Below are 51,393 nucleotides of genomic sequence, written 5' to 3'. Positions count from 1 at the left end.
TATCCGACAGAACGGCAGCTAATATATAGTGCCTAATACTGATCTAGGGAGGGGGTCAGCTTGCTCTAGCGTATCCATACTTGCCAAGGCTGGCTTACTTGATCATAGTGTATCTACTACTTTTCCTGGTGATATCGATACAATGCGTGCCATGTTTCCTGAACTCGATATCAGACATGATCTCTTATTTGTGCATGATAAAAAATATATTACCTCTGCTGGAGGTGCAAAGAGTTTTGAAGCTGCATTGTATTTATGTGAGTACCTATATGGCTCTGAGATCACAAAATCACTTGCCAAAGGATTGGTTATTGATTGGGAGTTAAAAAATATTCCTTATCTAGTTATCAAATAAATTAGTATATAACAAAAGCGCTCCTTATTGGAACGCTTTCTTATATATAGGGTTAAATTACGTACTCTCTTTAGCTCAAGATCTGGGGTCTTTAAGACTAATGTCCTCACACCTAATTCGACCCTGATGTATTCCAAACTAATATTTTAATCCGTATCGTCATACAATCTAAAATGTTAGCTTTGAGACATACACCAAAGTATTATTTCTTATTGTAAATATACTGCAAAAAAACAGTATCAGCAAAAAAAATAACGATAAAAAACATAAATATTCGACGAAATACACAAAATTTTAAGATTTCAATTTAATTTGAAAAGAAATACTTTGATTTACCAAGGTATTTTTTGATCATTCTATTATATTCTTCAGACATTCTTATAGATAAGGTTCCTTCTATGGTATATAATGTATTAAAATCACTGTATCCATTTTCTAATAATTGCTCTAAGTAAAAAAGAACCGTTTCCTTATCTTGATCCGCAGCACTCAATGAGATGACTTCTAGATAGGACGTAAAATCTTTTTTATCAATTATAGTACTTAAAATATTTAGAAGCAATCGTTCTTCTAAACTATTATTAGTAGTAGCTATTACTTTTTTATAGGTATCAACAAGATACTTCATATAGCCTTTGGTTCTATACGCCATATTATAAGCATATTTTTCTTTTTTCTGTTGCAGAGAGTCTAATTCTAAAATTTGATATTTCCACCAACCCAAATTTTCAAACTTTTTTTCTTTTACATCAATATCTAAAGAATATGCATATAGTTCTTTGAGAAAACGTTCTTTCTTAAAATACTTAGTTTGCAACCGTTTCTGACGTTTGTATTCTTTTTCTTTTTTTATTTCTTTTTGTTTTTCTTTGAGATGAGTCGTTTCCATAAACATCCCGTATTTACTACGAATGCGTTCTATTTCATTATAAGCTTCTAAAAACAACCCTGTATCTATATATGATATCACTTGTATCATATCTTTTTGAAAGAGCCCCTTGACCCAAAGTGTGTCTTTTGGCACCCTACCTTTTGCCATTGCCTGAAGAGTAAATGTAGAAAGTGATTTACCTATCAATTTTGAGCGCTGATCTGCTACCGTTTTTTGATATACAAAGACATCTGCGGGTATTGCCTTGTTTTTTAGATATTTTTTATTATTTAAAAAGCTGGAATACCTATAATTATCGGCACTTATAATACCTAGATAAGAAAAGTTCTTTTTAATTTTTATTTCGGGAGTATAGTAATAACTATCATTTATTGCAATTACCCCAAAAACCTCATCAGTATATATTAGAGGAATAAGACTTGCTAGTCTGGCGTCACTCTCCTGCCCTATTAGATATACCCTTCTATCTTGAATAGGAAAAAGAGAAAAAACATGATTCATAAAATCTGAGACATACTTTATCTTTTTTCCTTCTTTTTGATCTTCTAGAAAATTACTTATAGCAACTATATACCCGTGCTCCTCAGCTACTTTTTTATATAACGTCGCAGTTTTACCAGTTTCCCCTGTAGTATCAAACCCTAGAAGTATTGGCCATTTTTTATTCAAATCAAACGATTTAGGTAAATAAATACTAAAACGATTTCCTGTTGAAGGAATAACCAAAGAATCTTTTACAATACCTTTCTTGAGGGTGAGTGTATTTTGACCAGAACTCACTATTGTAAAAAATAGTATGCTAAAAAAAAGGTACTTTTTGAGAGTAAGCACTTGCACAATTCTACAGTTTTATAATTAAGTAGTATAAAAATAACACCACTTGCTATACTTATGCAGTATTTTAATGCTTTTTTTTATTACAGATTTTGCAGTTTTCTTTGCTTTTGGTTTCGCCCACTAATTTCCCTTTGTTATTCATAGTGTAATTACAGCACTCCATATATCCTTTTACGATTAGTTTTCTAGCACGTTGTATCTGAGATTTTACTGTGGATATTGGTAATTGTAGTTGTTCTGCTATTTGTTCCTGCTTATACCCTTTTATATCTGATAAAAATAATGGAACTCTATATTTCTGAGGGAGTGCATTAATTAACCCTGGTAAACAATCTTTCTCAGAGTGCTCAGGCTCTGTATTTATTTCTTCATATGTAGATTCTTCTACAATTTCGATTGCCTGTTGTTTACTTTCTTTAAAAAAATCATAAACCGTATTCCTAGCAATAGTAAACAACCAAGGTTTAATTTTTGATTCGTCTTTTAATGTATCTTTCTTATTGTGGACTTTTATAAAAGTTTCTTGTACCAAATCATCTGTAATATGATCATTCTTGACTTTACTTTTTATAAAAAGCCTAATATCGTCATGATATGTTTCCCAGAAATGTATTGTTTCCATAAAGAAAAAACAAAGAGATTATATCGGTTCGGTGATAGTATGAGATATCATTTTGAATTACTTTGATATCACCGAACCGATACTATAAATTAACAATTAGTACATTCTGTGTTTAAACAATTACCACATTGTCCTTCTGCACAACTTGAACACGTGCAGGTGCATTCTTTATTTTTCATAGTTTTATAAATTTATATATTATATCTATAAGACTGAAAAAGGTATAAAAAGATGCATTTCCTACTTTATAAAAATAAAAAAAGATTCTTTAAATAACGAAAAAAACGCCTGAATTACTCCAGACGTTTTTTATCTTTCCCTCGTACTCTCTTTAGTTTCCCTAACTAATGTCCTCACACAAGATTAAGATGTTTTATACTACAAATATATCAATTCTTATGCCAAAAATTAAATTTCTGCCCCATTCAATTCTTTATTTTTTGTAATTGGATTGTTCTCTATAAGATTAGATAATATAATATGAGTTTTAACCTCACCATATGTTATCAAACGATCTATGAATTCTTGTAGATGTATCTGATCTCTTAATATAACCTCCATAATTATATTTTCGTTTCCTGTAATTCTATAACAATTCATGACCTCTTTAAAATCAGCAACTTTTATTAGAAACGGTTTTAATCTTCCCATAAACGCTCGTAATGTAATCATTGCTTTTAGCTGATACCCTGTTTTTGTATAAGAAACATCTGCCTGATATCCTTTTAAGATACCATAATCTTCCATTTTTTTTATTCTTTCTGCCACAGCAGGAGAACTTAACCCTACTTTTCTACCTATTTCTGCATTAGATAACCGTGCATTTTGTTGTAGGCATTCCAAAATTTCCCAATTGGTCGTATCGATTTTCATGTATTGATTTTTATTGCCTATTTATATTATTTTGAATATCTGTATTTACCATTAATTCATGATTTCATACCATCTACATCTAGGCATTTTATAAGCTAACCACAACACCTTTATTATTAATCAAAAAACAACAATATTAATCAATAATTAAAGCAAATTAGCCATTTAACCTTAAATACTAAAGTACTAATAACAAAAATAGCATTATTTTTGAATTAACAAACCACTATGAGATCAAAGCCTAGAAATAAAAGATTATATAAAAAGGCACTAGAGATATTTACACTTTCTAGAAGCATTTCTAATTATCTTGTTCATGACTTATCCACATTACAACATAATGGTAATGAAAATCCTCATATTTATTTTACTGGTGATATTATAAGGCAATCTGATGCATTGGCTCCTAAAATAATCAAAGCAGAGAATCAAGCATATCAAGATGAGCGTATAAAACAAGCAACCTCTCTTATACATATTACTAATAGGCTATATAAAAATTGTGAGCGCCTAGAACAATCTGAGAGTAACGGAAAGGAGTTTTTAATCTTATTACGCAGAGAGCTTCGTAAATTTAGACGCTTACAGCGTTTATGGATGATGAGTTTATAGATTCTTTACAACAAATAGTCTATAATCTCTTTTATATTGTTTTCTAATTATTCTTTTCAAAAATTACTTTCTTTATTCGAAGTATTTTTTCTTCTAATTTTTTATCAGAAACACCTGCTTCTATTGCCCAGCTATAAAATTCTAATGCTTTTTCTGGCATACTCTTCATCATACACAAATCTCCATAGGTTACAATTCGTGTAGGTGATGGTTGTAGTTGTACAGCTATCTTTGATGATTTTTTATTAAATTCTCCTTTTACATACCCTTTGGTCATTCTACTATCTAAATGCCTAAAACTAGTATCATTTAGTAGCAGTGTCAATCCATCTTGAATTGCAGGAATCAAAACCGTGTAATGATTTTTGTCTTTATAAAAAATAGATTCAAAATCTGACATTTCCTTTTTGTGAGATTCTATAAGGTTTCTAAATTTCTCTATACTTATAGAATGTAAATTATCTTCTTTTGGTCCAGCTTCTGCAAGAAATAACATAGAATTATGTTTCTTATTCTTTTTAAAAAATAAGTTATACTCCTTTACCAAATCACCATTATTCCACCATAAACTAGGGTCTATTGCAATAACACCTTTAAAAAAGGCATCTTCCTGCATAGCATGCAGTGCAAAAAGCCCTCCAAATGAATGTCCAACAAGGTTTACAAAATCATTGGTTCTATATTTTTTTTGTATTTCAGGATGTAGTTCATTTTTTATAAATTTATAAAAAGAATCTGCCCCTCCCATATTCATAGTTTCAGGAATCTTTATTCCATTAAAAAAATGAGTTCCTTTACTTGGCGTTAACTCATACGATCTATCAACTTGATTAATAGCAACAATGATAGATTCTAAAATCATCGGTCTCTTATTATCTGCCAAAAATTGATAGATGGTATGTACCAGATCTTTTCTTTTATTACCATCCAACACATAAATAATTGGGTATTCATAGTTTTTATTCTCTTGAGAATAATATGTTTTTGGCAGATATACTGTATACTCCCGATACTGTTTTAGTTCTTTAGAATATACGCTATCTGCCAACGTCTTTTTACCCCCTTCTTGTCCATACATAGAAAGATTGGTTATTGTCAACAAAAAAATGGAATAGAAAAACATATGTTTTAGAGCTCTCATAAGAGTAATTTTTATATTTAGATTCACTTTATGCATTAGAAAAATCTATTACATTTTGCAAGTTCTACAAAAACGGGCGTGACATTACATTTTTTAATTTAATCGTGGTGATGCTACGCTAAAATTAAGAAAGCATCTCTTTGTTATTGTACTATCAAGCTTTATAACGAAGTTCTAATGTATAAATCGGGTTAGAAAGTAATATTAATCGTACAAATATATTCTTATCTAAGAATATATTTGCAACGTAAAGAGCAGGAATAAAGCCGCAAAAAGTCTCTGTAATACTCTTTAATTTTAAATAGAGTGCGAGTAGAGTTTTTCATTACAAAAAAAGGAATGACAAAAATAACTGATCATTACTTTTGTCATTCCTTGATAAAAAATATAAGGCTTTTCAACCTATAAGTATATTTTACTAGATTATATAGTCTAATTTTTAGATTTTAAATCTTTACATATTTCTACGATACTGCCCCCCTACCTCAAATAAAGCTGCCGTAATCTGACCCAGTGAGCATTTTTTACAAACCTCCATCAGAGCCTCAAAAATATTTTCATTATTGACTGCTCTTTGTTGTAGGTCTTTTAATAAGTCAGTTGTAGTATCAATATTTCCGTTATGCAACTCTTTTAGCATTGTAATCTGATATTGTTTCTCCTCTTCTGTAGCACGAATAACTTCTCCTGGTGTTACTGTAGGAGATCCTTTTGAGCTTAAGAAAGTATTTACTCCTATGATTGGGAACTCTCCTGTATGTTTAAGAGTTTCATAATACAAGCTCTCTTCTTGTATTTTACTACGTTGATACATCGTCTCCATAGCTCCTAGTACTCCACCTCTTTCAGTAATTCTATCAAATTCTGTCAATACAGCTTCTTCTACCAAATCTGTTAACTCTTCTATAATAAAAGATCCTTGAATTGGATTTTCATTTTTTGCCAATCCTAATTCTTTATTAATAATCAGTTGTATTGCCATTGCCCGTCTTACAGACTCTTCTGTTGGCGTAGTAATCGCCTCGTCATACGCATTGGTGTGCAATGAATTACAATTATCATAGATTGCATACAGAGCTTGTAATGTTGTACGAATATCATTAAAATCAATTTCCTGAGCATGTAGTGATCTTCCTGATGTTTGAATATGATATTTCAACATCTGAGCTCTGGAGTTTGCTCCATACTTATTTTTCAAAGCTTTTGCCCATATTTTTCTAGCTACACGTCCTATTACTGCATATTCTGGATCAATTCCGTTAGAAAAGAAAAAGGATAGATTAGGTCCAAATTTATTAATATCCATACCACGACTCAGGTAATACTCTACATAGGTAAAACCATTTGCTAATGTTAATGCCAGTTGTGTAATTGGGTTTGCTCCTGCTTCTGCAATATGGTATCCTGAAATCGATACTGAATAAAAATTACGTACTTGTCTATCGATAAAATATTCTTGTACATCCCCCATTAATCTCAACGCGAATTCTGTAGAGAAAATACAGGTATTTTGTGCCTGATCTTCTTTGAGAATATCTGCTTGTACAGTTCCACGAACTGTATTTAGAGTTTGAGCTTTTATTTGAGTATATACATCTGTTGGCAATACCTGATCCCCAGTAATACCAAGCAGCATCAATCCTAACCCATCATTACCCTCTGGGAGTTCACCTTGATATTCTGGATGCTCTGTTCCTTTATCTTTGTATATTTCTTTAATTTTTGCCTTTACTTCGGCCTCCAAGTCATTTTCTTTTATATACTTCTCACAATTCTGATCAATTGCTGCATTCATAAAGAACCCTAATAACATAGGTGCAGGACCATTGATGGTCATACTTACAGAGGTCATTGCATGCGTAAGATCGAATCCTGAGTATAATTTTTTGGCATCATCTAGGCAACAGATAGATACTCCTGCATTACCTATTTTACCATAAATATCAGGTCTGACATCAGGATCATTACCATATAAAGTTACCGAATCAAAAGCTGTAGATAGCCTTTTTGCAGGCATTCCTAAACTTACATAATGAAAACGGCGATTGGTACGCTCTGGCCCTCCTTCTCCTGCAAACATACGTGTAGGATCTTCCCCTGTACGCTTAAAAGGATATAATCCTGATGCATACGGAAATTCTCCTGGTACGTTTTCTTGTAAACACCATTTGAGGATATCTCCCCAAGCCTGATACTTGGGTAACGCTACTTTTGGAATTTGACTGTGAGACAGGGACTCTGTATGTGTTTCTATTTTTATCTCTTTATCTCTTACCTTAAAAGAATAAATAGGGTCTTTATATTTTTTAACTTTGACAGCCCATCCTGTAATAATTTCCCAATTATAAGGATCAAGATTAAGCTTTACTCTATCAAATTCTGCAAAGAGTAGTTTTAAAAAGTCTGCATTCTCATCATTTTGTTGATGACGGAGTCCTTCTTCATCAATACCATTCTTTGACAGTCCAAGAAAATGCACATTGGCAACACTGCATATAGTTTTATAAATTCCATATAATTTTTGAGCTACCTCTACTTGAGTTTCTGCTGTTTTATCATATGCTCTATTATTTTCTGCAATTTCTGATAGATATCGTGTTCTACTTGGTGGAATCACGAATATCTTTTCAGACATTTCTTTAGAAATATGAAAGTCTGATTCGAGTGCAGCTCCTGTCTTCTCTACAACCTTATCCATGATCGCTTTATATAGCGTATTCATTCCTGGGTCATTAAACTGAGAAGCTATCGTTCCATACACTGGTAATTGGTCTTGTGGAATATCCCATAATTGATGATTACGCATGTATTGTTTTTTTACATCCCGCAATGCATCTAGAGAACCTCGTTTATCAAATTTATTGATCGCTACCAGATCTGCAAAATCCAGCATGTCTATTTTTTCTAATTGTGTTGCTGCTCCAAACTCAGGAGTCATTACATACAATGAGGTATCACTATGCTCAAGAATCTCAGTATCAGACTGCCCTATTCCAGAAGTTTCAAGGATAATCAGATCAAATTCTGCGGCTTTGAGAACTTCTATTGCCTCTGCAACATATTTTGATAGTGCCAAATTAGATTGTCTGGTTGCAAGAGATCGCATATATACTCTAGGAGAATTAATGGCATTCATCCTAATTCTATCTCCTAATAATGCTCCTCCTGTTTTTCGTTTTGATGGATCTACAGAGATCAATCCGATTGTTTTTTCAGGGAAGTCTATCAAAAACCTACGAACTAATTCATCTACCAAAGAAGATTTACCTGCTCCTCCAGTACCCGTAATTCCTAATACTGGTGTTTTTGAAGTTTTATTTTTTTCATGAATTTGATCTAGTGTAGCTTTGGCTATTTCAGGAAAATTCTCTGCGGCAGAAATAACACGTGCAATCGCTCCTATTTCTTTTTCTGCTAAATGATTAACCTCTCCATTAAGTTGGTCACCGATAGGAAAATCTGATCTTTTTACCAAATCATTAATCATTCCTTGTAGTCCTAACTCTCTTCCATCATCAGGAGAATAGATACGTGTAATCCCATACTCCATCAAATCTTTGATTTCTTCTGGTAGGATTACTCCTCCTCCTCCTCCAAATATTTTAATATGAGTTGCTCCTTTTTCTTTTAGCAAATCATACATATATTTAAAATACTCATTGTGTCCTCCTTGATATGATGTCATTGCAATAGCATTAGCATCTTCTTGTATAGCACAGTTTACAACTTCTTCAACACTGCGATCATGTCCTAAATGAATGACTTCGACTCCTGTTGATTGAATAATACGACGCATAATATTGATGGCTGCATCATGCCCATCAAATAATGAAGCTGCAGTAACAATTCTAACTTTATTCTGAGGTATGTAAGGTGCTATTTGTTCCATTGACAATAATAAGTAGTTTTAATGTTGCAAATTTACGAAATATGCATCAAAATGACTATTTTTTTTAGAATTATCTAATCAACAGTGCTTCTTTGATGCTTTCTTTATTTTTCATTCAAATTTAGCACTTATTATCCTTGGTTTTTTAAAAATTACACATCGATTACAGCAATCTATCTCGAATCAATTAAAAAATAGGAATATTTACCTAAAACACTGGAGTTTTAATTCTTCAAATAGTAAGTTTATATTCTAAAACATAGGCTATAATGAAAAAAACAACCTTATTAATTAATTGCCCCGACAAAAAAGGAATCATTGCAACTGTTACCAATTTTATAGTAGCTAAAAAAGGTAATACTATATATATAGAACAACACGTAGATCATGAATTAAAGGAATTCTTTATGCGTCTTGAATGTGAGTTTGATCAAGATGAAGAAAAACTTACTTTATTCAAAGATTCTTTCAACAAACATGTAGCCAAAGATTATCATATGCATTGGGAAATGTACAATACCGAAAAAAAGCCTAAAATGGCTCTTTTTGTGTCTAAATATGATCATTGTCTTTATGATATTTTAGGAAGGCATGCTTCTGGTGAATTAAAAGTAAAAATCCCAATCATCATAAGTAATCACGAAGATTTGAAACCTATTGCTGATGCTTTTAAAATTCCTTTTAAACACATCCCTGTTACAAAAGCAACAAAAGTTGAAGCAGAGACACAGCAATTGAATTTACTAAAAGAATATAAGATTGATTTTATTATTCTGGCTAGATACATGCAAATTCTCTCTTCGAATTTTGTAGATCAGTTTCCTCATAAAATCATAAATATACATCACTCTTTTTTACCAGCATTTCCTGGAGCAAAACCCTATCACTCTGCTTATCAAAGAGGAGTAAAAATCATAGGTGCTACCAGTCATTATGTAACTTCTGATCTAGATGAAGGGCCTATCATCGAACAAGAGGTTGTACGTGTTTCTCATGTACATAATGTACATGACTTTATCTTAAAAGGACGTGACCTAGAAAAAATTGTATTATCACGTGCTATCAAACACCATATAGAGAGAAAGGTACTGGTTTATAATAATAAAACTGTTATTTTTTCATAAAGGAAATATATCTCCTGTATTTGCAAAACGATATCCTTCCTTTTCTAGAGATTGCCTTTCTTGCCCTCCCTTTTTTATTGCTGGGTTTGAATGATTAAAATGAATGAATATTATTTTGTTTTTTATTTCTCTTGGTTCATTTTTGAATAAGGTGATGGTTTCTTCTATAAAGGGATGTGGTACTTCTGCCATTGGTCTAGGGATTTCTCCGTTTTTAAAAAATGTAGCATCAATAAAAGCATAATCTACTTGCTTTACTTCTGCTACAATATTTTTTTTCCAAAGCGACCATTTATTAATATCTGGAATAAATAATGCTTTTTTATGATCACCAATAACTTTATACCCTACTGTTTCTGAAAACTCATCTCTATGAGGTACTAAAAAAGGAGCTACTTGTATTGAGTTGGTCAATCTTATTGCGCTATCTGCCTGTATAGGATTGATCTGTATATTATTTAATGACACTAATTGCGACCAAGGTCCATTATTCTCTAAAAAAGATTGCATTCTAGGCATGGCATAAACAGGAATTCTCTTTGCCCCCATAGCTTCTCTTCCTAGATACATCAACCCTGTATAATGTCCTATATGCGCATGTGTTAAAAAAATCCCATCCACAATCCTATTATTGTGCAAATGATTTTCATCCAAAATTGCTAATTGTTGGGGCATATCTGGTGTTGCTTCAAATATAAATTTTTTATCATTTGTTATATCAATCACCCCCAATGAAGTTACTAACTCTTTATCGCTCTTACCTTCTTTAGTTTCTATAAATTCATCTGTGTTATTTATATGAGGGAACCCTCCGTCTTGCGCAATTCCTAATACCGTTATATATTGATTGGTTTTATTTGATAGAGCGGATTGGTTTTTTATCGATACTTTCTCATTTTTACATGAAATAATTAGAATAGATACTATTAAAAAAATTAAATTTGATTTCATATGTTATTGGTATTAATTTCTAATAACGATTTAAGGGTGCTTATCTCTATTTTGACTAAAATCATCTTAAATTTGTAGCACATTTAATTACAATCTCAAATCTAACAAGAAATCATGAAAAAAATTTTTATTGTACTTACTGCTTTTTTATTATTTAGCTGTGCAGAACTTCAACAGGTAGTCAATAGTCTTCCGCAAACAACAACAGGTGGTGGTTTTGGAATAAGTAATATTGATATCGCTAACGGACTGAGACAAGCACTAGACAAAGGTATTGATAAACAGGTAGCAAAACTTACTTTGAAAGATGGTTTTTATAGAAATCAACTAGTAAAAATATTACTCCCTCAAGAATTACAAAAAGTAGATAAAACTTTACGAGACATTGGACTAGGTAGCCTTGCAGATGAGGGATTAAAGGCTATTAACCGTGCCGCAGAAGATGCAGTAAAAGAAGCTACTCCTATTTTTGTAAATGCAGTAAAACAAATCACTTTTGCTGATGCTAAACAAATTCTTTTGGGTAAAGATGATTCTGCTACGAGATACCTTACTGGTAAGACTCAAAGTCAACTTTATCAAAAATTTAACCCAGTTATAAATAAATCTTTTTCTAAAGTAGGTGCAGATAAAATCTGGTCAAATATTATCACAAAATACAACACCATACCTTTTACAAAAAAAATTAACCCTGATCTAACTGATTATGTAACTCAACAAGCCCTAAAAGGAGTATATACTATGATTGCTGTAGAGGAAAAAGATATCAGAACAAAGTTTAGCTCTAGAACAACAGATTTATTGAGAAAAGTATTTGCATTACAAGACTAATATCAAAGTATCATCTATCAAAGTATCATCTATCAAATACCATATGTCATTCAATAATTGAATCGATACAATATAATCTCATAAAAAACACGATAAGCACCTAAAAACTAATCTATAAGTTATATTTATCACAATTTTAAATTATGTTAACTAGCCATTAAGATACTCTCTTTCTATTATCCTGTACCTTTGTATTATAAATGATAAGAGATAAAAAATGTTAGCTTGGTTAAAACATAAAACTGAATTGGAAAAGTTACAGCATACCTACTGTAAATTAATGAAGAGTTCGTATAAACTGGCACTTACCGATAAGGATAAAAGTGATTTACTACATCAAGAGGCTGACAAGATTTTGATTCAAATAAAAAAAATTGAAGGGCAGTCAGCCTAAACAAAATTGTAAATCAAATTTGCTTAATAAATGCAATTGACTCTTTATTGAATATTTCTGGTTGTTCTACATTTACAACATGTCCTGAATCTTCAACAATAAACAATTCTGATAATTCGTGATCTGCCACTACCTTTTGTACCGAAGGTAGAAAAAGATAATCCTCTTTTCCCATCATATACAAAGTAGGGATACAAATATCCTTTGCTCTAAAAAAACGTAATAATGGATTAATTTCTGAAGTTAATTTAAACCACCTTACAAATTCTTTTTGATATAGTTTTCTTGCTTCATTTGCAAAAAGAAGCCTAGACTCTTTATGATTTTTTCTAGGCATAATAATAAAAGCAAAGAATTTATACAAAATCATATAAGGAATCACAGATTTGAACACTGTACCTAATCGCATCAAAATTTGTGATCTCAAGTTCAATTTCATAATTGCTCCTCCCATAATCATACTACACACTCGATCAGGATGTCTTTCTGCCAAATTTCTTATCAGTATGGTTCCCAAAGAAATTCCTATAAAATGAGATTTTTGTATTCCTTCTTTATCAATAACTTCTAAAATGTCATCTGTTATTGTATCAAAAGTATACTTAGGATTAAATGCTTCTTTAAGAACAGGTTTTGAATTACCATGCCCTCTGAGGTCTAATAAAAGTACATTAAAATGCTTTCTAAATTCTCTAACTTGTCTATACCAGATAGAAGAACTACCTCCTGCTCCATGAACAAAAGTTACCCATGATGTACTTTCTGGGTGGTTATATACTGTATAATTAAGCAATAGTTTGTAGTTTATGAATTTACATCAAAAATATACAGTTATTTTTATATCAAACCTATTTATAGAAATATTTATACAAAAATTACTAAATACCTAGAAGTTAATGAAGCGTTTTAAAATAAGAAAAAGCATTTACCAAACGTGATCCGTACCAAGAAAAATACTCTCCATCTACCAAAATGACTTCTGCATTAGTCATATTTCTCAACTCTTTCAAGTGTTTTTCAGAAAAAGGATATGGTTCTGATGATAACAGTATTAAATCTACATTTTTGATTAGTATAAGTTCTTTTTCTGTAATTTCAGGATACCTACTTTTATTCCCAAAAACATTAACAAACCCATTCATTTTGAGTATATAGTCTACAAAAGTATCTTTACCAGCCACCATCCAAGGTTTTTTCCAGATAAAGTATGCGACTCTTTTTTGAGGCTTGTTATCAATAAACGTGTCAAAAGATACTTTTTCTGATTTGATCCTAGTTATCAATACTGTCGCTTCTGTTTGCTTATCAAAAATCTCCCCGTATTGTTTGATCATATCTAAAGCTTCGGGTAGAGAAAAAATATCTGAAACATGTACTGGATATTCTTTTTGTAGGCAAGCTACAATTTCTTTAGTGTTTTCTTCTTTATTGCAAAGTATGATATCAGGGTTTAATTTTTTGATCGTATCATAATTGATATTTTTGGTCCCTCCAACTATAACTTTTTCGTTTCTTATTGTAGCTGGATGCACACAAAACTTAGTGACACCAACAATACAATCAGACAATCCCAAATCTACTAATAATTCAGTCTGCGAAGGAACTAATGAAACAATCCTGGTTGGAATTCTAGAAAGAACAACTTCTCTATTTAATTGATCTTTATATATCATGAAACAAAACTATTATTATCTTCTTAACAAGAAAAACAAACAACATACTAAAAATTAGCAAGTTACCCTAGGTTTTTCTTCAAAAAATTCTTATATTACATATAGTTACTTACTAATTTAAAACATGGGGCTATGAATTCAGTATTACTAAATGTTGCCATTTATGGAATAATGGCATTTTTCGTTATTTTCATCGCATATGGTCTTTATGGATATGCAAGACAAGTATTTAACGCTAATAGACGTTAATTTACATTCTTTTGAAAATAAAAAAAGGAACAAGAATTATAAAACTTGTTCCTTTTTTTTATTTTCTTTCTTCCAGAATCTCTTTCATTTGTTTTTGCAACTCTAATGCTTTATCTGCAGCAGCCTTTGCATACTCTTTATCATTTGAAGCATATATAATACCTCTAGATGAATTAATAAGCAACCCTACCTGATCATTTAATCCATATTTACACACATCTTGTAAATTTCCTCCTTGTGCTCCTACTCCTGGAACCAATAAAAAACTATCTGGTACAATTTTTCTTATTTCAGAAAAATATTCGGTCTTAGTAGCACCAACTACATACATCAGGTTTTTAGAATTCTTATATGATTTTGATATTTCTAATACCTGCTTATACAACTCTTTTCCTTCTGTCTCTTTTGTCTGAAAATCGAAAGCTCCTTGATTAGAAGTCAATGCAAGAAGTATTGTATGTTTATCATCAAAAGCCAAAAATGGTTCTACAGAATCTTTTCCCATATATGGTGCAATAGTAACAGAATCAAACGCTAAATCTTCAAAAAAAGCTTTAGCATACATTGTACTTGTATTACCTATATCTCCTCGCTTGGCATCTGCAATGGTAAATACCTCTGGATAATTTGTATTCAAATACTTAATTGTTTTTTCTAGAGATTTCCACCCTTTGATTCCATATGCTTCATAAAAAGCTGTATTGGGTTTATATGCTACTGCCAGATGATGTGTACTATCTATAATAGCTTTATTAAACTCAAAAATCGGATCTTCTTCTTCTAATAGGTGTTTTGGGATTTTAGCTAAATCTACATCCAAACCAATACATAAAAACGATTGTTTTTTATGTATTTGTGCTACTAGTTCTTGAGTCGTCATAATTTATTAGTCAATTTTTTATTAAAATTATTCTTTACCATCTACATAGTCTTGTAAATAGCTATATCTCTCTGTTAGTTTTCCTGCTTGAGTCATTCTTGCTCTTTCAAGAATCCCATCTTTGTCATTATTAAAAAAGGCAGGAATTACATATTCTAAAAACATTTCTCCAAACCCTTCACTTGCATCTTTTGGCAATTCACATGGCAAATTGTCAACCGCCATCACCACAATAGCATTTGATTTTTTGAAATCAATCTCTGTTTCTGTATTTGGATCATACCCATAAATTGGGTTGGTAATTGTAGAGGAACGAATTGTGCTTGCAACTGGCCCATCAACATCACAAGATATATCTGCAACCAACTTGATTTTAAAATCTTTATGTCTGGCATCTCCTCTTGTAAAGAGATAAGGCGCTCCATCTCCAAAAAAGTGTCCCGCAATATACATATCACTCACTTTTGCAAATTTCATAAAATCTCCTACATACTCCTTTGCATTGGTATAAAAATCTGCATTATCAATAACACGTCCATCTTTACGTTTATTATAATCCAAAACATCTAATTGCACATAAACAGGCTCATCAAAAGTAGTATTCAAATATTCAGACACAGATACCTCTTTGATTTGCATAGTATCTAATATTTCTTTAGCTCCGCTTCCTACTTTACCATTGCCAGTAAGTACTATCTTTATATTGGGTAATTTGATTTTTGATAATGTTACTTCCAAAGCTTCTTGGTTATTCAACGTTTCTGCTTTTGGCAATACAAAAGTATCATGCTTTAGTCCCAATGCTCTAAAACCATTATAAGTACCGACAATCCCAGCGTATCGCCCAAAACCAATTAATCTAAACCCCTCCTTATTAATAATCACTTCATGATCATACAATTCTATATTCTTATCAAGAATTGCACTAAGTAAATCTCTATTATAAGTTTGTTTTTTAATGGTATGCGAAAAGAAAAAGTATTTTTTATTAGGTATCAATGTATCAATAGGCACTTCTTTTACTCCAAGTAATACATCACAACTTGATAAATCATCAGAAATTTTGAACCCTGCATTATGATATTCATTGTCATCAAAAACTCTAACATCAGAAGGTTCTATTACAAAAGAAGCCTTAGAAAAATTATTAATCACTGATTTTAAACCTTCTGGCGAAAACACTACCCGACGATCTGGCGGGTTTTTTCGCTCTTTGATAACACCGAATTTGGTCATATGAATTGGTATAAATTTTGTATTAAAAAACGGGAGTAAAGATATGATAATTATGATTATATTTGTTGCCCGAGAGTTTTTTTGGTCAAATTGGAAATAGTTTTTCTATTCATCAAATAAGAATAATCAAATTTCGGAAAAACACTACTGGGGTCGACTGGTTTTGACAGCGAGATTAATGTGGTGGTAAGCACGCCGAGCTATGAAATTAATGCTCGTTAATATCTATTTTACCTTTTTAAACGGCGAGAATAACTACGCCCTAGCTGCATAATCTGAATTTTAGTAGGATAATGCCTCGGTTCACAAGGTGAACAAGCAGGATACTCTTCAAAAGCCTTGGTTTATGGCGTTTGGTTTTGAGTATCGTAAAAGTAAACCTAGAGATTATAGTGTCTTGATATAATTTCGAATTTAATTGAGAATAAGCTGTGCGTTGGTAGTTTTTGACCGGCAATCAGACGAAAATATAAACAAAAACTAAGCGCGTAGAAAGCTATTGTATTACTTGTTTGGACGAGGGTTCGAATCCCTCCGACTCCACTAGGAATTAACCAAATTCCTTCAAAAGCCTATAAACATTATGTTTATGGGCTTTTTACATTTTATTTACTATCAGATAAAATCATATAATATCAAATAAAAAGTGCGGTATTCGGTGCGTATTTTTGAAAGATAATTTACGCACCGAATTCTATTTTAGATACTGTTAATTAACACTTTACAGATAAATCATATTTTTATTTTTTATACCTTTAAAAGGAATAAAAACCACGCACCGATGCAAAATTCATTCTCTGTCCTTTTTTACCCAAGAGGAAATGATGTAGATAAAGATGGGAAGACCTCTATTTATCTAAGAATAACCGTAAATGGTAAAAGAAGCGAAGTAAGCATTAAACGTAAAGTACTGCTCAGAAAATGGAACTCTGATGCAGGTAAAATGAGAGGTACAACATCTGATATACGTGAGTTGAATAGATATATGGATCACATTCGACATAAGATTCATCAGATTTATGAAAGGCTCTCTAAAGAAGAAGCTCTGATTACAGCAGAAATTATTAAAAACATATATCTAGGAAGAAGTGCTAAACGTAGAATGCTTCTGAAAATTTTCAGCGAACACAATCACAAAGTTGATAGACTGATAGGAAAAGATTTTGCATCCGGAACTGCTACACGTTATAAAACTGCCAGAAAGCATATTGAAAATTACTTGAAATCTCAGTATAACTTGGAAGACATTCCGGTAAAAGAAGTCGATTTCAAATTTATCAAAGGATTCGAATATTATCTAAAGACCGAGAGAAATTGTAGCCATAATACGGCAATGAAGTACATCACTAACTTCAAAAAGATAATTCGCATTGCTCACGCCAACGATTGGATTGAGAAAGATCCTTTTCTTCATTGGAAAGCAAAACTAAAGATCGTGGAGCGTGAATTCCTAACGAAGGAAGAAATTCAGACAATGACCGAGAAAGCTTTACACACTAAAAGATTAGATCAAGTCAAAGATATTTTTCTTTTTTGCTGCTTTACGGGACTTGCCTATGCTGATGTAAAAAAGCTTTCCAGTAGTGATTTGGTTTTAGGAATTGATGGTGAAACTTGGATCAAAATCAATCGTACCAAAACAAATACTCGTAGCAGTATACCCATCCTTCCCACTGCTAAAATGATTATAGATAAATATAAAAACCATTCTGATATAAATGATACCGAAAAATTACTACCGGTTCTTAGCAATCAGAAAATGAATGCCTACCTTAAAGAAATTGCTGATCTCTGCAGTATTCAAAAAAACCTAACGTTCCATTTAGCTAGACATACCTTTGCTACTACTGTTACACTCTCTAACGGAGTTCCTATTGAGTCTGTAAGTAAGATGCTTGGTCATAACTCCTTAAGAACGACACAGCACTATGCTAAAATTCTGGATCAAAAAATAAGTGAGGATATGCAAGCTTTAAAGGCTAAAATGAATATTTTTTCAAAAAAGAAAGATGAAAAGGCATCTTAATATAACTACCTTTTTTATTCTCCTCTTATTTTTTTCAAATAGTCAGAAAATTTAATCTTTTCTTTTTTATAAAATGCCTGAGATAAAGCTTCGGTTGTATTAAAACCAACTTCTTTAGCAATAGCTCTCTGTGTATAATTTAGAAATTTTTTATCCCTATTTAATCTTTCTATGATGTAGTTGATTTTTAATTCATTTATATATTCCGTAAAGGTTTTTTCTTTGTAAAGATTAACCACATTAGAAAGATATTTTGAGTTCGTATTGAATTTTTTGGCTAAACTGATAGTTGTAGTTTTCACCTTTAAATACCCTTCTTTATCTTCAAATTGTTTGAGGTTATTAAGAATTCCAGCTACTATATCCTGTGGTATTTCAAATTTATTATTATTTGAGGTTGTGCTTTTCTTTTCTCTGATTTCCGCAAGGATACTTGCTTCTTGTTTAGCCTGATATACAAAGTCAAAAATATAAACAGTCATCATAATGATAAATCCAAAATTAACTACCGGTTGCTCGATACTCTGATAATCCCCAAAAGCTACAATGACAGGCATAAGAGATAAAGTAAACAATCCTAGATACCCTGAAACTACTCTGTACTTATAATATTTAGATTTTGAAGCGCTTGGATTTTTATAAATCCTTATCAACTCATTGCCTATTTGATACACAAAGACGAAAGAAATCATCAATGGGATTGAAATAAAAATCTTTCTGGAAAGCGATAAATTACCCGAAATATAATACGGTACAATGAATAGTAATACAAACGCTGTGATCAAAACAAAAAATAGTGTTCTAACATCGAAATATTTAAAAGGATAAATATCAAACTCTTTGTATATATAATATATGAAATAGACAACTACTATGATTCCAACCAAATAGGCAATAATATTCTGTAAAAACACATTTAACGTAAATTGTTCATCCGGATAAATGCCAGAAAAAAAGTTGTAAAAGATATACGTAATAATGAGAATTAAAAATCGTAATCGGGAGCTATCTTTAGGTCTTGATAAATAAAATAATAATTGCGCAAATAAGACTAAGGTTTGGAATACCAGAATCACAAAAGTCGATAAGTGCATTTCGGTAGCGAACATTCAATTACTCTTTTTAAGTACGTATAAATTGTAGCCAAGATCAATGGTTTCAATAATTTCAAAACCAAACCTTTGATACCATCTTAAATTAGAAACCACCGAAGTTTCTAAATAAACAGGCTTATCATTATAGGATTCTAACACTTTATCTAATAACTCACTTCCTGTACCCTTATTTTGATACTCCGGATCCACCCCGATATACCATAAATGATAAAATGATTCTTTCGGATGATTCTTTTTTAAAAGTTTCTCCCTTTTCATAACAGCATTCACCCTTTGTATTCCAATAACCATAAGCACAAGTTTGGCATCCCAAATCGCGGATGACCATGTTGTTTTTTTCTTAAATGGAAAAAGAAGTATACAAGCTGCATTTTGATCTTTAGAAATAAAAACTTTTCCAAACTCCATCCCTTGATAAATAGAATATTCAATCAATAGTCTTAGTCGCTTCTTTCTTTTCTTATCTTGCTTGACAACATAGTTTACAGAGTTATTTTGATCAAAGGATTTTGATATAATATCCACTATTCTTTGTTTGTCCATAATAGTAGCCAATCTCATTACTAAAATGAATTAAAAGTTAAAACCAAATATTGTAGGGGTAAGTAATAAAAACGTGTGTTAGGAATTAGCACGTTGTGAAATCTAAGAACGTAAGTTTTTTTGATCAATGCAAATTTTATGACCATTTTCCAGAAAACAGGTTACTATTTTCGCGAAAATCGATATAAAACTCTTGCATTTCTATTTATAATTTATTTCTTTTAGCTACCTGTCTATACCTGTCTATACCTGTCTATACCTGTCTATGTATTAATTCAAAACAGATTTCCTATAATTCTGTACTAATCGACCAACATATTCTAGACGTCAATTTAATTCGTAAGATTATGTTCTATGAAAACATACTAAGTTCATTCCAAGAAAAATTAAATGAAATATTGAGTGTTCAGGACCGAAATTTTGTTGTCCAGGCAGATTTGGGAATACGGCATTGTCAAAAAACACTGTATGCACTTAAGAAAAAGTTAGGGAATATCAATTTTCAAGATTCAGCAGAGGAAATCCACTTTTTCAAGAACATCAAGGTAGAACCTATGCGGTATCTCATATATTTCCTAGAGATTCGTTTGTGTGAAGTAAAAGTCCCTGTAGTCCAAGAAAGGTATCAATTAAAATCCCTTAAAAAAGAAACACAGCGAATTAATGAATTCTTTGCGAAACATCAGGAATTAGTTTTATATATGAATTTAAGGTATGATCACTACGATCTCCAATATTTTACAAGAGCATATCAACATACATTTTGCCTTACTAATTCGTACTCTTACTTAACAGATCAAATATTCAATACTTCTCACGATGTGTTATGGGCAAAGATCAAAGGGTATATATTATACGCAAAATATCTAAACCAAAAAATAGCTGCGCTAAAACTTGATCATCATAATTTATGTTCAGAGCCTTCGACAAACTATGTTCTGGAATGGACTTCTAGTAAAGCTGCAGCTGTGGAACTAATATATGCTATTTACAGTAGCCATATTATTCATCAGAAATATGGAATCAAGGATATCGCAGAAGTATTTGAACATATCTTTAATATAGATCTTGGAGACTATTATCATATCTATTCTGAGATTCGTTCCAGAAAAGTTAATCGTACTAAACTCATAGATTCACTAAAAGAGAGCCTAGTTAAAAAGATGGACGAAAGTGATGAGTAAAACCCACCTTGGGTTCATCAGGTGATTTGGTTTTTTATATTGATCAAAACATCATTCCCAATATATTCTAGTTCTTTTTGATAGATTTCTTATATACGCTACACGTTTATTTCATAAAAATAAATTTTTCCCAACTTGGGACTACCTTGTGAATAAATCCTATCAAATCAATTCAAATTTGTAAAACGAAAATCAAATCCTGATAGGAGCTATCAATTTAGTTGACAGCAAGTTGCTAGCTCCTATCTTTTAAATCGTTTTACTATGCCGACAAGTATTATAACTACAGACGATCTTCGGGAGTTCAAATTGGAACTACTTGATGACATCAAAGAACTATTGACCCACCTAACCAATAGTAATCTAAAGAAATACCTCAAATCATCAGAGGTAATGGATTTACTCCAAGTTAGTCCCGGAACATTACAGAACCTTAGAATTAACGGGACATTACCGTATACTAAAGTAGGTGGCATTATTTACTATGCTGCTGATGAAATACAAAAGGTAATGTCAGAAAATCGCATTCATAACAAATTTGATTAAAGATGTATGAACTACATAAAACATCTCAACGGCGTATTCCAACAGTTTGCTAAAGATTCTCGATTAAATCCTACGCATATCAGCCTGTATATGGCTTTGTTTCAGTATTGGAACATCAATCGATTTCCAAAAGTATTCTTTATTAATCGAGAAGAAGTTATGAAGATGTCCAAGATCGGTTCTAAAGCTACCTATCACCGATGTCTAAAAGATTTAAGCAACTGGAAATACATCCATTATATGCCATCTCATAACCCCTATAAAGGAAGCAAGATCAAGATGCTCATATTTGATACTACTGCTGATCAAGTCCTAAACAAGATTGAAACAATCGCAGAACATGTAGTAGTACCTAATACAAACACTAACAAACCTATATCAAACAATAATAAAACTAAGCTACCAAAAAATGAAATTGAAGTCATTAAATTTTTCAAAACCAAGGAATGGCCAGCTGTAGAAGGATTGAAATTTTTCAATCACTATCAAGCTATAGGCTGGAAATTAGGTGGCAAAGCAAAAATCGTGGATTGGCAAGCTAGTGCTAGCAACTGGATGCTGAAAGCAAAAGAACTCGAAACGGTAAAACAACCGTCTCAAATCAAGGATAACTTGCGAACTACTAAAAATAAAGATTATGGTCAACCCCTCTAAAATAACCGAAGGTGGTGTGGAATATTCACTAGGAAAGTTTGATGGAAAAAGCGTGATATATGATTTTCCAAAGATTATTACATACCTCAATGCGAAAGGGAAATTGCTTTTTGGAGATACTTTTAAAATCTATGATGATGACCATAGCACTGTCCTGAGACTCTGTAATTATTTTATAAAAGATAAAACCAATTGCGCGGCGCAAGGCATTGACCCAAACAAAGGTATTCTACTCTCAGGACCCGTAGGCTGTGGTAAAACAAGTTTAATGCGCTTGCTTCAACATCTTGTGCCACATCATAGAGCATACTCAATGATTCCATCCCGGAATATTGTTTTTGGTTTTAACCACATAGGCTATAAAATCATTGAAGATTATGGAAATGGTCAATTTTTCTGCTTTGATGATTTGGGTATAGAACCCATAGGTAGGCACTACGGAAAAGATTGCAATGTTATGGGAGAAATATTGCTTTCTCGCCACGAGCTTTTCTTAAAAAATAAAATTAAAACCCACGCCACAACCAACTTAAATGCTGAAGAATTAGAAGACCTCTACGGCAACCGAGTTCGTAGTCGCATGCGTGAATTGTTCAACCTCATTGCATTTCCTAAAAATGCCAGTGATAAACGTAAATAATTATGAAAATAGCAACTTATAATATTCAGAATTTATTTCATAGAGATAAAAGCTTGATTGAAAAATCAATTGGAAAATGTATGACTGATTGGATCAAGGAATTAGATACCTTGATGAGAAAATCTTCTAGCTCTAGTAAGGAACAAGATCGTATCCGGGAACTATCATTCCTAATAGGTTTTGAAAAAACAAGCCCCAGACCTTATGCGGTACTTAGGCGCAAAGCAGGATTTCTGTATATGAAAGGTGTGCATCACTCTACTGAAACCAAAGCTAGCCATCTAACAGATTGGAACGGTTGGATAGAATTACAAACGCTACCTGTAAGACCAACCGCTACTGATAATAAAGCACAAGTAATCGCCGACGTAAATGCGGATATTCTACTCTTACACGAAGTGGAAGACAGAGCTTCACTAGAAGAGTTTAATCAAGACGTTTTACCTAAGTTTGATTGTGAACCCTATGCGCAAAGCTTCGTAATCCAGAGTAATGATATGAGGGGATTAGAAACCGCTATTCTACTTCGTGAAGGTTATGTGCTTAAAACTATCAAAACACATCTTATTGGTGGTTATAGCGACGACTTTCAGCATCTTATTGAATATGAAATTATCACACCAACTTCGGAAAAATTATGGGTACTAGGCATTTATTTGGCAATACAAGATGCAGATGAAAAAACCAACGATGTGATACGAAAGAGCCAAATGATTAACATTGCCAAAATATACGAATCACTCATTGCTGAAGGTAAAACCAATATCATTATTACCGGAACATTTAATGCGCCTTCTTATTGTAATTCGTTATCGCCATTACTTCAAGAAACCAATACCAAAGACATTACAAAACATCTCTCGTTTGAGGTAGATTGTGATGAAGGTGATGATGCAAGTTACTTCCGATTAGGCGCGTACAGATTGGGAGTAAATATTAAGCAGAAAGATTATATGTTATTATCTCCAGATTTGTTTAAACGTATGATCGATAGTGGGCTTAACCGCAAAGCGGTCTATCCCAACAAACGACCACAATGGGCAGTTTATAAATCTGTAGTAAATAAGAATGTTGCTGCTAGTGAGCATCCTTTGGTTTGGGGGAAGATTGAGGTTTAATAAACCATCTGTTTAATCTTTTTTCAATCCTATAATTGGAAGATCTAATCAAAATACGGAAATCCATAAAAATTAATATCATTAATTGATTACATTTAGGGAAATTTACTTTTAGAGAGCTAATGAGTATTCATTGGCTTTTTTATTGGTAAGCACTAAGAAAATAAAAAATGCATATTAGTTTATTGTCTATAAGGAATTTCAGAAATTTTAATTCTTTAAAATTCATTTCTAAAATGGGTGTAAACACAATTTTAGGAGAAAATAGATCTGGAAAAACTAACCTATTTCTGGCGATACATCTGTTATTTGATGGTCATTTTCTACGTCTTTCTTATAAGTTAAATGAAGATGACTTCACTACATCTCTATGAATTTCAACTCTCATTCAGTAATCAAGAATAAAAATAAAGGAGCGCAATTACAAATATTCTATTTGGGTTTCGATTTTGGAAGGTATCAAAATGATGAATTTACCGAAATACTTATGGATGTCATCGTTGATTTTGCATTTGGCTACCACACGGGTATTTTAAAAAATTATAATCGACGGATTCTCAAAGAAGCTGCGAAATCTATATATCGATTGGATGTATTTAGTCAAGTAAAATGGGTTTATGTTGATGATAATTCTGAGCTGTCAGATTGCGAATTAAAAGCTGAAAATAAATACCTGAAAAAAGGAGAGTTTGGTGAAATGATTTTGCATTTATTATTGAGAGATTTCTTTAATACAGAACCGCTTCTTTCTAAAATTCATTTTAAGGATACCGATAATGCCGTGGTGCATGGGTTTGATATTGTACATATTGGCAAGGATTTAACAGATAATAATCAGAATTCAATTTATTTAGGTGAGTCTAAACTATACTCCAGAAGAACAAATGACGCCGGTATGAGAGGTGTTGAAGATTTAGTGAAGGATATTGTGGATCATTTTAAAACTGATTTTCTTTATCGAGAGATTGCTCTTATCAACAAAAAAAGAGATGCCTTCAAACCAATAGATGAGTATAATGACAAGAACACAATAGATGAGTACACGCAATTTTTAGAAAGAAAAAAGGCTTGGTTTGATATATTAAAGAAAGTAGAAAGCAAGTCGGAAAAATTACAGGACTTCTTCAAATCGGTTACAATTCCTTTAGTCTGTACATATCAATCTAAAATATTTGATGGGGTTACTGATGAGGGCACTCCTGAATTCCAACTCAAATTGGACGCGGAAGTAGCTAGTCTAAAAGCTCATTTTGACAAAAAAATTAATGAAATAGTTGACGAGATTGGCGAGCCAGTTAAAACAGAATTGAATGTAGTTTTAATATTATTTCCAGTACCTAGTAAAAAGGAACTTGTAAAAGTTCTGCATCAAAAACTGTATAAAGCGCAAGGATAGAATTATGGATGAAATAATAGCTAATATAGAAGAAATCGAAGCGCTAAATTTTGAAAAGAGTTTTGAATATGCGCAGTTGTGTTCATCATTATTGAATTCGAATGAAGAAGAAGGAAGAAAGTTAATTATAAACATATTAAATCAATGGGATAAGATTCATCCCTCAACTCATGAGATTTGGACTGATTTAGTTGAGGCGGCTGGATTTTATCCATATTTGGAAAAAAGTAAAGATCAATTTTCATTATTTAATATCAGTGGAGCATTGAGAAAGGAACTGCAACTTTCGTCAAACCTTTCAAATAAGTATTTTCATGATGATCAATTCAAGCTTTTAGGCTTCTTGCATAGCGACAAAAATGTGGTTGTTAGTGCACCTACAAGTTTTGGAAAAAGTCTATTAATTGAAGAGATTGTAGCTTCAAAGAAACACACCAATATAGTAATTATTCAGCCAACGTTAGCCTTGTTGGACGAAACTCGAAGAAAACTTCTAAATTATAAAGACGACTATAAATTAATTATCCGAACATCCCAGGAGTCTGTAACGGATAGGGGGAATATTTTCCTGTTTACTGCAGAAAGAGTAAATGAATATCAAAATTTTCCAAAAGTTGATTTTTTAGTAATTGATGAGTTTTACAAATTAAGTGGTGTAAGGGATGATGAAAGGTCTTCATCATTGAATAACGCTTTTCACTTTCTTCTCAAATCATTCAATCCAAAATTTTATTTGTTAGGCCCAAATATAGATGGAATTAGTCCAGGGTTTATTAAAAAATACAACGCCGTGTTTTTTAAAAGTGATTATAGCCTAGTTGATTCAAGAAGTGTAGATATTTATTCTGATCATGATGGTGAATTTGGCTCGAGAGGAAAGAAGGCGATAAATAAAGAAAGAGTGTTATTTGATTTATTACGCAGTCAGCAGCTTTCAAATGAACAGACAATCATCTACTGCTCTTCTCCTGGCAGGGTTAGGAAAATGTCTAAAAAATTTACTGAATACCTTATAGAGAAGAGCAAACCAGTGTCCATTGAAAAATATCCATTGACTGAATGGGTACAAAAAAATGTTTCTGAGGATTGGAGCTTGCTTAAAAATTTAAACTATAATATTGGAATACATGACGGAGCACTTCAAAAGCATATTACCTCATCAATTATTGATTACTTTAATAATGGGCAACTCAAGTATTTGTTCTGTACATCGACAATCATTGAAGGGGTAAATACAAGTGCCAAGAACATAATATACTATGATGAACATAAAGGGTTAAAACCTAATGGCGGGCCCAAGAAAGTTGACTTTTTTGATTATTCGAATATTAAGGGACGAGCAGGGAGAATGATGGAACATTATGTAGGTAAGATCTATAACTTTAACCCTCCTCCTCCAAACGAAAAAATTATTGTTGATATTCCTTTTTTTCAACAAAACCCAATTAAGGATGAGGTTCTCATTCAACTTGATAAAGATGAATTATTAGAGCCGAATTCTCCTCAAAATATTGCTATAGGTAAAATTCCAGAGATTGAGCGGGCGATAATTAAGAAGAATGGTGTGAAAGTTCATGGACAAAAGACAATATTTGACATTCTTAGAACCGATATAGGGACTAATTACGAATTAATAAGTTGGACAGGGAAACCAAAATACAAGCAACTATCTTACGTGCTCAAACTAGCGTGGGACAATTTATTGGTGGAAGGTGAAACAGTTCGGCCGATGACTTTATCCAAACTAGTTAAAATGACTTTTGATTATGGAATAGAGCAGAAGATTAGTGTATTGATAGCGAATGACTACACCTATAAAAGAGGGCTTGATAATTTAAAAAAATTATCTGATTCGGATGTTAGAGATTTGGCAATTCAAGAAACTTTTCAAATTATCAAGCACTGGTTTCAATATAAGATACCGAAGTGGTTATCAGTAATAAACGAGATTCAACGATTTATTTGTGGAGAGTTTGGGTTTAGACCCGGGAATTACACTTATTATTCTAATTTAATTGAAAATGATTTTTTAAGGGAAAACCTGACAATTCTAGCCGAATATGGAATACCAAGTAGTGCGATTAAAAAGATTCAAGATAGAATTCCCGAGTCTATTAATCAAGACGATGTTTTAAAGTATATAGATGATAACGAATTGTATCAGACTCGATCCTTATTGGATTATGAAAAGCAAAAAATTAAAGAAAATCTTTAGATAGTTCTAGGGCTTTCCTTTTTTAAACAATATGATCTCCTTAAGAAAAGTCATAACTACATCTCTCAAACTCTTAACAATCTCCAAAAACAACTCCTTCATAACCTTAAAAATTCAAAAACCGATTGCAGTATCACAATCGCAATAGCACATTGCGATTTCTCTTCAGATAAATATATACCTTCATCCCAATTAGACAAAAACCCCAACTCCACCAAAACAGCTGGACATGTACTAGCAGTCTCCCGCAGTACCAGAAAATTACCAAACTTCACTCCCCTGCTCCTAAAACCAAGATTATTATGCATTGCTTCAGCAATTTGATAGGCTAGTATAATCGATTGCTGTAAATACGTTCCATTAGTACTGGATACAAAAACTTCAGTTCCTCTAGCGTTAGGATTTTTGGATTGATTACAGTGCAGCGAGATAAACAAATCAGCTTGTAGCTTCCTGGTTAGCCTGCTGCGATCTCTTAAGGATATCAGTGTATCGGTATATCGCGTTAGGTAGATTTTGTTTTTGTTAGCAAACAAGACCTTATTCCAATGAATCATTTCTTTTGCAATCTGTAAGACCACATCTTTCTCTTTTATTCCATTTATTCCGATGGCACCTGTATCCGACCCTCCGTGTCCGGGATCTATAACTATCGTCATTGATTGTTCCAAGCTGGTTTGGCTGCATACTGGCATTACAGCCAAATAAATGGTCACTTTTAAAAAGAGTTTCAGGATGTACATTGATGTAATCACATTTTGATTGTTGATTACACAAAATGCAACGAACAGAATAAATCCATAAGAATCTTCCAAAATTTAACAGCCCAGCGCGTTAAATTTTAGAGTATTTCACTCATAATGAGCTTCTCACAATAGATTTCGTAAAGTTTTAAAAATAACCGCCTTACAAGGCTAAATCGAAATCATTATGAAAAAATCAATTCTTATGCTACTGGCATTGCTCTTTGTAACTGCTCCTAGCGTTGCACAAATTGGCGGTATTGAAGATTCTGTAGATGATGTTTCTGATACCATTAGAACCATCTTCCCAATTATCTTAGGTGTAATCTTCTTAATCGGTTTTCTGTTTAATGCAGGACATTTCTTTGGAGAAAATGCCGACCTCAAAAAAGGTATTACCCGTGTTCTAGTCTTCGTACTTATCGCGGGAGCTGTAGTGGGCATCTTCACGTATCTAATCTCAATCGTAGTCTAATGAATCCTCACAGAAAGTCTTAGTAAATGGATATTATGAAAAAGTTTGAGATCTATAAAAACATACGAAAACGGGCAATGATTTTTGGATTGCCCGTATCGTTATTTGCCCTAATGATGATTGCAATTATAGCATCACTGCTAGTCATTATTTTCTCATTTGGCTTCGGGATTATTATTGGTGTATTTGCCTTTAATACTATTCTATATGCAGGCTTATCGAAGTTTGCTCATAATCCACAGCTCCTTCAGTTATCTAAAGTATTCCCAAAAATTATTAGCAACAAAAAAACATCTACACTTCATTATGAATAAGATTAATCTAACATCATATCACCCCATAGTGGATATTCAAGACAATGTTGTTTTTGCTAACAATGGTAATATCGTTGTATGCTTCAAAGGTGTGCTTCCTGAAATCTATTCACTTTCTGAAAAGGATTTTGAAGATATGCACGGTGCGTGGTTTCAGGCTGTAAAATCCTTGCCTACAGGTTGCATGGTTCATAAACAAGATGTCTATTTAAAACAAAAATATACGTCAAGTCAACTACCTAATACCACATTTCTAGAAAAGGCAACTCACGAGCATTTTAAAGGGCGCGAGTTTATGGAGCATCGTAGTTATTTGTTTTTCATTTTAACAAAGAACAACGCTCTAAACAACAGCAAATTTGTTAACCCATTTCGCAGTGTATCAAAGAGTATTCTTAGAGAAATGGACGAGACTGCAAACAGCTTCATAGGTTCGGTTAGCGATTCTGTTTCCTTTATCAATAACAGTCGTAAAATAGAATTTATTCCGCTTGAAGCGAAAGAAATTCATAACCTAACTAACAACTATTTCAATGGTTTCAATGAGGGCTTTGATACTGATATTCTTTTAGATAAATCAAACGCAAATATCGGTGAGCACTATTTTGATGCGTTAGCAGTAAATAGTGAATTGTGTTTTGGTGAAAGCGTACAAACCAGTAAAACCAATGAACGATTTACTTCTGATGATTTTGTATTCCATCAGGGTTTCATTGATGGCATTGGATTAACACTTAATGAAAATCATATCGTCAACCAAATCATCTATCTCGATGACAAACAAAAATGGCGTAAACAACTGGATAAAAAAGTAGAAGAACTCAACAAGAGTTCAAATTTTGGTTCTCAAAACAAGGTCGTCTTACAAAAGATTCAACACATTCTAGACCAAATAAATGCAGATGACCACGCTCGTGTAATCAGAGGACATTTAAACATTATCTATTGGTCTCGGGAAGCCCGAGAGCTAGACAGAATAGCTTCACGAATTAAGACAGAATTTAAAGAAATCGATATCACCCCCTACTACCCAAGAGGCGAAGAACGCAAAAACTATATCTTAAATAGTTATTGCTGTTTTGCATCTAATTTCTCTAATGAAGATTTGTATGTAACAGATTTAAAGCACGCATTATGCTTGCTTATAAATAATAGTAATTACAAATCGGATTCCACTGGAATTATTTTTAATGATCGCGAACATAACATTCCTGTTTTAAAAGATGTGTGGGATGAAAAAAAGAAGCGTATTAAGGCACGAAACTTTGCCATTTTCGCACCTACTGGAGAAGGTAAATCCTTTTTGGCTAATAACATTTTACGCCAGTATTTCGAAAGTGGTGTTCGTTTAGTCATCATCGATTTAGGAGGTTCGTACACCAAGTTTGCTAAACTTTATCCAGAACAATACACAGTACTCAGATATGAAAGCGGAAAGAACTTAGGTATCAACCCATTTTATATAAGCGATGTAAATGACCTAAATCCTGAACGGTTAGAAGATTTATCTGTCTTTTTGTTTGAACTCTTCGCTTCCGATTTAAAGGTAACAAAAGCACAAGCTGTTTCAGTAAAAAAGATACTGCGTTACTACTATAAAGAAGTAGGGATTCAGCACTCGCTCAATAGCTTTTATGAGTTTATAGAGACGAACCAAAGCGACTTGCTTGAGCGTCTAAAAATCCATCCCGACTACTTCAATATTACCAACTTTTTACACATAATGTCGGAGTACGTTGGTGATGGTCTATATAGCTTCCTCTTTGAAGTAAGCGAAGACCAGACTTATAAAATTGAAGATAAAAGATTGATTGTTTTTGAGCTAGATGAAGTTAAAGATAATAAGGAAATTTTGTCCGTAATGCTCAAACTCATCAAGTCTGCTATCCAAAGAACGATTTGGAAAAACAGAGCCGAAAAAGGCATCATTCTATTTGATGAGTTCGCCAAACAATTGAAGTTTGACAACGTACTAGAAAGCGTAGAATTCTACTACCAAGCCATTAGAAAACAGAATGGCGCTATCGGTATCATTTTACAGTCTATTAATCAACTGCCTAACAATTCTACTTCAGCAAGTATTCTGGAAAACACCCAAGTGATCTACAGTCTCAACAATGAAAAAGGATATGACGAGCTGCAGAAACGATTAAACCTGTCTAGCCATGATTTAAACCAATTAAAATCTATCAAAAACAATCTCACAGGACCACGCAAGTACACCGAGATGTTCATCAAGATTGGTAAAGAGAGTAATATTTTTCGTCTTGAAGTTCCTAAAAAAGTATTCGCCGCTTACCTCACCGACGGCTCTGAAAACGACGCCATAATGGCGATTTATAAAAAACATAACTGTATGAAAAAGGCAATTAATGAATACATAAAAACTGAATATTCATCATAAAACAAAACACTATGAAAAATCTACTGAAAACGCTAATACTCTCATTAACCTTGACTTTTTTATCGCCTGGCAGTGCTACTGCCCAAGGAATGCCCACCTATGACAATACCAATTTTATCAGCTTGGTAAAACAACTCTTAGAATCTGGGAAGCAAACTGCTCAACTTATTAAGTCTGTGAAATTCTTAAAAGATGCAAAGGAAAGCATCGAAAAAGTATCTAATGTAGTTAGACAACTTAAAGCTGTCCAAGAAATCGGAAATAATAATCAACGCCTTATCAACGTAATACAAAACGATTTACGGGATATTTTGGACTCGCCTTACATCAAACCAGAAGAAGTTAGCAGAGTTGTGGAATCATTCGATGCCATAGTCCAAAACTCATTGGATACGGTTGACTTTATTGACGAAATCCTATCAAGCGATTACTTAAAAATGAGCGATGCCGAACGTGCCGAAATTTTGAAACAAAAAGAATTGGAATCAAGGGAAATGGTTTCAAACATAACCGCGAAGACAAAACGCTATAAGGGCATTATCTCTTTCAGAAAAATGCAGGATAAAATCAATAATCGCGAAACATACTACTAAAAATGACCGCAACCATCCTTTTAGGTTTTGGACTAGAATACATCGATGCTGTTTTTCAGACGATACAAGCTAGTGACTTCTCGCAATATACTATTGCAGGGATGAAAACGCTTGCGGTATTGTTTTTTCTAATCAATATTCTAAAAAAATATAATGAAGGCATTGCAAACAAGGATGGTTATACTTGGGGGTTGAGTCCGGGAGAACTGGCAAAGAATTTTGCCATCGTTCTCCTGGTCATCTTCTCAACTCAAATACTTGGTTTTTTTGATGGTATTCTTGTTGCTATTGAAGGTCAATATAGAACTACTGCTCCTGCATTATTACCACTACAAATGCAAGACGTACCAATTGAGGAAGACATTAGTTTATGGGATGCTGCACAAGCTGCTATGTCATTACTGTATGAAGCATTAGTAACGCCTTTGTTTGGGTGGAATATTCTTGCTTTTATAGTGAGCTTATTTCTATGGATTTTAGACCTGTTTATTTATCCTTTATTTCTTGCAGAACGCTATTTCTTATTGGGAATTATGCAAGCTTTTTTTCCTTTAGTATTGAGCCTTGCTGTGTTTGAAAAATTTAGGTCTATGGCGTACAATTTTTTCAAATTATATGCAGCGGTTTATATGCTTGTGCCTGCATTCTTTATGGTCAATGTATTCGTCAATGCCATTTATACAGAGATAAATACCAACTTTTGGGTAGATCTTTTTGGTACAGATGTAGGCAGTGAATTTTTTGCACCTGTGGTGCAATTAGGCTCAGTCATATTCATCGTATTTCTAAAATTCAAACTCTATAAACGTGCTACCACTTTTACTTTCAAATTATTTACTGGTTAAGCCAAATTTTATATTATGAAAACATCTTACAAAAATATCTACGCTGTTTTAAAAATCAATCGATTCATTGTGCTCACAGTAGTCATTTGCGCGTTAGGTTCTTCTGCCTTTTGTGGATGGGTGGTTTATGACGTACATAAAAAAGCCCTGAATAGTTCTTTTGCAATCAATACAGATGGTACCGTCATTCCGCTAAAATGGGTGGCTCAAAAAGAGAATTTCCAAGTAGAAGCTTTAGCGCATTTAGAGCTATTTCATAGTTATTTCTATGACATAGATGCCAGCAATTATGAAAAGAACTTAGAGAAAGCGTTATGGCTTGGTAACAGCTCTGTAGATAACCTTTATCGCCAGAAAAAGGCAGATGGCGTATATAACAGATTGCTTCAATATTCACTCGTTCAAAAAGTACTCAGTATAGAATCACTGTTAGATATCCAAGGCGAAAACTATGCCTTTAAAACAACGACTGTTTTTGAAATTAATCGAGGTACTGTAGTAGATACCTATGAGCTTGTTTCTTCAGGAAACTTAATTGTGGTAGACCGCAACTATCCTAGAAATACACACGGACTTTTAATCACAAACTATTTTGAAAACACCTTAAAGAAAATCAATTATGAAAATTAAAGCCCATAACCTGCCCGAAAGTTCAGGCGGGTGGGCACTTAAAAACGCACTCTTATGAAAATTAAAAAAAACAAACTCGTCTTTGGTGCTGTACTCGGCGTGGTGGTCATTTTTATTATCTCCTATAGCTTTTTAATGTTAAGCGATGATGATACCGAAACGGACAATCTGAAACAGACATTAGTACCAGAACTACAGCAAGAACAAGAGGATTACACCTCAAAACTCGATGCTATTAATGATTTAAAAGAAGTACGCGAAACCAATGCGCCCAGCATCTATGATGAAAGACTTTTAGATTCTCTAGGATTCTATGACTCAGATAATCTTACGAAAGAGAAAAAACGCATTGTAGATAGCATCTACAACTCTGGTAAGATTGATTATACACAGAACACATATCGCAGTAGAAAACAGGATGTGAAAAAGGAAGATTTAAAGCCTAAGATTGACACAGTAATACCAGTACAGAATGTTGAAATTATTACAAAAGAAATGGGTTTAGAACATCAATTATTCTTTGCTTCAAATCCTAAAATCAATCCTAATAATACAACCTTAAAAACAGATGCAATGATTCAAGTAGCTGTAGATGGAAACCAAACGGTCAAAGTAGATTATCGCTTACGGATGCGGTTGACAAAAGATGCACTTATCAATAATCAATTGATACCTAAAAACACACCCATCTTTGGTTTTATAAGCTTTCAAGCCAATAGAGCTACTATTGAAATTGAAAACATTATGCACCAAGCTGTAAGCCTCAAAGCTTACGATTTACAAGACGGCAGCGAAGGTATTTATATTGAAAATAGCTTTAGAGCAGAAGCCAAACGTGAGGTCGTTGAAGACCTTGTAGATGATATCAATATCACAGGAGTTCCGCAAGTAAGTGGTATTCAAAAAATCTTTCAGCGCAGTAACCGTAACGTAAAAGTGGCGGTAGTAAACAACTACAGATTAATTCTAAAACCAGAACTATGAGAACTTATATTTTAATCGCAATAATATTGTGTATTTCCGCTTTCGCACCTCAGCTTTGCTCGGCACAGACTCCAGCGCAAAATGTGGAAGTATTAGATACAATCTATGCCAATGACCAAAAGAATGTCGCCTTATTTTTTCCGAATCCAATTCGTCAAGGAATTACAGGTTCTGAAAATTTTATTTTCACCTACAATCGTGAAAAAGAGCAATACTTTGGACTACTGCAAGCACAGCCTGGGAAAGAAAGCAATTTACTAATAATCAACAATAATGGTTCTGTTTTTTCGTATATTGTAAGCTATAAGAAAGTGCTCTCTAGGCTCAATTATTTTATTCCTTTGACGAACGCTATTGGCAATGAAAAGCCAATTGAAGACCAACTAACTACAACCAAAAAAGAAGAACCTCGCTTTGATTGGTCTCAATACTATGAGCGCTTCTGTTCATACCTCATTAAGAGAAAACAGCGCATTGGTAGACTTAAAAAGCGTAACGATGGCATTGTGCTAAGCGTAGAGAATATCGTTTTTGACAAAGAGGAATTGTACTTCGTAATTCAGATTGAAAATAGGTCGTCATTAGACTATGATGTAAACTTTTTGAATCTGTCTATCAACACTCGTAAAAAGGGAAAAAAGAAGTCATTACAAAGCTTATATCAAGAGCCTCATTTTAAGTATAAGCTGCCTACAAAAATTGCAGAAAACAAAACGGTACGCTTGGTTTATGTAATACCCAAGTTTTCTATAAGTAATGAGCGGTCTGTGATACTAGAGCTAAACGAGAATAATGGCGAACGAAACGTGAGATTAAAAATCTCAAACAAATACATCAATAATCCTAATTAGTAATACGATGAAAAATGCAACCTTAATTTTAATGCTGCTGGTCTTAGTGGCCTGCAGCCAGACCCAATTATCTCATACTGATGCTGCCAAAGTTGTAGTCGAGAGTTTTCACAATAAAGATAACACGAAACTAAAGGCGCATACTACAGCAGATAATTATGCTTCTTTACTATCAATTCAAAATACACTAGTTAAAGGCGACCCAAAAAAGAAAGCTTCAAACTTCAAGCTTTTAAATGAAACTGTTGAAGGCGATATTGCCTGGGTGCAATTCACAACTTCGTATGAAGAAAAGCCACAAAGTTTTAAACTGACAAAGGCAGATGGACAATGGAGAGTAATGCAGAAAGGTGTTAGGGAGAAAGGGCCTTTTTGAATTAATGACGTTCAATCTTTGACAACAAGACCAAAATCTAAGAGAATTTCAGATTTTACTTCTTGTAATTCAACCTCGTCAATTTTGTAATATTCAGAAGGATTTTTTACAGCGGTACTCAAACTCATATTTATAATTTCATTCTCTGAATAAATAAATTGCGGAGATTTAGGAATACAACGCCTTAAAGCCATAATTTCTGCCAAAGCATATAAGTGTGTAGGGAATTTGTTGTTTTTAGTTTCTTCTTTTATTAATGTATCTCTAAAATCCGCAAGAATTTCACCATTTAAATAGTTCCTAATTAGATAGCCATCTCCTATATTCAAAATTAAAATTATAGAATTTATTTTTATCACAATTCCTTGAGGAAAAACAAACGTACGAAGATCAAAATCTTTATTAATCGCCTTGAAAACATATAGACTTGATGGCAAACAAAAACCATTACCTTCTTTATAAGATCTCTGTATCATTCTGAAGTTATCACAATCGATTATATCCTTACAAATTAATTTCCAATCGGAATTCTTTGTTTTTAAAAAGTCGTTATAAAATAATCCATAATATACTTTAGACATCCAAGTTGAAACTAACATTGATATAGAATCTTCAGGACTATATTTCAATGGAATCCCATAATCATCTTTAATTAATTTATCATATAATCCGTCAGTATCCTCCAGTAAATTAATTATCTTGTTTTCATAGACACTTCCAAATTCATTATTACAAGTATCATGAGCGGGAACTTTGATTTTACTGTACTGAAACTTTCCAACACCAGTGAGAGTTTCTTCTTTTATTCCTAATTTGCCCAATAAGCTATTTGGTATGATATGCTCCTGGGTTTTCTTGTTAACTATTGGCTTCGAGCAGAAAAAGCAAATATTCATCATATTCTTGACTATGGTATTTTTCATTTCTTCCTTGAATATTTATCCATATCAACACTACCCATTTCTAAAGTTCCGTTTTTCATTAACGTATTAAATTCCTCTAATGCCTCATTATATTTATCTTCAAATATTGAGCTTAAGTATGCTCCTTGTTTTATCCCATTAGGTCCAGTCCATCCATATTTAATTAAATTATAAAGTTCGCTACCTATTTTGTTCCAAAGGTTTTTTAGGGATTCATTTACTTTGTCACTTAATAAAAATATTGGAGTAACCTTCGTGAATTTTTTAGGTATAGGATATCTACCCCAATATGGAATTGCTTCTGATAGAGTTTTAAGAAGCTCTATTTCCTTTTCATTAAAATCTATACTTTCTACTTTCTCAGAAAGTTGAACTAAATCGTGTTTTGTACTAATTTCAGGTGATATTTTACCATTTGATATCAATTCATAATTTTCAGCGATCAATAATCCTTTTAACAAATTTTCAATAGAGAAACCATAATTTAAGAAATATGCTCTTTCTAATCGTATTGTTTTATCAGTTGATGGAAATCTATTAATTTCCCATCCAGCATCTGAGAATATTAATTCCGCAGTTTCTTTCAATTCTTCAGAATAATCAAGCCAATTGATAGGTAACGAATCTACGGCAAAGGTGTACTCTTTGTTTCTTTCAAAATTTCCCATATATAATTTAGAATTACATTAATTTTAGAAGCAATAAATTCAATTAAAATTTCCATTTAACGGTTTTTAACCTTACCCTGATCCTCAATAAAGATTTCAGCACTTCCATTTCATTCGGTAATTTACCAGTAACCAAATCCTTAAAGGAAGTGGTATAAGTTTTACTTAACGTTTTCCAAACCATTTCTGTGTTATTGAAAAACAAAGATTCTAACGGGTGTTTTGATAGCCACTCTTTATCATTAGGTATCGCCTTATTATCATCTTCTCCTACTTGTAAAAGCATTGTATGAAAATCATTGGATTCTAAAAAAGTAATAATTCTTTGTTCCTGTAACAGTTGATGTAAATCATAGGTATGACGCACTTTATTTGCCAAATCCTCCAGGGGATTCTCTGTATATGAAAATCGAACCAGACTAATAACCTTTTCACAAAAAGTTCGCTCAATACTAAGTGTGATAACTTCAAAAGGATCGAGTTCGTAGGTTTGAATAAGATCCACATTATTTGTTGTCGCAATGAATTCTGTAATCATGGAGTGAATACTAATTTTTTCTGAAGGATAAGAATTACCTAAGCTAGAAACCTCTAAAACAATTTGATCACGCACCTGACCATACGCTCCCCTAACTCCTACTTTATCATAACCATATACTATTTTCCTGATTTTCCCACGTTTGTTTTCTAAAGGATGATCCGGTAAAATACTCATTACATCCTCTAAAGCGTTGGTAACTTTTTTTAGTTTTCGCTTTAAAGAATTATCGGTTTCTCCTTCTTTCTTGATGACCACAATATCAATATCTTCTGAAAACCGTTCTATTATATCAAAGCATTTGGAGAGCGAAGTTCCACCTTTAAAAACAGCAATATCCTTTGAATTAGGATCGGTAAAAATTTGCTTAAGAGCAAAGGTCACCCAATAATCTTTTTCGATGTAGATTTCGGAAATACCGAAATGTTCCGCAGAAGCGATAATAGCGGACTCAAAAGCATCTTTATATTGATGTAATTTCATTAGGTAACGTTCCAATTTTCTATTGATGGTAATATTTTTTGAGATAAACCAAACTCATAACTGCTCAAATAATTAATTGTTTCCTTTAGCTGTTTGCTCAATTCATTAAGGGAAAGTGATTGCAGTATAGCCCCCAGCAAAGCTCTTACTTTTGGCGGATACACTTTAGCAAAATCGACTAACTTATTTTTATCCGTATCAGAAAGATTTTTGATGCTGCTTTTTAAAAAAGCAATACCTTGTTTTTTGTCCAAATCCGGAATACTTTTAAAATCTTTTATCACATCTAATAGCTGTAACAAAGGAATATTTTTTTTGGTCACAGTAACATAGCTTTTAGCAGGCTTAATGACCAAATTACCTATGGTAGTTTTTATCTGCTTGTCTTTACTTGCCAAGCGAACCACATTAGGAATTTGAGTAGTTAGTCCTAATTGATTATATAAACGAACACCAGTTACATAAGCAATTTGTTTATTGTTCTCAAAAAGATAGTTTTTTAGCAATACATCTTCTCTTGGCTTTAGTTCTCCAAAAACAGTTTGTTTAGGCTTATAATATATCCCATTTTTATATCTTTTGATTATTCCATTAGCAACTAATCTACTTAGAGCTTTTGCAGCAGCAGAAAATTCACCTTGAGGAATAGCTAAAGTATCGTATGTAAAGACTTCTCCAGTATCTATACGAGCAATTTTAGTTTTTATATCTGCGGTTATATTCATAGCTTTAATAACACAAAGATACTTATTTTAAACTATATTTGTCAAGTTTTTTCCATTATTTACTTGACTTTTAAAAGCTATTGCTATTCCAATAGAAGTTCTAGCATCTTAATTATTAGTTTATTTAACTTCTGATTTGCTACATCTTTCATTAGTTACTCCTCAAAAATCGATTTTGCTTCCTCACCATTTACAAAAGTGATAAATTCAACCTGTTTAAAACGAAAAAAAGTATAAGCTATGATTTTTGAAATCTCACATTCTCCCTTAGTAATTCAGGTATCAAAATTTAGGTTATGAATTCTGTTCACAATAGTTTAGCAATATTTAACAGGAATTGATAAGGCACAATCTACTAAAATCATTTTACGTATTGATTTTTCAAATATATCTCTATGAATGATTCATTCCCTATATTGTAATTTCAAATTCTAAAAAATAAATGCACAAATATTGGCTCAATTACTGGAAAAACAGTCTTACCGATTCACAACGTCTCCAAGTAGATTTTGAAAGAGAAAAGCATTTTGTTTTAAAGGAATTTGATATAAATAATGGACTCGTTCCTATTGGTAAAACTGAGTTGTTATTTTTAGATCAAGAGCAAAAACTCAATAAGAAAAAGAACATAACTGATATTAATGGTGAAAAATGGATCAAACTCAAAACTGTAGATGTCATATTCAGTTTATTTTCAGCTATACCTAAAGTAGAACATCTTACTACTGCAAAAAATAACAAACCTGCATATCCCTTTTGGATTAATGCTCAGTTAAATCGTCAGGGTATGCTATCGATTCCAGAAGAGCTATTTCCGTTAGTCCCTAGGGAGCATCTTTTTCCTTCTGCAGGAAAGGAAGCAGATTTCATTTTAGGAGATGTAGACAATGTAGATAGGGCAGCTGCAATAAGTCAGATAGGAATAAAGAATTGGTCACAATATGTAAACTATCTCAATGATGTTTTTAAAGAAATCACGTCTCAAAATATACAAAATTATATAGAAGTAGATTTTGCAATTGTAAAAGAGAATATTTTCTTTTGTCCAGAGGAAGAACAAGGCGCAGCTTCAGGAATCATAAACCTCTATCATCACTTATTAAAGAAAAATAAACTCCCTAAGCTTTTAGAAGGTTTGATATCTGGCTTCTCCCAAAGTGCAAAGAAGCCCATTGAAGTTTCTAGCTATATGGACGAATTAGACAAACATTTAGGGCAAATGGGGGATAGCTTTCCTTTGTCAATTACTCAAAGAAAAACATTACACACTTTTATCAATGACGACGCTAATTCTGTCTTTGCAGTTAACGGTCCTCCAGGGACTGGCAAAACAACGTTGCTACAAAGCGTGGTTGCAAACGAGATTGTAAAATCAGCAATTAACGGAAAAGGTGCTCCTATTATACTCGCTTGCTCTACAAATAATCAAGCAGTAACAAATATCAACGAGAGTTTTTCTAACAGCCAGAGTACACTAGAATCAATAGATGGCAGATGGCTTCCAGACTTTCGGGGATATGCTTCGTACCTGCCATCTACTAAAAAGACAAGTTTTGAACTCCAAAATATCAATTATATCAAATTGGATGGCTCAGGCACTTTTCAAAGACTTGAAAGTTTTGATTACTTGAAAAAAGCAAAAACCTATTTTCTCAGTAAAATGAATTTTTACAAAGAAAATAAGTTTTCTGATACTAAGCAATGTGCTAAGATTCTACGTGATGAAATTCTCGAAACCCAAAGTAGTCTGAAATTATTGTCCAAAGTCTGGAAGGAATATCAAGGTTCTTGGATTCGATTTTCTAAGAATTACAAATCCACTAATCCCATATCCGCATACTTGGAAAATGGATTGGTAAATAGAAGCTTGCTTCAACGAGATATTGAATGGTTTAAAAATGCTAATCTACAAATTGAAGATTATTTCAGTAATGAATCCATTTGGCGGAAGTTGGGTTGTTTCTTTAATATTAAGACTAGTTTAGGATTGAGGGCTTTGTATATTGAAGAAATAATAGAATCTTCTCCAGTCACGCTTTCGAGAGAGGGTGAATATAATAAGCTTTCATTATTATACGAATTTAAAAAAAGCATATCTGCTGCTAACCATATTATACAGAGTATAGACACTTGGCTAAACTTGTGCCTGGAATATAATATCAAAGGAACTCCTCCAATCAAAGAAGAAGAGATATGGGCTTTAGAATGGCAAAAAATCAATAGCGAAAATCTTGCACCTTGTTACCTCTATGACGAAATCGATGTTACTCTCAGGCACAAATCATTTCATCTTGCTATACATTACTGGGAGGCTCGATGGCTTTCTGAAGTATCAGGTTTTATAATGGACAGTAAAAAAGACAGCAAAGGTTATTTCCCAACAATTAATCGCTGGAAAATACATTCTATGCTTACACCCTGTTTTGTGAGTACATTTTATATGGCTTCTAAATTTTTCTCTTATTGGGAAAGAGATGATGAGAACCAAGGCTGGGCAAATCCCCCTTTATTGGAAATGATAGACATGCTTATGGTGGACGAAGCTGGGCAAACCACTCCAGAAGTAGGTGTTGCAATATTTGGCCTTGCCAAAAGAGCTATTGTAGTAGGAGATATTAAACAGATTGAACCTATATGGAATATCCCTTCTAAAATTGATGAAGGCAACTTATCGAAAAATAAACTCCTCGATTCTTCCAAAAAGCAAATAACATTAGACAACTACAAAACGCAAGGTGTGTTAGCTTCTAATGGAAGTTTAATGAAAATGGCACAGCGCTCCTGCCGATATAAAGAAGATGACGTATTAGAAAAAGGGTTGCTATTGAGAGAACATCGCAGATGCTATGATGAGATCATTGGTTACTGCAATATTCTTGCCTATGATGGTCAACTTATCCCGATGAAAGGAACAAAAAATGCCAACGCACTTTTTCCAGCGATACAACTAATCAATGTACTAGGAAACTCGACAGTAAGAAATAAAGACAGATACAACCAAAATGAAGTAGAAGCAATAGCTCAATTCTTATCAGAAAACAGAATAGCAATTGAACAAGAGACACAATCTAGTATCGAGAGTGAAGTAGGCATAATAACTCCTTTTGTTGGACAAAAACGACTTTTAAAACGTTTGCTCAAGAAAAAAGGAATTGACACCAATAAAATGAAAATAGGCACTGTACACGCACTACAAGGAGCGGAACGTTCAATTATTATTTTTTCATCTGTCTACGGTGAAGGTGATGTGGGAACGATGTTCTTTGACCGTGATAACAAACCTAATATGCTCAATGTGGCAGTATCAAGAGCCAAAGATAGCTTCCTAATATTCGGGAATGAGAAGATTTTTGATGTATCTCAAAATACTCCATCGGGTAAGTTAGCGAGATATTTGAGATCTTAGAAAATGAAAAGTTATCCAAACATAGCTCTAACCTCTCGATAAATCCTTTCAAAATTCTCTTCCAAATCAGCCTCAGTAAACGACTGTTTTTTAACAGGCAATCGTTTTTCAATATTGGACAGTGCGAACTGTACTTTTCGATCCCTGCCATCTGCAAAAGCTACAAACTCTCCCTGTTTCAAACGAAAAAACATATCAGCTCTCCGTTTGGCTACTTCCTTCTCCCCTTTGGTCACTCTTGTATCAGAACGAAAAGGATCTTGCCCTTTGCTTATACTCCGGGTAGGTTGTTTTACAATTTCAAAAAAGCGTTCGTAATATTTAGCCGTATCGGGATCGTTTACTTTTCCGAAGAACTGATATGAGAGGTTGCTTAAAATCGCTTTGCTCGCTTTATCACCATACACCATATCATTCTGGATTTTATCCTGCATCACATAAATAGTAGCGATATCATAGCTTCGTAAGGTTGCAGGAATACGGTGCATATTGAGCAATCGTATAGTAGGTGCTTCCTCCATCATCAAAAAAGATGAATTAGCCGTTCTCACGCTCATTTGCTTAGTAATCGTATGAATAATGGTGGCGATAATTGGCGAATATGCTGTTTCATATTTTGGATTATTTACTACAGAAATTACAGAAGGTTCCTCCTGACTATTCACATTCAAGGGAACTTCATCTGCAGAAAGCACCATAAAAATACGCTGCGTACTTATCTTTTTAAGCGCATTAGCAAGGGTGCTTTTTACTCCTGCAGTTTGACGGTCAGAATCCTTACCGCTAATAAATGCATCAGCCATCGCCCTGGACGTAGTATTTGTGCTCAAAAAAGCAATAAGGCTATTGGTGTCTAATAATTGATAAATAGCTATGAGATGGGGTAATGTACAGTATTTAGGATAGGATGTTTTCAACTTCCAGATAAGTCCACCAATCAAACCTTCAGCAGCATCTGTAAAGAATTTGGTAGTTCCAACATTTCCCGATTCTTTCTGTTCCAATAAATTTTCTATAAGTACCCTGGACACTTCATTTACATTTTCTTCATTCTGCATATATCTTGGTGCAATTGGATTCACCCGGTCGTATATATTGTCAAAGGAAATTACCCAAAAATCAACACCACTCTTTTCAAACAATGGATATGCCATTTCAGTGATCTCAAAATTCTTATAATCGTGAATAATCCCACAAAAAGAGTATTGACTAAAATGTACCAAGAAATTATAAACCACGCTTTCTGTTTTCCCACTCCCTGCAGCTCCTATAATTGATGCTCCTCTTTTGATGTTTTGAATTTTGAGCTTTCCATACTTCAACATGAATTGAACACTATATTTTTCATCCAATTTGGTAGTTCCTGATTCTTTATCAAGATATACGTAAAGCACAATATTAATTAGGAGCAATGAACAGCCAAGAATTAATATCAGATCAAAATGTGCATTTATACCTTTGATCTTGAAGTATAAAAAGATAAAGCCTAATGCGATAATAATCATATTAAAAATAAAACCATATCGAGACAACTTGTATACGCCAAAAAAAATAATGGCTAATCCTAAAAACATAGAAACAGCGAATGTGACATTTAGATTTTCCATATTATCAAATTCCTATAGAGCTTGATTTAATAGCTACATCAACTCCCTTGCGTAACTTATTAAACACTTTTAAAGCTAGTTGCGCTTTGCTGACAGGTATACTGGGTATCATTGGCATTCCTGATTCCCTAATGATCCTGAATGCTACTGCTTTTTCATTGGTAGGCAATCTTGAAATCATTGAAAAATACAGCTTTGGATTTTTGATAAATGCTTTTCTTGCCGTGTAGGTTTCTGCAAAGTTTCTGGTATGACCAAACGTTTTATCAAAAGTCTTTTCAGCATTTTCGAAAAATGTATCCCTATCAAAACCACGTTTTACTTTTTTACCATTCATTTCGACTTCTGATGCTTTGTATTTGCTTCCTGGAGAAAGACTGTATGAATTAGATACATCCTTTCTGCTTACGATAATATGGATATGACTTTGATTGCCTTCTTTCTGCATTCCTTGTACGATCCGTTTTCCATTTTGTTGATGGGGAGCTTGTTGCTCTAATCTGGCTATTTTCAGTTTTAATCTGTCAGTATTCCCTTCCACTTCACCCCTTTCAATTTTCCGGACCTCGTGTTTAATATTTAATATTTTAGTAGCAAAGGGTTGATTTTCGCGAACCTGCTTATCTGTACCTTTAAAAAACCGTTGATGTTCAATTTTTGCATAGTACTTAATATCATCTACTGTTATAGGCTTGCCATTAATTTCACGATTAAAAGAAGCTGCATAGTCTTTCATTATGACTCTGGTATATTGTTTTAAATCTTCGGTATTGTTTTGTAATCTTCTCAATTCATATTTACTTGGACTTACTGTTATAGAATAGAATTTTGGTTCTTTCTTTTTCAATTTGGCAGTATTTCCATCAATCTCTTTTATAACTTCCTTAGCACTTATTTCATCTCCATATTGATTAAAAAAATGTTCTATTTCTTCCTGTTCCAAACCTTGATTTTCTTTCTCCAGATACTGCACAAAATCTATTGCGCTTTGCGAATATTGTCCTCCTAATTTCTGTGCTGCTATCGTGATATACATTCTTCAAAATTTTTATAATTCGTTGTCATTTTTTAGTTTCTCTCTAAAGCGTATTTCGTTCTTCTGCTTGGGAATTTCCTTTTCTAAAATCAATTTCTTTTTAGATGGTTCAGCTTCTTCAAAAAGAGACTGTATCATTGCCACAGTCGGTTTGGTTTGATTCTTTTCGATGTCTTTCATTATTGCTATCATTCCATTAATTCTTTTCTTAATTAGCAAAGACATTCTCTTTTCTAAGGTCTCCATATGTGGTCCCATAGACTCTGCTGGTGAGATACCATTGCCTTCAAAAAAATCTATCATTAAGAGTAATGTCATAGATTGAGATTTTGACATTTTTTTACAAAATTGTCTAAATCGTATAGCCACAGAAATTTTAATTCCTAGCTTTTCAAATCGTTCTTTTTCATATCCTTTATCCATTTTTTCTGAAAAAATTTACTGATTTCATTGGGCTGCGCGCATTTTTTCTGAAAAAACAACGATGAAAATTCAAAAATCAAAACAATCAATCGCCGATAGGTGTTGATTTTACTGGTGTTTTGAAAAAACTGAATATCGAAACATCGCGACAGCGTGTTACCCTCTTGCTATTCCTTTTCGTCCCAATAAATCGGGACAAAAAAAATACCAGTACATCCAAAAATGTAATGGCTTTTAAACTGCTTAAAAAGAATCTATCCAGTTTTAAGAATGGAAAAATTCAATTTTAAAACTATCTGTAACAGAATGGAATTTTTATTGCGAATTTGAGAATACTACAAAAAAAAAGACCTCTGAAAATCAAAGGTCGTTTTAGGGTTAAATGCTATTTCTAAATATTGAAAACATATTGATATGAATAGAGATTTCTTGTAGCTTCTTCTTCCAAAAGAGTATCATAATTTAAATGATTCTCTTCGGCATATTGTTTCAAGTCATTTCCAAATTTGTGCGCTACATCTTCTTTGGAATCGGTTAACAATTTCTGTTGTGTTTCGTCGTCTAGATTATTATAATTAAGATATACCATAACGTTGTTCTTAACTATAAAACGCCTTCATCAGCAAAACTGAAATGATCCCCATAAGGTGAAATAATAATATGATCCAACAATTTGACATCAAAAAGTTCTGCAGCTTTCTTAATCTTTTGGGTAAGCTTCTTATCAGATTCACTTGGCATCAAGTTACCACTGGGATGGTTATGTCCTAATATAATAGCAGTAGAAAGTGTTTTGACTACTACTGCAAAAAGTATTCGCATATCCACCAAAGTTCCGGTTATACCTCCTTTCGATAATTCAAATATACCTTTTACTTTATTTGAATTATTTAACAACATTAACTTAAAGGTTTCATTAATATTAATAGTGTCATGATTCCAATTTTTTATAAATACCTCTGCGGCAACTGTTGATGCTTTAATCACGGTTGCTTCTTTCATAGCATATTTTTGTCGATAAATTATTTTTATTTCATTAACTTTATTGCTCATTGTAATTTTATTTAAAAGGTTATAAATGAAAAAGAGGGCGCATCTTTCCACAGGAACGCCCTCTTTATTTTTTTAATTATTCAGTAGCATTTTCTTCGCCTTTGATTCCTAACAACAAAATTTCATTAGCTACCACTTCGGTAACATATCTTTTTTCTCCTGCTTCAGTTTCATAGTTTCTTGAAGTTAATTTTCCTTCAATAGCAACTTCTTTTCCTTTGCCTACATACTTCTCTATGATTTCGGCAATCTTACCCCAAGCCACAATATTATGCCATTGGGTGTTCTGTACTTTTTCTCCGTCAGAGTTCTTGTAAGACTCATTAGTAGCCATTGAAAAATTAGTGACTTTTTTACCGCTTTCTAACGTCTTGATTTCGGGTGCATTTCCTACATTCCCGATTAACTGTACTTTGTTTTTTAGAGTACTCATAATAAAAGATTTAAAGATTAATATTTATTTTAATTATTGATTTACTTATTATATCCAGAGCGTTTTCCTTTTGTTGTTTTTTTAACTTTTGTTCCGCGTCCTTTTTGATGATTTTGTAAGATTTCATAAGATTCGTTTTAGATTTACTTCCCATAGAGCCGTCACTGTTACCTTTTTTTGTTGCTTATACATTTTCAATATTTGGAATTGATAAGGACTTATAAAAAAGAGCAAGGCACGCAGCCTGATTTATGCAGTCCGTTCAACTTCCGAATGTTGGTATTTTGCTGTCAAAAAAAGGGTATAACGGTGATGGTTTGGGATATGAGTCTAAATACCTTATGAAATATAAAATCACAGGACGTGGAACAATGTGCAAATGCAATTTTCCTGTTTAAGCGGACTTAATTCACGCTTTTTACTTGAGAATGAAATGTTCCTTTCCAGGGCACCGGAAAGGATTAACGGAATGAAAAGTCAAAAGTGGGGATTGTGTCCAAGATTTATACAAATGAAGCTCTTTTCACATAATGAAGCTTTTCGCGGAATGAAGTGAAATGTGCTGATTGGCTTTAAACTTAAATTTTAAATAGCCACTAAATACCTTATAAGAATGATAATTAGTGGCTATTTTTATTATTATGACTTCACTGATTTTTTGAGTTTTACAACTCTTTCTTTCTGTCGATTAATTCTTTTATCAGAGACAGCTTTTTGTTCTCTTTCAAAATCGGTGATAGGTATAGTACCAAAACTTTCTGCGAGACCTCTTAATGCAATTGCTTCACTGTATGCCGGTAAAGAAGATTTAAAAGAATCAAAGCCAACGTTGTTAATTATTATTGCCATTTCATTCTTAGTCAATTCAGCAAGACGCTTTAGAATTCCACTCGCACCTTCCTCATCGTATTTCTCAATCTGCAATGGCTTATTTAAATGTTGCTTTTTTGACCATCCTAATGCATTCCATAATATCAATCTAGATACAAGTTCTGTAGCATCGCAATGTTTATGTTTTCCAACAACGCTTAATTCTTCAGTAGTGCTCATCGTTTCAATAATCCTTTTATGCACTTTCTCTTGGTCAAGTTCTAAAGCTCTTTTTGCTCTTATATTAATTTTTTCAATTTGAACTTTAACACCTTCCAAGCTTTTCGGGTCTACCGATTTTTCCTCTTGCTTTTTAGTCAACTTAATGGAAGCATATTGCCCGCAGTCATAGCCATTAATCCAAAACCCTCTAATTTTACTTTTTCGAGTGTCCTTACCGTGGATAACATCAAAGTCATTATAATGAGTAAGTACATTAACACCTAATTTCTTAAATTTTTCAGATAATTTTTCACCCATATTCTGATGACTAGATTTGATTAAATGTACATCTTCGGCGTTGTTAATAATACTGTCAATTTCATTCTCAATGTGCTTTTCAGTTTTAGTGTCAAAACAAACTTTATCAAAGCACCTGTCATCTTCTTCTACATCAGGAAACAAAGAACAGTTTGCTCCTGAACGTTTAGGGCAATTAATGCACGCACCTGCTTTCTTTACTAACTTATCATCAAGTGGATTAAATTTCGCTTTTGATAAAAGGGCTGTAATGTTTGAATCGATGTAGCTCTGTAATTGTTTAGCAGATTTTATTCCACCACTCCAATCGCTTGCATTTTGTGCAACTTCTTTTTGATATTTCTTATCTAAGCGTGCTATTATGAAAGCTTTTGAAAGATTGATTTCATTTTCCAGAAACATCTTTTTCCATTGTGCATTTAGATTATTTAAGCTCAACCTTTGCAGGATAAACTTTTCGGATTTGGCAATTTTAGTTGCAATATCTTCAATGAGATAATCACCATTATCAATCATCATTTTAAATGTTTCAGCTTCTCTCAAAGGATGCACATCTTCTCGTTCTAAGTTTTCAATGATTTGCGCCTCAAGTGCCTCTTGGTCACTTAAAGCCTTAATCTGGACTGGCACAGATTCAGCGTTAATCAGCTTGCAAGCTTTTAATCTTCGTTCTCCACAAACTAATTCATATCCTTTAGTTGATGGTCTTACAAGCAACGGTTGTAGTAATCCATTTTCTTTAATACTTTCTGAAAGCTCCTGGATTGATTGCTCGTTAAATACTCGTCTCGGATTGGTTTTACCAGTTGTAATTTCAACTAGTGCAACCTCTTTTAAATGTTCGGTAATTGTTTCCATAAATTAAATGATTTTGATTAAACAATATTTATACGGAACCCAAACGGAAGACAACATTTCTGCTCAAAAGGAAACGGAATAAATGAGTGGCTGGTGAAGCGGTGGCTTTATGCCGTAGTCTTTTGATGAGAATATTTTGCGAGTTTACCTTAGTGCAAATATTGTTATAGATAACTCTCTCATTGTTAAGCACAATTAAACTTATTCTATATGAGATATGATTAAATAAAAACTCCAGTTTTAAGGTACTGGAGTAACCTTTGAAATGACAATTAAACCATTTCATATATCTCATCGAACAATTTCTTGTCCAATCTTTCTTGTTGAGAAAATGTCTTTTTTAGTGTACCGTGCAGTACTGAATTGAAAGCATTATATCCAAGCCAAAGATTAGGCTCTTCATTTAGCAGCAATGCTTCGTAATTCAAGATTTCTAGAACCTCTCTGGACTTCTTTGATGGATTATCATTCTTATCACTGCATTCATATCTGAATAATTTAGTTTTATACAGAATCGCTTTTACAAATTCCTCGGTATCGATAATCCTAAAATCTTTCATCTGGTCAAACTTCTTCACAATAGTATAGAACTCGTTGTCAAGAAATTTATCAAATAAACCGTTTAGTCTAGGCATAATTAAATGTGTATTATTCTTGCTGTGCTTTATTGAAAATTCAATCTCTGCTTGTGATACGTGTAAACCATTTGAGCACACTTTTCTATAAAACCCAAAATGTCCAGAAGTCTTTTCACTGCCATCATAAGAATTCTTGAAGCGTAGCATCGGAAGAATCAAGTCATCTTTGTTCTTTAATGTAAATTGATTTTTGTCGTCAATGATAAAGTCTGTAATAAATGACCTATCGTTTCTATTGATGCTTCGTTTATGAAAATTCAAATCTGCGTCTAAGAGCATCTTTTCTGCTTTCCTGAAGAAAAGCTCATTGGGTATGTGGCCGTAGCTATTTGACACCACATTTACGATTTTACCATTAGAGATAATGGCATTTTCAAGCCCTCTACGAGATTCAATCTGCGTAAGGTTTTTTAATGATTTCATTTCAGAAGAAACGAAAATCTCATCTTGCTGTAAATTTTGTAAATACATAATTCTTGATTTTAGATTAAACAATATGAACCTAAAACCAAACGGAAGATAAAATCTCAGCTCAAAAGGAAACGGAATAAATGAGCTGTTGGAGAAGCGTTGGCTTTATGCCGTAGTCTTTTGATGAGAGTATTTTACGAGTTTATCTTTGGTGGCTATTGTATGAATAACTCTCTTTTTAAGCGGACTTAATTCACACTTTTTACTTGGGAATGAAGTACTCCTTTCCAGGGCACCGGAAAGGGTTAACAGAATGAAAAGTCAAAAGTGGGGATTGTGGCCAAGACTTATGCGAATGAAGCTCTTTTCACGTAATGAAGCTTTTCTCGAAATAAAGTGTAATGTGCTGAATGGCATTAAAGAATAAACTGTCACAGTTCAATAATTAGTTAAATATTATTGAATCAATATTTAAGACATAATATTTCACCATACTGACCTACATCATTTCTAGAGCACAGTTTTGGTAATAATTTAGCATCAGATAAATTGTTTATTAATCGTTAGGGTAATTAGTTCTTATAAATCTTTCAGGCGGCGTATTTGGCGTGCTTATGATGGAAATATTTT

The 51,393-nt window shown here is 32.9% G+C and carries 48 protein-coding genes, 1 other RNA gene and 1 pseudogene; 25 read left to right on the top strand and 25 right to left on the bottom strand.

Annotated elements, in window-relative coordinates:
- Window positions 1-55 precede the first annotated feature (55 nt).
- Window positions 56-355, top strand: a pseudogene (locus CVD18_RS07595) (glutamine amidotransferase); the annotation flags it as partial.
- Between the two features lie 307 nt (window positions 356-662).
- Here CVD18_RS07595 and CVD18_RS07590 read toward each other — a convergent pair.
- From CVD18_RS07590 to CVD18_RS07580, 3 genes are all read right to left on the bottom strand, one after another.
- Entirely contained in the window at window positions 663-2,084 is a 1,422-nt protein-coding gene (locus CVD18_RS07590) for a hypothetical protein (RefSeq protein WP_146052729.1), read from the bottom strand.
- A gap of 64 nt (window positions 2,085-2,148) precedes the next feature.
- Entirely contained in the window at window positions 2,149-2,706 is a 558-nt protein-coding gene (locus CVD18_RS07585; protein ID WP_103864843.1) for a sigma-70 family RNA polymerase sigma factor, read from the bottom strand.
- Between the two features lie 408 nt (window positions 2,707-3,114).
- The gene (locus CVD18_RS07580; RefSeq protein ID WP_103864842.1) at window positions 3,115-3,579 is read right to left on the bottom strand and encodes an Lrp/AsnC family transcriptional regulator; all 465 of its coding nucleotides are present in this window, start codon (window positions 3,577-3,579) and stop codon (window positions 3,115-3,117) included.
- A gap of 228 nt (window positions 3,580-3,807) precedes the next feature.
- Here CVD18_RS07580 and CVD18_RS07575 point away from each other — a divergent pair, with 228 nt between their 5' ends.
- Complete coding sequence (locus tag CVD18_RS07575) at window positions 3,808-4,191, top strand: hypothetical protein (protein ID WP_103864841.1); 384 nt, start codon at window positions 3,808-3,810, stop codon at window positions 4,189-4,191.
- A 43-nt stretch (window positions 4,192-4,234) separates the two neighbouring features.
- On the opposite strand, the gene CVD18_RS07570 is transcribed toward CVD18_RS07575, so the two are convergent.
- Both CVD18_RS07570 and CVD18_RS07565 read right to left on the bottom strand, forming a co-directional pair.
- Window positions 4,235-5,332, bottom strand: a complete 1,098-nt coding sequence (locus CVD18_RS07570; RefSeq protein WP_158250410.1) for an alpha/beta hydrolase — start codon at window positions 5,330-5,332, stop codon at window positions 4,235-4,237.
- Window positions 5,333-5,786: 454 nt separating this feature from the next.
- Entirely contained in the window at window positions 5,787-9,221 is a 3,435-nt protein-coding gene (locus tag CVD18_RS07565) for a methylmalonyl-CoA mutase family protein (RefSeq protein ID WP_103864839.1), read from the bottom strand.
- 269 nt (window positions 9,222-9,490) lie between these two features.
- Here CVD18_RS07565 and purU point away from each other — a divergent pair, with 269 nt between their 5' ends.
- A complete protein-coding gene (purU, locus tag CVD18_RS07560) occupies window positions 9,491-10,345 on the top strand; it encodes a formyltetrahydrofolate deformylase (RefSeq protein ID WP_103864838.1) in 855 nt (284 codons plus the stop codon).
- Here purU and CVD18_RS07555 read toward each other — a convergent pair.
- The gene (locus CVD18_RS07555) at window positions 10,340-11,296 is read right to left on the bottom strand and encodes an MBL fold metallo-hydrolase (protein WP_103864837.1); all 957 of its coding nucleotides are present in this window, start codon (window positions 11,294-11,296) and stop codon (window positions 10,340-10,342) included. The genes purU and CVD18_RS07555 overlap by 6 nt on opposite strands.
- 114 nt (window positions 11,297-11,410) lie before the next feature.
- Here CVD18_RS07555 and CVD18_RS07550 point away from each other — a divergent pair, with 114 nt between their 5' ends.
- Window positions 11,411-12,127 carry a DUF4197 domain-containing protein gene (locus CVD18_RS07550; protein WP_103864836.1) on the top strand — a complete coding sequence of 239 codons (717 nt, stop codon included), beginning with the start codon at window positions 11,411-11,413 and terminating at the stop codon, window positions 12,125-12,127.
- A 217-nt stretch (window positions 12,128-12,344) separates the two neighbouring features.
- A complete protein-coding gene (locus CVD18_RS07545; protein WP_103864835.1) occupies window positions 12,345-12,521 on the top strand; it encodes a Lacal_2735 family protein in 177 nt (58 codons plus the stop codon).
- 13 nt (window positions 12,522-12,534) lie between these two features.
- Here the strand turns inward: CVD18_RS07545 and CVD18_RS07540 are convergent, their stop codons facing one another.
- The 4 genes from CVD18_RS07540 to CVD18_RS07525 all read right to left on the bottom strand — a co-directional run bounded on the left by CVD18_RS07540 (window position 12,535) and on the right by CVD18_RS07525 (window position 16,559).
- Entirely contained in the window at window positions 12,535-13,314 is a 780-nt protein-coding gene (locus tag CVD18_RS07540) for an alpha/beta fold hydrolase (protein WP_103864834.1), read from the bottom strand.
- Between the two features lie 100 nt (window positions 13,315-13,414).
- On the bottom strand, window positions 13,415-14,194 hold the full coding sequence (locus tag CVD18_RS07535; protein WP_103864833.1) for an ABC transporter substrate-binding protein: 780 nt from the start codon (window positions 14,192-14,194) through the stop codon (window positions 13,415-13,417).
- Window positions 14,195-14,501: 307 nt separating this feature from the next.
- On the bottom strand, window positions 14,502-15,323 hold the full coding sequence (gene pyrF, locus CVD18_RS07530) for an orotidine-5'-phosphate decarboxylase (protein ID WP_103864832.1): 822 nt from the start codon (window positions 15,321-15,323) through the stop codon (window positions 14,502-14,504).
- Window positions 15,324-15,350: 27 nt separating this feature from the next.
- Window positions 15,351-16,559, bottom strand: coding sequence for an NAD(P)-dependent oxidoreductase (locus CVD18_RS07525; RefSeq protein ID WP_103864831.1), 1,209 nt, complete (start codon window positions 16,557-16,559; stop codon window positions 15,351-15,353).
- Between the two features lie 149 nt (window positions 16,560-16,708).
- Between CVD18_RS07525 and ssrA the strand changes: the two genes are divergently transcribed.
- Both ssrA and CVD18_RS07515 read left to right on the top strand, forming a co-directional pair.
- Window positions 16,709-17,105: a transfer-messenger RNA gene (ssrA, locus tag CVD18_RS07520) on the top strand.
- Window positions 17,106-17,340: 235 nt separating this feature from the next.
- Complete coding sequence (locus CVD18_RS07515) at window positions 17,341-18,585, top strand: site-specific integrase (protein WP_103864830.1); 1,245 nt, start codon at window positions 17,341-17,343, stop codon at window positions 18,583-18,585.
- Between the two features lie 14 nt (window positions 18,586-18,599).
- Here the strand turns inward: CVD18_RS07515 and CVD18_RS22335 are convergent, their stop codons facing one another.
- Both CVD18_RS22335 and CVD18_RS07505 read right to left on the bottom strand, forming a co-directional pair.
- Window positions 18,600-19,694 (bottom strand): helix-turn-helix domain-containing protein, encoded by a 1,095-nt coding sequence (locus CVD18_RS22335; protein WP_146052728.1) that lies wholly within the window; start codon window positions 19,692-19,694, stop codon window positions 18,600-18,602.
- Window positions 19,695-20,261 (bottom strand): N-acetyltransferase, encoded by a 567-nt coding sequence (locus tag CVD18_RS07505; protein WP_103864828.1) that lies wholly within the window; start codon window positions 20,259-20,261, stop codon window positions 19,695-19,697. It abuts the gene before it with no gap.
- A 329-nt stretch (window positions 20,262-20,590) separates the two neighbouring features.
- On the opposite strand from CVD18_RS07505, the gene CVD18_RS07500 reads away from it, so the two are divergent.
- From CVD18_RS07500 to CVD18_RS07465, 8 genes are all read left to right on the top strand, one after another.
- A complete protein-coding gene (locus CVD18_RS07500) occupies window positions 20,591-21,427 on the top strand; it encodes an RteC domain-containing protein (RefSeq protein WP_103864827.1) in 837 nt (278 codons plus the stop codon).
- Window positions 21,428-21,691: 264 nt separating this feature from the next.
- Window positions 21,692-21,973, top strand: a complete 282-nt coding sequence (locus CVD18_RS07495) for a helix-turn-helix domain-containing protein (protein WP_103864826.1) — start codon at window positions 21,692-21,694, stop codon at window positions 21,971-21,973.
- Between the two features lie 90 nt (window positions 21,974-22,063).
- Window positions 22,064-22,627, top strand: a complete 564-nt coding sequence (locus CVD18_RS07490) for a hypothetical protein (protein WP_369858589.1) — start codon at window positions 22,064-22,066, stop codon at window positions 22,625-22,627.
- Complete coding sequence (locus tag CVD18_RS07485) at window positions 22,611-23,267, top strand: ATPase (protein ID WP_103864824.1); 657 nt, start codon at window positions 22,611-22,613, stop codon at window positions 23,265-23,267. The genes CVD18_RS07490 and CVD18_RS07485 overlap by 17 nt, the downstream gene beginning before the upstream one ends.
- A gap of 239 nt (window positions 23,268-23,506) precedes the next feature.
- A complete protein-coding gene (locus CVD18_RS07480) occupies window positions 23,507-24,385 on the top strand; it encodes an endonuclease/exonuclease/phosphatase family protein (RefSeq protein ID WP_146052727.1) in 879 nt (292 codons plus the stop codon).
- Window positions 24,386-24,555: 170 nt separating this feature from the next.
- A complete protein-coding gene (locus tag CVD18_RS07475; RefSeq protein ID WP_103864822.1) occupies window positions 24,556-24,759 on the top strand; it encodes an AAA family ATPase in 204 nt (67 codons plus the stop codon).
- On the top strand, window positions 24,756-25,781 hold the full coding sequence (locus tag CVD18_RS07470) for a DUF1837 domain-containing protein (protein ID WP_103864821.1): 1,026 nt from the start codon (window positions 24,756-24,758) through the stop codon (window positions 25,779-25,781). Before CVD18_RS07475 ends, CVD18_RS07470 begins: the two co-directional genes overlap by 4 nt.
- A 4-nt stretch (window positions 25,782-25,785) precedes the next feature.
- The gene (locus CVD18_RS07465; protein WP_103864820.1) at window positions 25,786-27,996 is read left to right on the top strand and encodes a DEAD/DEAH box helicase; all 2,211 of its coding nucleotides are present in this window, start codon (window positions 25,786-25,788) and stop codon (window positions 27,994-27,996) included.
- A gap of 98 nt (window positions 27,997-28,094) precedes the next feature.
- On the opposite strand, the gene CVD18_RS07460 is transcribed toward CVD18_RS07465, so the two are convergent.
- Window positions 28,095-28,655 (bottom strand): N-acetylmuramoyl-L-alanine amidase, encoded by a 561-nt coding sequence (locus CVD18_RS07460; RefSeq protein WP_233194500.1) that lies wholly within the window; start codon window positions 28,653-28,655, stop codon window positions 28,095-28,097.
- Window positions 28,656-28,926: 271 nt separating this feature from the next.
- Between CVD18_RS07460 and CVD18_RS07455 the strand changes: the two genes are divergently transcribed.
- Genes CVD18_RS07455 through CVD18_RS07415 form a run of 9 tightly spaced genes read left to right on the top strand, consistent with a single transcriptional unit; the run spans window position 28,927 to window position 36,211 of the window.
- Complete coding sequence (locus tag CVD18_RS07455; RefSeq protein ID WP_103864818.1) at window positions 28,927-29,214, top strand: hypothetical protein; 288 nt, start codon at window positions 28,927-28,929, stop codon at window positions 29,212-29,214.
- A gap of 35 nt (window positions 29,215-29,249) precedes the next feature.
- A complete protein-coding gene (locus CVD18_RS07450) occupies window positions 29,250-29,528 on the top strand; it encodes a hypothetical protein (RefSeq protein ID WP_103864846.1) in 279 nt (92 codons plus the stop codon).
- Entirely contained in the window at window positions 29,521-31,932 is a 2,412-nt protein-coding gene (locus tag CVD18_RS07445; RefSeq protein WP_103864817.1) for a TraG family conjugative transposon ATPase, read from the top strand. The genes CVD18_RS07450 and CVD18_RS07445 overlap by 8 nt, the downstream gene beginning before the upstream one ends.
- A gap of 11 nt (window positions 31,933-31,943) precedes the next feature.
- Complete coding sequence (locus tag CVD18_RS07440) at window positions 31,944-32,525, top strand: conjugal transfer protein (protein WP_103864816.1); 582 nt, start codon at window positions 31,944-31,946, stop codon at window positions 32,523-32,525.
- A 2-nt stretch (window positions 32,526-32,527) separates the two neighbouring features.
- Entirely contained in the window at window positions 32,528-33,370 is an 843-nt protein-coding gene (locus CVD18_RS07435) for a hypothetical protein (protein ID WP_103864815.1), read from the top strand.
- Between the two features lie 15 nt (window positions 33,371-33,385).
- Window positions 33,386-34,000: a conjugal transfer protein TraK gene (locus CVD18_RS07430; RefSeq protein WP_103864814.1), complete on the top strand. Its 615-nt coding sequence runs from the start codon at window positions 33,386-33,388 to the stop codon at window positions 33,998-34,000.
- Between the two features lie 54 nt (window positions 34,001-34,054).
- Window positions 34,055-34,984: a conjugative transposon protein TraM gene (gene traM, locus CVD18_RS07425; protein WP_103864813.1), complete on the top strand. Its 930-nt coding sequence runs from the start codon at window positions 34,055-34,057 to the stop codon at window positions 34,982-34,984.
- Window positions 34,981-35,835: a DUF4138 domain-containing protein gene (locus CVD18_RS07420; RefSeq protein ID WP_103864812.1), complete on the top strand. Its 855-nt coding sequence runs from the start codon at window positions 34,981-34,983 to the stop codon at window positions 35,833-35,835. The genes traM and CVD18_RS07420 overlap by 4 nt, the downstream gene beginning before the upstream one ends.
- A 31-nt stretch (window positions 35,836-35,866) precedes the next feature.
- On the top strand, window positions 35,867-36,211 hold the full coding sequence (locus tag CVD18_RS07415; protein WP_233194498.1) for a DUF4019 domain-containing protein: 345 nt from the start codon (window positions 35,867-35,869) through the stop codon (window positions 36,209-36,211).
- An 11-nt stretch (window positions 36,212-36,222) separates the two neighbouring features.
- On the opposite strand, the gene CVD18_RS07410 is transcribed toward CVD18_RS07415, so the two are convergent.
- From CVD18_RS07410 to CVD18_RS07395, 4 genes are all read right to left on the bottom strand, one after another.
- The gene (locus CVD18_RS07410) at window positions 36,223-37,032 is read right to left on the bottom strand and encodes a hypothetical protein (RefSeq protein ID WP_199185056.1); all 810 of its coding nucleotides are present in this window, start codon (window positions 37,030-37,032) and stop codon (window positions 36,223-36,225) included.
- 98 nt (window positions 37,033-37,130) lie between these two features.
- Window positions 37,131-37,802: a hypothetical protein gene (locus CVD18_RS07405; protein WP_103864809.1), complete on the bottom strand. Its 672-nt coding sequence runs from the start codon at window positions 37,800-37,802 to the stop codon at window positions 37,131-37,133.
- Window positions 37,803-37,845: 43 nt separating this feature from the next.
- Complete coding sequence (locus tag CVD18_RS07400; protein ID WP_103864808.1) at window positions 37,846-38,823, bottom strand: nucleotidyl transferase AbiEii/AbiGii toxin family protein; 978 nt, start codon at window positions 38,821-38,823, stop codon at window positions 37,846-37,848.
- The gene (locus CVD18_RS07395) at window positions 38,823-39,548 is read right to left on the bottom strand and encodes a DUF6088 family protein (protein WP_103864807.1); all 726 of its coding nucleotides are present in this window, start codon (window positions 39,546-39,548) and stop codon (window positions 38,823-38,825) included. The genes CVD18_RS07400 and CVD18_RS07395 overlap by 1 nt, the downstream gene beginning before the upstream one ends.
- Before the next feature lie 442 nt (window positions 39,549-39,990).
- On the opposite strand from CVD18_RS07395, the gene CVD18_RS07390 reads away from it, so the two are divergent.
- Entirely contained in the window at window positions 39,991-42,954 is a 2,964-nt protein-coding gene (locus CVD18_RS07390; protein WP_103864806.1) for an ATP-binding protein, read from the top strand.
- An 11-nt stretch (window positions 42,955-42,965) separates the two neighbouring features.
- On the opposite strand, the gene CVD18_RS07385 is transcribed toward CVD18_RS07390, so the two are convergent.
- The 8 genes from CVD18_RS07385 to CVD18_RS07350 form a co-directional block, all read right to left on the bottom strand.
- Complete coding sequence (locus CVD18_RS07385; RefSeq protein ID WP_103864805.1) at window positions 42,966-44,561, bottom strand: type IV secretory system conjugative DNA transfer family protein; 1,596 nt, start codon at window positions 44,559-44,561, stop codon at window positions 42,966-42,968.
- Window positions 44,562-44,565: 4 nt separating this feature from the next.
- Window positions 44,566-45,597, bottom strand: a complete 1,032-nt coding sequence (mobB, locus tag CVD18_RS07380) for a MobB family relaxase (RefSeq protein ID WP_103864804.1) — start codon at window positions 45,595-45,597, stop codon at window positions 44,566-44,568.
- Window positions 45,598-45,609: 12 nt separating this feature from the next.
- On the bottom strand, window positions 45,610-46,020 hold the full coding sequence (locus tag CVD18_RS07375) for a BfmA/BtgA family mobilization protein (protein WP_199185055.1): 411 nt from the start codon (window positions 46,018-46,020) through the stop codon (window positions 45,610-45,612).
- A gap of 391 nt (window positions 46,021-46,411) precedes the next feature.
- Window positions 46,412-46,609 (bottom strand): hypothetical protein, encoded by a 198-nt coding sequence (locus tag CVD18_RS07370; RefSeq protein WP_103864803.1) that lies wholly within the window; start codon window positions 46,607-46,609, stop codon window positions 46,412-46,414.
- Between the two features lie 14 nt (window positions 46,610-46,623).
- Entirely contained in the window at window positions 46,624-47,073 is a 450-nt protein-coding gene (locus CVD18_RS07365; RefSeq protein ID WP_103864802.1) for a JAB domain-containing protein, read from the bottom strand.
- Between the two features lie 76 nt (window positions 47,074-47,149).
- On the bottom strand, window positions 47,150-47,506 hold the full coding sequence (locus CVD18_RS07360) for a single-stranded DNA-binding protein (RefSeq protein ID WP_103864801.1): 357 nt from the start codon (window positions 47,504-47,506) through the stop codon (window positions 47,150-47,152).
- 639 nt (window positions 47,507-48,145) lie between these two features.
- Window positions 48,146-49,714, bottom strand: a complete 1,569-nt coding sequence (locus CVD18_RS07355) for a ParB/RepB/Spo0J family partition protein (RefSeq protein WP_103864800.1) — start codon at window positions 49,712-49,714, stop codon at window positions 48,146-48,148.
- Window positions 49,715-49,986: 272 nt separating this feature from the next.
- Complete coding sequence (locus CVD18_RS07350) at window positions 49,987-50,823, bottom strand: DUF932 domain-containing protein (RefSeq protein WP_103864799.1); 837 nt, start codon at window positions 50,821-50,823, stop codon at window positions 49,987-49,989.
- Between the last annotated feature and the right edge of the window lie 570 nt (window positions 50,824-51,393).

This window comes from Aquimarina sp. I32.4, assembly GCF_002924285.1.
Taxonomy (GTDB): Bacteria; Bacteroidota; Bacteroidia; order Flavobacteriales; family Flavobacteriaceae; genus Aquimarina.
This window is presented reverse-complemented; position numbering and strand designations above follow the sequence as displayed.

Excerpts from the sequence above, each read along its gene's own strand:
- CVD18_RS07585 (WP_103864843.1), bottom strand. The coding sequence starts at position 2,706 with ATGGAAACAATACATTTCTGGGAAACATATCATGACGATATTAGGCTT.
- CVD18_RS07580 (WP_103864842.1), bottom strand. The coding sequence starts at position 3,579 with ATGAAAATCGATACGACCAATTGGGAAATTTTGGAATGCCTACAACAA.
- CVD18_RS07575 (WP_103864841.1), top strand. The coding sequence starts at position 3,808 with ATGAGATCAAAGCCTAGAAATAAAAGATTATATAAAAAGGCACTAGAG.
- CVD18_RS07570 (WP_158250410.1), bottom strand. The coding sequence starts at position 5,332 with ATGAGAGCTCTAAAACATATGTTTTTCTATTCCATTTTTTTGTTGACA.
- CVD18_RS07565 (WP_103864839.1), bottom strand. The coding sequence starts at position 9,221 with ATGGAACAAATAGCACCTTACATACCTCAGAATAAAGTTAGAATTGTT.
- purU (WP_103864838.1), top strand. The coding sequence starts at position 9,491 with ATGAAAAAAACAACCTTATTAATTAATTGCCCCGACAAAAAAGGAATC.
- CVD18_RS07555 (WP_103864837.1), bottom strand. The coding sequence starts at position 11,296 with ATGAAATCAAATTTAATTTTTTTAATAGTATCTATTCTAATTATTTCA.
- CVD18_RS07550 (WP_103864836.1), top strand. The coding sequence starts at position 11,411 with ATGAAAAAAATTTTTATTGTACTTACTGCTTTTTTATTATTTAGCTGT.
- CVD18_RS07545 (WP_103864835.1), top strand. The coding sequence starts at position 12,345 with ATGTTAGCTTGGTTAAAACATAAAACTGAATTGGAAAAGTTACAGCAT.
- CVD18_RS07535 (WP_103864833.1), bottom strand. The coding sequence starts at position 14,194 with ATGATATATAAAGATCAATTAAATAGAGAAGTTGTTCTTTCTAGAATT.
- pyrF (WP_103864832.1), bottom strand. The coding sequence starts at position 15,323 with ATGACGACTCAAGAACTAGTAGCACAAATACATAAAAAACAATCGTTT.
- CVD18_RS07525 (WP_103864831.1), bottom strand. The coding sequence starts at position 16,559 with ATGACCAAATTCGGTGTTATCAAAGAGCGAAAAAACCCGCCAGATCGT.
- CVD18_RS07515 (WP_103864830.1), top strand. The coding sequence starts at position 17,341 with ATGCAAAATTCATTCTCTGTCCTTTTTTACCCAAGAGGAAATGATGTA.
- CVD18_RS22335 (WP_146052728.1), bottom strand. The coding sequence starts at position 19,694 with ATGTTCGCTACCGAAATGCACTTATCGACTTTTGTGATTCTGGTATTC.
- CVD18_RS07505 (WP_103864828.1), bottom strand. The coding sequence starts at position 20,261 with ATGAGATTGGCTACTATTATGGACAAACAAAGAATAGTGGATATTATA.
- CVD18_RS07500 (WP_103864827.1), top strand. The coding sequence starts at position 20,591 with ATGTTCTATGAAAACATACTAAGTTCATTCCAAGAAAAATTAAATGAA.
- CVD18_RS07495 (WP_103864826.1), top strand. The coding sequence starts at position 21,692 with ATGCCGACAAGTATTATAACTACAGACGATCTTCGGGAGTTCAAATTG.
- CVD18_RS07490 (WP_369858589.1), top strand. The coding sequence starts at position 22,064 with ATGGCTTTGTTTCAGTATTGGAACATCAATCGATTTCCAAAAGTATTC.
- CVD18_RS07485 (WP_103864824.1), top strand. The coding sequence starts at position 22,611 with ATGGTCAACCCCTCTAAAATAACCGAAGGTGGTGTGGAATATTCACTA.
- CVD18_RS07480 (WP_146052727.1), top strand. The coding sequence starts at position 23,507 with ATGAAAGGTGTGCATCACTCTACTGAAACCAAAGCTAGCCATCTAACA.
- CVD18_RS07475 (WP_103864822.1), top strand. The coding sequence starts at position 24,556 with ATGCATATTAGTTTATTGTCTATAAGGAATTTCAGAAATTTTAATTCT.
- CVD18_RS07470 (WP_103864821.1), top strand. The coding sequence starts at position 24,756 with ATGAATTTCAACTCTCATTCAGTAATCAAGAATAAAAATAAAGGAGCG.
- CVD18_RS07465 (WP_103864820.1), top strand. The coding sequence starts at position 25,786 with ATGGATGAAATAATAGCTAATATAGAAGAAATCGAAGCGCTAAATTTT.
- CVD18_RS07460 (WP_233194500.1), bottom strand. The coding sequence starts at position 28,655 with ATGACGATAGTTATAGATCCCGGACACGGAGGGTCGGATACAGGTGCC.
- CVD18_RS07455 (WP_103864818.1), top strand. The coding sequence starts at position 28,927 with ATGAAAAAATCAATTCTTATGCTACTGGCATTGCTCTTTGTAACTGCT.
- CVD18_RS07450 (WP_103864846.1), top strand. The coding sequence starts at position 29,250 with ATGAAAAAGTTTGAGATCTATAAAAACATACGAAAACGGGCAATGATT.
- CVD18_RS07445 (WP_103864817.1), top strand. The coding sequence starts at position 29,521 with ATGAATAAGATTAATCTAACATCATATCACCCCATAGTGGATATTCAA.
- CVD18_RS07440 (WP_103864816.1), top strand. The coding sequence starts at position 31,944 with ATGAAAAATCTACTGAAAACGCTAATACTCTCATTAACCTTGACTTTT.
- CVD18_RS07435 (WP_103864815.1), top strand. The coding sequence starts at position 32,528 with ATGACCGCAACCATCCTTTTAGGTTTTGGACTAGAATACATCGATGCT.
- CVD18_RS07430 (WP_103864814.1), top strand. The coding sequence starts at position 33,386 with ATGAAAACATCTTACAAAAATATCTACGCTGTTTTAAAAATCAATCGA.
- traM (WP_103864813.1), top strand. The coding sequence starts at position 34,055 with ATGAAAATTAAAAAAAACAAACTCGTCTTTGGTGCTGTACTCGGCGTG.
- CVD18_RS07420 (WP_103864812.1), top strand. The coding sequence starts at position 34,981 with ATGAGAACTTATATTTTAATCGCAATAATATTGTGTATTTCCGCTTTC.
- CVD18_RS07415 (WP_233194498.1), top strand. The coding sequence starts at position 35,867 with ATGCTGCTGGTCTTAGTGGCCTGCAGCCAGACCCAATTATCTCATACT.
- CVD18_RS07405 (WP_103864809.1), bottom strand. The coding sequence starts at position 37,802 with ATGGGAAATTTTGAAAGAAACAAAGAGTACACCTTTGCCGTAGATTCG.
- CVD18_RS07400 (WP_103864808.1), bottom strand. The coding sequence starts at position 38,823 with ATGAAATTACATCAATATAAAGATGCTTTTGAGTCCGCTATTATCGCT.
- CVD18_RS07395 (WP_103864807.1), bottom strand. The coding sequence starts at position 39,548 with ATGAATATAACCGCAGATATAAAAACTAAAATTGCTCGTATAGATACT.
- CVD18_RS07390 (WP_103864806.1), top strand. The coding sequence starts at position 39,991 with ATGCACAAATATTGGCTCAATTACTGGAAAAACAGTCTTACCGATTCA.
- CVD18_RS07385 (WP_103864805.1), bottom strand. The coding sequence starts at position 44,561 with ATGGAAAATCTAAATGTCACATTCGCTGTTTCTATGTTTTTAGGATTA.
- mobB (WP_103864804.1), bottom strand. The coding sequence starts at position 45,597 with ATGTATATCACGATAGCAGCACAGAAATTAGGAGGACAATATTCGCAA.
- CVD18_RS07375 (WP_199185055.1), bottom strand. The coding sequence starts at position 46,020 with ATGGATAAAGGATATGAAAAAGAACGATTTGAAAAGCTAGGAATTAAA.
- CVD18_RS07370 (WP_103864803.1), bottom strand. The coding sequence starts at position 46,609 with ATGGTATATCTTAATTATAATAATCTAGACGACGAAACACAACAGAAA.
- CVD18_RS07365 (WP_103864802.1), bottom strand. The coding sequence starts at position 47,073 with ATGAGCAATAAAGTTAATGAAATAAAAATAATTTATCGACAAAAATAT.
- CVD18_RS07360 (WP_103864801.1), bottom strand. The coding sequence starts at position 47,506 with ATGAGTACTCTAAAAAACAAAGTACAGTTAATCGGGAATGTAGGAAAT.
- CVD18_RS07355 (WP_103864800.1), bottom strand. The coding sequence starts at position 49,714 with ATGGAAACAATTACCGAACATTTAAAAGAGGTTGCACTAGTTGAAATT.
- CVD18_RS07350 (WP_103864799.1), bottom strand. The coding sequence starts at position 50,823 with ATGTATTTACAAAATTTACAGCAAGATGAGATTTTCGTTTCTTCTGAA.